Origin of the sequence: Streptomyces sp. NPDC050485, assembly GCF_044458185.1 — a bacterium.
In the GTDB taxonomy this organism is placed as follows: Bacteria; Actinomycetota; Actinomycetes; order Streptomycetales; family Streptomycetaceae; genus Streptomyces.
The window spans coordinates 113,901-171,571 of sequence record NZ_JBITHR010000002.1 but is presented as its reverse complement, the minus strand read 5'-3'; the positions used below and the strand labels follow the sequence as shown (position 1 = coordinate 171,571).

46 protein-coding genes and 3 tRNA genes (1 of these 49 only partly in view) are annotated in these 57,671 nt (G+C 70.5%); 30 read left to right on the top strand and 19 right to left on the bottom strand.

The features are described from left to right. A protein-coding gene (locus ACIBK6_RS04485) for a PP2C family protein-serine/threonine phosphatase (RefSeq protein WP_399049301.1) crosses the window boundary here: on the bottom strand, positions 1-1,027 show its 5' portion. It extends 461 nt beyond the left edge of the window; only the first 1,027 of its 1,488 coding nucleotides appear in the window; its start codon is at positions 1,025-1,027; its stop codon lies beyond the left edge, outside the window. 453 nt (positions 1,028-1,480) lie between these two features. On the opposite strand from ACIBK6_RS04485, the gene ACIBK6_RS04480 reads away from it, so the two are divergent. Continuing rightward, a complete protein-coding gene (locus ACIBK6_RS04480; protein ID WP_399048714.1) occupies positions 1,481-2,146 on the top strand; it encodes a bifunctional DNA primase/polymerase in 666 nt (221 codons plus the stop codon). Between the two features lie 201 nt (positions 2,147-2,347). After that, on the top strand, positions 2,348-2,890 hold the full coding sequence (locus tag ACIBK6_RS04475; RefSeq protein WP_399048712.1) for a hypothetical protein: 543 nt from the start codon (positions 2,348-2,350) through the stop codon (positions 2,888-2,890). Positions 2,891-3,084: 194 nt separating this feature from the next. Here ACIBK6_RS04475 and ACIBK6_RS04470 read toward each other — a convergent pair whose 3' ends face one another. The 3 genes from ACIBK6_RS04470 to ACIBK6_RS04460 all read right to left on the bottom strand — a co-directional run bounded on the left by ACIBK6_RS04470 (position 3,085) and on the right by ACIBK6_RS04460 (position 5,778). Then, a complete protein-coding gene (locus ACIBK6_RS04470) occupies positions 3,085-4,050 on the bottom strand; it encodes a DUF5926 family protein (protein ID WP_399048710.1) in 966 nt (321 codons plus the stop codon). Positions 4,051-4,285: 235 nt separating this feature from the next. Continuing rightward, positions 4,286-4,897, bottom strand: coding sequence for an ATP-binding protein (locus ACIBK6_RS04465; protein ID WP_399048708.1), 612 nt, complete (start codon positions 4,895-4,897; stop codon positions 4,286-4,288). A gap of 53 nt (positions 4,898-4,950) precedes the next feature. Continuing rightward, on the bottom strand, positions 4,951-5,778 hold the full coding sequence (locus ACIBK6_RS04460; protein ID WP_399048707.1) for a glycerophosphodiester phosphodiesterase: 828 nt from the start codon (positions 5,776-5,778) through the stop codon (positions 4,951-4,953). A gap of 371 nt (positions 5,779-6,149) precedes the next feature. On the opposite strand from ACIBK6_RS04460, the gene ACIBK6_RS04455 reads away from it, so the two are divergent. The 4 genes from ACIBK6_RS04455 to ACIBK6_RS04440 all read left to right on the top strand — a co-directional run bounded on the left by ACIBK6_RS04455 (position 6,150) and on the right by ACIBK6_RS04440 (position 10,597). Continuing rightward, positions 6,150-7,796, top strand: coding sequence for a trypsin-like peptidase domain-containing protein (locus ACIBK6_RS04455; protein WP_399048706.1), 1,647 nt, complete (start codon positions 6,150-6,152; stop codon positions 7,794-7,796). Between the two features lie 50 nt (positions 7,797-7,846). Then, a tRNA-Ser gene (locus ACIBK6_RS04450) sits at positions 7,847-7,936 on the top strand. Positions 7,937-8,240: 304 nt separating this feature from the next. Next, positions 8,241-8,594 (top strand): hypothetical protein, encoded by a 354-nt coding sequence (locus tag ACIBK6_RS04445; protein WP_399048705.1) that lies wholly within the window; start codon positions 8,241-8,243, stop codon positions 8,592-8,594. 32 nt (positions 8,595-8,626) lie between these two features. Beyond that, on the top strand, positions 8,627-10,597 hold the full coding sequence (locus ACIBK6_RS04440) for an NACHT domain-containing protein (RefSeq protein WP_399049299.1): 1,971 nt from the start codon (positions 8,627-8,629) through the stop codon (positions 10,595-10,597). 156 nt (positions 10,598-10,753) lie between these two features. On the opposite strand, the gene ACIBK6_RS04435 is transcribed toward ACIBK6_RS04440, so the two are convergent. The 3 genes from ACIBK6_RS04435 to ACIBK6_RS04425 form a co-directional block, all read right to left on the bottom strand. Continuing rightward, on the bottom strand, positions 10,754-11,398 hold the full coding sequence (locus tag ACIBK6_RS04435; protein ID WP_399048704.1) for a hypothetical protein: 645 nt from the start codon (positions 11,396-11,398) through the stop codon (positions 10,754-10,756). 428 nt (positions 11,399-11,826) lie between these two features. Next, positions 11,827-12,030, bottom strand: a complete 204-nt coding sequence (locus ACIBK6_RS04430; RefSeq protein WP_399048702.1) for a DUF397 domain-containing protein — start codon at positions 12,028-12,030, stop codon at positions 11,827-11,829. Continuing rightward, on the bottom strand, positions 12,027-12,881 hold the full coding sequence (locus ACIBK6_RS04425) for a helix-turn-helix domain-containing protein (protein WP_399048700.1): 855 nt from the start codon (positions 12,879-12,881) through the stop codon (positions 12,027-12,029). The genes ACIBK6_RS04430 and ACIBK6_RS04425 overlap by 4 nt, the downstream gene beginning before the upstream one ends. A gap of 1,799 nt (positions 12,882-14,680) precedes the next feature. Here ACIBK6_RS04425 and ACIBK6_RS04420 point away from each other — a divergent pair. Next, complete coding sequence (locus ACIBK6_RS04420) at positions 14,681-15,805, top strand: hypothetical protein (RefSeq protein WP_399048698.1); 1,125 nt, start codon at positions 14,681-14,683, stop codon at positions 15,803-15,805. 103 nt (positions 15,806-15,908) lie between these two features. Here ACIBK6_RS04420 and ACIBK6_RS04415 read toward each other — a convergent pair whose 3' ends face one another. Further along, complete coding sequence (locus ACIBK6_RS04415; protein WP_399048696.1) at positions 15,909-17,126, bottom strand: alpha/beta hydrolase family protein; 1,218 nt, start codon at positions 17,124-17,126, stop codon at positions 15,909-15,911. 328 nt (positions 17,127-17,454) lie between these two features. Between ACIBK6_RS04415 and ACIBK6_RS04410 the strand changes: the two genes are divergently transcribed. Continuing rightward, the gene (locus ACIBK6_RS04410; protein WP_399048694.1) at positions 17,455-18,315 is read left to right on the top strand and encodes a helix-turn-helix domain-containing protein; all 861 of its coding nucleotides are present in this window, start codon (positions 17,455-17,457) and stop codon (positions 18,313-18,315) included. Positions 18,316-18,653: 338 nt separating this feature from the next. On the opposite strand, the gene ACIBK6_RS04405 is transcribed toward ACIBK6_RS04410, so the two are convergent. Both ACIBK6_RS04405 and ACIBK6_RS04400 read right to left on the bottom strand, forming a co-directional pair. After that, on the bottom strand, positions 18,654-19,739 hold the full coding sequence (locus ACIBK6_RS04405) for a DUF2690 domain-containing protein (protein ID WP_399048693.1): 1,086 nt from the start codon (positions 19,737-19,739) through the stop codon (positions 18,654-18,656). 217 nt (positions 19,740-19,956) lie between these two features. Further along, positions 19,957-20,820, bottom strand: a complete 864-nt coding sequence (locus ACIBK6_RS04400; protein WP_399048690.1) for a bifunctional DNA primase/polymerase — start codon at positions 20,818-20,820, stop codon at positions 19,957-19,959. Positions 20,821-21,329: 509 nt separating this feature from the next. Between ACIBK6_RS04400 and ACIBK6_RS04395 the strand changes: the two genes are divergently transcribed. From ACIBK6_RS04395 to ACIBK6_RS04350, 10 genes are all read left to right on the top strand, one after another. After that, positions 21,330-21,641: a hypothetical protein gene (locus ACIBK6_RS04395; RefSeq protein ID WP_399048688.1), complete on the top strand. Its 312-nt coding sequence runs from the start codon at positions 21,330-21,332 to the stop codon at positions 21,639-21,641. A 285-nt stretch (positions 21,642-21,926) separates the two neighbouring features. Beyond that, positions 21,927-23,108, top strand: a complete 1,182-nt coding sequence (locus ACIBK6_RS04390) for an acyl-CoA dehydrogenase family protein (protein WP_399048686.1) — start codon at positions 21,927-21,929, stop codon at positions 23,106-23,108. After that, a complete protein-coding gene (locus ACIBK6_RS04385) occupies positions 23,105-24,070 on the top strand; it encodes a bifunctional MaoC family dehydratase N-terminal/OB-fold nucleic acid binding domain-containing protein (RefSeq protein ID WP_399048684.1) in 966 nt (321 codons plus the stop codon). Before ACIBK6_RS04390 ends, ACIBK6_RS04385 begins: the two co-directional genes overlap by 4 nt. Beyond that, positions 24,070-25,242: an acyl-CoA dehydrogenase family protein gene (locus ACIBK6_RS04380; RefSeq protein ID WP_399048682.1), complete on the top strand. Its 1,173-nt coding sequence runs from the start codon at positions 24,070-24,072 to the stop codon at positions 25,240-25,242. Before ACIBK6_RS04385 ends, ACIBK6_RS04380 begins: the two co-directional genes overlap by 1 nt. Continuing rightward, entirely contained in the window at positions 25,239-25,712 is a 474-nt protein-coding gene (locus ACIBK6_RS04375; protein ID WP_399048680.1) for a MaoC family dehydratase, read from the top strand. The genes ACIBK6_RS04380 and ACIBK6_RS04375 overlap by 4 nt, the downstream gene beginning before the upstream one ends. Further along, on the top strand, positions 25,709-26,875 hold the full coding sequence (locus tag ACIBK6_RS04370) for a lipid-transfer protein (protein WP_399048678.1): 1,167 nt from the start codon (positions 25,709-25,711) through the stop codon (positions 26,873-26,875). Before ACIBK6_RS04375 ends, ACIBK6_RS04370 begins: the two co-directional genes overlap by 4 nt. A 157-nt stretch (positions 26,876-27,032) precedes the next feature. Next, positions 27,033-27,863, top strand: coding sequence for a DUF1906 domain-containing protein (locus ACIBK6_RS04365; protein ID WP_399048676.1), 831 nt, complete (start codon positions 27,033-27,035; stop codon positions 27,861-27,863). Between the two features lie 329 nt (positions 27,864-28,192). Continuing rightward, a complete protein-coding gene (locus tag ACIBK6_RS04360; protein ID WP_399048674.1) occupies positions 28,193-28,738 on the top strand; it encodes a SigE family RNA polymerase sigma factor in 546 nt (181 codons plus the stop codon). Positions 28,739-28,979: 241 nt separating this feature from the next. Continuing rightward, the gene (locus tag ACIBK6_RS04355; protein WP_399048671.1) at positions 28,980-30,635 is read left to right on the top strand and encodes a long-chain fatty acid--CoA ligase; all 1,656 of its coding nucleotides are present in this window, start codon (positions 28,980-28,982) and stop codon (positions 30,633-30,635) included. 199 nt (positions 30,636-30,834) lie between these two features. Then, the gene (locus tag ACIBK6_RS04350) at positions 30,835-32,280 is read left to right on the top strand and encodes an erythromycin esterase family protein (protein WP_399048669.1); all 1,446 of its coding nucleotides are present in this window, start codon (positions 30,835-30,837) and stop codon (positions 32,278-32,280) included. A 123-nt stretch (positions 32,281-32,403) separates the two neighbouring features. On the opposite strand, the gene ACIBK6_RS04345 is transcribed toward ACIBK6_RS04350, so the two are convergent. Further along, positions 32,404-36,657 (bottom strand): PAS domain-containing protein, encoded by a 4,254-nt coding sequence (locus ACIBK6_RS04345; protein WP_399048667.1) that lies wholly within the window; start codon positions 36,655-36,657, stop codon positions 32,404-32,406. A gap of 151 nt (positions 36,658-36,808) precedes the next feature. Continuing rightward, positions 36,809-37,246, bottom strand: coding sequence for an SSI family serine proteinase inhibitor (locus ACIBK6_RS04340; RefSeq protein WP_399048665.1), 438 nt, complete (start codon positions 37,244-37,246; stop codon positions 36,809-36,811). Positions 37,247-37,448: 202 nt separating this feature from the next. Between ACIBK6_RS04340 and ACIBK6_RS04335 the strand changes: the two genes are divergently transcribed. The 9 genes from ACIBK6_RS04335 (at position 37,449) to ACIBK6_RS04295 (ending at position 46,648) form a co-directional block, all read left to right on the top strand. After that, positions 37,449-37,542, top strand: a tRNA-Ser gene (locus tag ACIBK6_RS04335). Between the two features lie 217 nt (positions 37,543-37,759). Beyond that, a tRNA-Arg gene (locus ACIBK6_RS04330) sits at positions 37,760-37,832 on the top strand. Positions 37,833-37,922: 90 nt separating this feature from the next. Continuing rightward, the gene (locus tag ACIBK6_RS04325; RefSeq protein WP_399048663.1) at positions 37,923-38,801 is read left to right on the top strand and encodes a DUF2797 domain-containing protein; all 879 of its coding nucleotides are present in this window, start codon (positions 37,923-37,925) and stop codon (positions 38,799-38,801) included. 360 nt (positions 38,802-39,161) lie between these two features. Continuing rightward, positions 39,162-39,506: an antibiotic biosynthesis monooxygenase family protein gene (locus tag ACIBK6_RS04320; protein WP_399048661.1), complete on the top strand. Its 345-nt coding sequence runs from the start codon at positions 39,162-39,164 to the stop codon at positions 39,504-39,506. A 118-nt stretch (positions 39,507-39,624) separates the two neighbouring features. Continuing rightward, on the top strand, positions 39,625-40,632 hold the full coding sequence (locus ACIBK6_RS04315; protein ID WP_399048659.1) for an amidohydrolase family protein: 1,008 nt from the start codon (positions 39,625-39,627) through the stop codon (positions 40,630-40,632). A 94-nt stretch (positions 40,633-40,726) separates the two neighbouring features. Beyond that, the gene (locus ACIBK6_RS04310) at positions 40,727-41,467 is read left to right on the top strand and encodes a response regulator transcription factor (RefSeq protein WP_399048657.1); all 741 of its coding nucleotides are present in this window, start codon (positions 40,727-40,729) and stop codon (positions 41,465-41,467) included. A gap of 8 nt (positions 41,468-41,475) precedes the next feature. Then, entirely contained in the window at positions 41,476-43,014 is a 1,539-nt protein-coding gene (locus ACIBK6_RS04305) for a sensor histidine kinase (protein ID WP_399048655.1), read from the top strand. A gap of 26 nt (positions 43,015-43,040) precedes the next feature. Beyond that, the gene (locus ACIBK6_RS04300) at positions 43,041-44,489 is read left to right on the top strand and encodes a glycosyltransferase (protein WP_399048653.1); all 1,449 of its coding nucleotides are present in this window, start codon (positions 43,041-43,043) and stop codon (positions 44,487-44,489) included. Continuing rightward, positions 44,486-46,648, top strand: coding sequence for an ArnT family glycosyltransferase (locus ACIBK6_RS04295; RefSeq protein WP_399048650.1), 2,163 nt, complete (start codon positions 44,486-44,488; stop codon positions 46,646-46,648). The genes ACIBK6_RS04300 and ACIBK6_RS04295 overlap by 4 nt, the downstream gene beginning before the upstream one ends. Here ACIBK6_RS04295 and ACIBK6_RS04290 read toward each other — a convergent pair. Continuing rightward, complete coding sequence (locus tag ACIBK6_RS04290; protein ID WP_399048648.1) at positions 46,634-47,491, bottom strand: endonuclease/exonuclease/phosphatase family protein; 858 nt, start codon at positions 47,489-47,491, stop codon at positions 46,634-46,636. The genes ACIBK6_RS04295 and ACIBK6_RS04290 overlap by 15 nt on opposite strands. A gap of 141 nt (positions 47,492-47,632) precedes the next feature. Between ACIBK6_RS04290 and ACIBK6_RS04285 the strand changes: the two genes are divergently transcribed. Continuing rightward, positions 47,633-49,132, top strand: coding sequence for an MFS transporter (locus ACIBK6_RS04285; RefSeq protein WP_399048646.1), 1,500 nt, complete (start codon positions 47,633-47,635; stop codon positions 49,130-49,132). A 135-nt stretch (positions 49,133-49,267) separates the two neighbouring features. Further along, positions 49,268-50,071 carry a TetR/AcrR family transcriptional regulator gene (locus ACIBK6_RS04280; RefSeq protein WP_399048644.1) on the top strand — a complete coding sequence of 268 codons (804 nt, stop codon included), beginning with the start codon at positions 49,268-49,270 and terminating at the stop codon, positions 50,069-50,071. A gap of 98 nt (positions 50,072-50,169) precedes the next feature. On the opposite strand, the gene ACIBK6_RS04275 is transcribed toward ACIBK6_RS04280, so the two are convergent. The 3 genes from ACIBK6_RS04275 to ACIBK6_RS04265 all read right to left on the bottom strand — a co-directional run bounded on the left by ACIBK6_RS04275 (position 50,170) and on the right by ACIBK6_RS04265 (position 54,371). Then, positions 50,170-50,988: a YceI family protein gene (locus ACIBK6_RS04275; RefSeq protein ID WP_399048642.1), complete on the bottom strand. Its 819-nt coding sequence runs from the start codon at positions 50,986-50,988 to the stop codon at positions 50,170-50,172. A 361-nt stretch (positions 50,989-51,349) separates the two neighbouring features. After that, positions 51,350-53,824: an MFS transporter gene (locus ACIBK6_RS04270; protein ID WP_399048640.1), complete on the bottom strand. Its 2,475-nt coding sequence runs from the start codon at positions 53,822-53,824 to the stop codon at positions 51,350-51,352. Positions 53,825-53,873: 49 nt separating this feature from the next. Beyond that, positions 53,874-54,371, bottom strand: coding sequence for a MarR family winged helix-turn-helix transcriptional regulator (locus ACIBK6_RS04265; RefSeq protein WP_399048638.1), 498 nt, complete (start codon positions 54,369-54,371; stop codon positions 53,874-53,876). A 202-nt stretch (positions 54,372-54,573) separates the two neighbouring features. Here ACIBK6_RS04265 and ACIBK6_RS04260 point away from each other — a divergent pair, with 202 nt between their 5' ends. After that, complete coding sequence (locus tag ACIBK6_RS04260; RefSeq protein ID WP_399048636.1) at positions 54,574-54,792, top strand: hypothetical protein; 219 nt, start codon at positions 54,574-54,576, stop codon at positions 54,790-54,792. Positions 54,793-54,801: 9 nt separating this feature from the next. Here the strand turns inward: ACIBK6_RS04260 and ACIBK6_RS04255 are convergent, their stop codons facing one another. The 3 genes from ACIBK6_RS04255 to ACIBK6_RS04245 all read right to left on the bottom strand — a co-directional run bounded on the left by ACIBK6_RS04255 (position 54,802) and on the right by ACIBK6_RS04245 (position 57,630). Next, positions 54,802-55,539, bottom strand: coding sequence for a hypothetical protein (locus ACIBK6_RS04255; protein ID WP_399048634.1), 738 nt, complete (start codon positions 55,537-55,539; stop codon positions 54,802-54,804). 116 nt (positions 55,540-55,655) lie between these two features. After that, positions 55,656-56,507: an RNA polymerase sigma factor SigF gene (locus ACIBK6_RS04250; RefSeq protein WP_399048633.1), complete on the bottom strand. Its 852-nt coding sequence runs from the start codon at positions 56,505-56,507 to the stop codon at positions 55,656-55,658. A 247-nt stretch (positions 56,508-56,754) separates the two neighbouring features. Further along, a complete protein-coding gene (locus ACIBK6_RS04245) occupies positions 56,755-57,630 on the bottom strand; it encodes an RNA polymerase sigma factor SigF (protein WP_399048631.1) in 876 nt (291 codons plus the stop codon). Positions 57,631-57,671 lie beyond the last annotated feature (41 nt).

The window sequence follows — 57,671 nt, the reverse complement described above, 5'->3', positions numbered from 1 at the left end:
CGACCGGATCCTCGCCCTCCATGACGGCGTACGCCCGGAGGCTGGCGCGCAGCCGTCCCATCGCCGCGACCGCGCTCGGCCCGGACCCGGTGACGGACCCGACCGCGAGGCCGAGCGCGCCCTCGGGCAGCGGCAGCGCGTCGTACCAGTCGCCGCCGCCGCGCGGTCCGGTGCGATGGCGGGCGGCCAGCTGGACCCGGGCGACCCGGGGCAGCCGGCTGGGCAGCAGCTCCTCGGCGAGGGTCGCCAGATGGGCGCGGGCCCGCTCCAGTTCGACGAGGCGGCCCAGATGCTCGGACGCGTACCGGATGTAGAGCCCGACGAGGTGCCGCTGGCGTTCGACCGGTTCGGCGCTCTCGTCGTAGAGCCAGACGGCCGCGCCCAGCCGTCCCGCGGCGTCGGTACTGAGGGGGAGTGCGTAACTGGCCGCGTAGCCGAGGCGGGCGGCCACCTCGCGGTGGCGCGGGTCGAGGCCGCCCTCGTCCGCCATGAGGTCGCAGCCGCCGTCGGCGTCCGGCAGCCCGTCCAGGATCCGGCCGTACGCGGTGGCGCTGCGCGGCACGGTCTCGATGTGGCCGAGGTCGGCGTGGGCGAGGCCGAGGCCGGTGGTGACGGCGGGGCCGAGACCGTCGGCGGGTTCCAGGACGACCAGGCCGCGCCGGGCGCCGACCAGGGCGGCGCCCGCCCTCAGGAGTTCGTTCAGGGCGTCGTCGAGAGCGGTGGTGCGGGTGAGGCGCTCGGTGAGTTCATGCAGCGTGGTGAGGTCGGAGACCCAGCCGGCGAGCCGGTCCTGGAGCACCGCACCGGGCGGGGTGTGGGCGGCGGGTGAGGGAAGAGGCGCATGAGTGTGCGCGGGCGGCGGAACGGCTGGATCGATTCCAGCCACTTTCGGCAGGTGAGGGGCGCTCATGGCAGCCGGCTTTCCGACTGGTCGATTTCGCTCAATAGCATCGCAAACCCCCATGTCATTCTGCGCCGCTATCAATGCATCCACATGTACACGCACAAGTAAGGGGATGTCCAGCATTGTCATAGCGGGACTATTGGTGTCCGTGGGGCGTCCAACTTGGCTAAAAAATGACCCTGGTGGCCCAGTCCTGGGGTCGACTGAAGCCGTTCAACTGTGCGTCGTTTCAACCGCGTTGGGTACGTAATCGGTGTGGTCCGGGGCAGTTGAGGATGCCTCGGAACCGTGCGACCGGTCTTGAACGTCTCAAGAGCCGACCGGCCGCACCTCATCCCCGAGCGGCGGGGTTTTTGCACACAGGACGGCAAGCGCCATGCACGCGCCACCCTTCGCCATGCTTTAAATGGTTACCGGCAGTGGCTGTCGCGACCAGTGGTCCCCGCCCGTGATCGGACCTGGCGGGGTTCCCCGTACCGCACGCGCACAGAGCGAGTACGCGCAGAGACGCGCAGAGAAGTGATGCACACACGGTGTGATGTGGACTCGGCGTTCAACGGAAAGGAACGAGCGCTCATGCGCGAGATCCTCGGAAGGCGACGCAGGTTCCGGTTCTGGCGCAGTGAAAGGGCTGCTCAGCTCGGCGCCGCGCTGACCTGTGCGACCCGATGGAAATGGCCTGTGCTCCCCGGCGTGGGACTGGCCGCGGGCGGCCGCGGCTGCGCCTGTCCCGATGCGGAATGTGCGGTGCCCGGGGCGCACCCCTTCGATCCCGGACTGCTCGCGGCCACCACCGACGAGCGGATGATCCGCTGGTGGTGGGCGAACCGGCCGACCGCGCCGGTCATGCTCGCCACGGGCGCCGGCGCGCCCTGCGCGATCAGCCTCCCCGCCGTCGCCGGAGCCCGGGCGCTCGCCGCGCTCGACTCCATGGGCGTGCGGCTCGGCCCGGTCGTGGCGACCCCCACCCGGTGGTCGCTCCTGGTGGCTCCCTACTCGATGGAGCGACTGGGCGAACTGCTCTACTCCAAGGACTGGGTGCCCAGTTCGCTCCGCTTCCACAGCGGGGGCGGGTACCTGGTGCTCCCTCCGTCGCTGACCGGCAAGGGCCGGGTCCGCTGGGAGCGGGCGCCGCTGCCCGGCTCGGCGGCACCCTGGCTGCCGGACGTGGAGGCCGTGGTGGACGCGCTGGTCGAGGCGAGCACCAGCGCACCGGACGGCGGGAGCCGGCTGGCGTACTGAGCGGGGCGGGCCCGGGTCGTGAGCGGCGCCGGGCGCACCCAATGAGCGAGGAGGCGGTCCGGTTCCCGGGCCGCCTTCACTCTTTCGAGTGTGAGCACGGCCTGGTTGTACGGGAATTGGGCGCAGGCGCCGCAGACCGCCCGGTTTCAGTGGATATCTTCGGCCCCACCATCAGGAATTCCAGGGCAGGCGGGTCCCTCCATGAATCTCCAGCACCTCCGCATGGCCGGGCTCACCGCTGTCGTGGTGGGCGCCGGGCTGCTGCCGCTGGCCGCCTCCGCCGGGCCCGCCGGAGGGCCCGAGAAGTCGAGCGCGGCGGATGACGCAAAAGCTCCCCTCGGCCATACCGTCGCGCGGGTGAACAAGCCACTGCGCGAGATGCTGGAGGACGCGCTCGCGCAGTGCGGGCCCGAACTGGTCTCCCCCGAAGGGGTCGAGGCGCAGACCTGTGTGCTGAGCCGGGGGAGCGACACCTGGGCGCGTACCTACTACCGGAACGCCACCGGTGAGGAGCTGCGCTCCGTGCTCACGCTGATGGGGCCGGGCGGGCAGACCCTGGAGACGAACTGCAAGGTGGCCGCCGATGACCAGCCGGAATCCTGTGAAACCCCGCATCAGGGCGCGTCTGCGCGGTCCGCGGTCGCGGGGGCGTATTCGGCGGTGTCGGAGTTCGCGGGGGCGGGGGAGGACGCACCGCTGCTGCTGCGTTCCGGTAGCAACTCCACGCAGCCCTCGGCCCGTTGACCGGACCGGCACATGGAAGGGCCCGATCGCTGGCGACGGGGGATGCACCAGCGACCGGGCTCTTAGAACCGTAACAAGAGATCGGTCGTTCGCAAATTCGATCTCGGTAATTCGGACACCGATTTACCTGTGAGTACGGGGAGTTGTGACAGGAGTCACCTGTCGCTCGACCGAAACTCCAGCGGTCGTCACTCTCAGCTGAGGGTCACTTGGCGGTTGGTGAGCCCGCCCCTGGCCCGGCGCTCCTCCGCGGTGAGCGGCGCGTCACTCGCGAGCGCCACGGCGAGCCGCTCGGCGAACTCGGCGGCCGGCTTCTCGCACTCCTCGGCGCCCATGCCGGCCGGCAGGTCCCACACCGGCACGGTCAGACCGTGCGCCCGGAAGGAGCCGACGAGCCGGGTGCCCTCGCCGAGCGAGGACGTACCGGCCGCGTGCAGCCGCGCCAACGCGTCGAGCAGCTTCTCCTCGGCGTGCGGCATGACCCACCGCAGGTGGTTCTTCTCGGGCGTCTCGCACCAGTACGAGGAGTCGACCGACGTCAGCCGTACGGTCGGGATCGCGGCGGCGTTGGCCCGCTCCAGGGAGGCCGACACCTCGCCGGCGGCGCTCTCGGCGTCCGGCACCCAGAACTCGAAGCCGCTGTGCACTTCCGGCTCGAACGCGGCGGCCGGGTCCAGCAGGTCCTGGAGCCGTACGCCGTCGGACTCGGCGCGCTGGGCGGCTACCGGCGAGCCGGGCTCGGCGACCAGCGCCCGCTGCAGCGTGTCGGCGAGGTCGCGGCTGATGTCGCCGGAGGGCGTGTCGTTCTGCAGGCCGAGCAGCACCGAGCCGTCGTCGCGGCGCAGCGCGGGCCACGCCATCGGCAGCACCGTCGCGAGCGCCACCGACGGCACGCCGTCGGGCAGCCCGTCCTTCAGCGTCAGCGGTACGGTCGCGGCCGGGACCAGTTCGCGCAGCGCGACCCAGTCGCACTCGCCGGGCAGGCCCTCGAAGGGGCGCTGGACCAGCTCGGTCACGGCGTGCGAGGCGGCCCGCCCGTGACAGGCCTTGTAACGGCGGCCGGAGCCGCAGGGACAGGGCTCACGGGCCCCGACGACCGGGATCTCCCCGTCGCTGATCTGCGGCTTGGCGGCCTTCGTCTGGGGACGCTTCTTGGCCATGGTGTGGCTCTCCCGACTGCGGTGGTGCGGTGTCGCTGGGTCGGCCGCGAGCCTAGCCGTCCGGACCGCCCGAGGACGGCCCGGACGGGCGCCGGTCGCCGCCCGGGGCGCCGGAGCCGGGCCCGGCCGTCCTTCAGGCGGTCGGCGTGTCCCCGGGTGCCGTACGGGAGTGTCGTACGCGGACGCCGTGGGCGCGGTGCCCCCCCCCGGGTCTCCCGGGGCCCGTACGCGCTGCTCAGTCCAGGTCGTCGAACGCGTCCGCGAACTCCAGGCCGGGTGCTGAACCCGGGGATGCGACGCGCGTAGCGAAATCGTCGTGACGGTGCCCCGCAATGAGAATCACCCACACGGTCACCTCGCCGGACGCGCTGTCCCGCACACCCCAGTCCTGGGCCAGGGCGCTGATGATGTTCAACCCACGGCCGCCGCGCGCGGTGACCGAAGGCGTCGCCGGGACGGGCCGCGTCGGGCCGCCCCCGTCGGTCACCTCGACGGTCAGCCGCCCCGTCTTGTCGATTCGCCAGGCCGCCTCGACGTCTCCGTCGCCTATGTCGGACCGCCCCAGCGGCCTGCCGTGCCGGCAGGCATTGCTGAGCAGTTCGGACAGGACCAGCACGGCATCGTCCACGACCGGTTCGGACACCCCTCTGCCGAGCAGCTGCTCACGCATCCGGTGCCTCGCCTTGCCCACGCCCGCAGGGCCATGGGGTACGGCCATGCTCGACGACGTGGGCACCTCCTGTGCCACCACCAACGCCACCCCCGAGACCTCCTTCGCCCCACGCCACGGTGTGGATGCCCCAATGGACTGGACCGGAAACCGGCCAACCGTTGGCAGGCGACGCATTTGTCACGATCGAATACGGAGCGAACGCGCCGGTGCACTCCCTGTAATGGCCCTTACATGCGGCCCAGTTGGGACAGAACCTGTTTCGGGCGGTTGGTGATGATTGCTTCCACGCCGAGGCTTACGCACAGATCGACGTCCTCGGGTTCGTTCACCGTCCAGACGTGCACACGGTGCCCCGCGCGGTGCAGCCGCTCGATGTAGGCGGGGTGGTTGCGCACGATCCGCATCCCCGGACCGGCGATCCGCGCCCCGGCGGGCAGCCGCCCGTCGCGCAGCCGCGGGGACAGGAACTGCATCAGGTAGACGGTCGGGATGTCGGGCGCCGCCGCGGCCACCCGGTGCAGGGAGCGCGCGGAGAAACTCATGATGCGGACCGGGGAGGTTTCACCGGCCGGCGGCGGCTCAGTGAGGCCGAACCTCTTGAGGAGGTGCAGCAGCCGCTCCTCGACCTGACCGGCCCAGCGGGTGGGGTGCTTGGTCTCGATGGCCAGCTCGACCCGGCGCCCGGCATCGGCGACGAGTTCGAGCAGCCGCTCCAGGGTCAGTACGGAGGTGAACTCGCGGTCCCCCCAGTCCGGGCTCTCCTCGCTGTCCTTCCAGGAGCCGAAGTCGAGCGCGGCGAGCGCGGACAGTTCCAGCGTGGACACCGCGCCACGGCCGTTGGAGGTGCGGTTGACGCGCCGGTCGTGGACGCACACGAGGTGTCCGTCGGCGGTGAGCCGGACATCGCACTCCAGGGCGTCGGCCCCGTCCTCGATCGCCTTCACGTACGCGGCGAGAGTGTGCTCGGGGGCGTCCTCGGAGGCTCCTCGATGAGCCACCACCTGGATGCGGTCGCGGTCTGGGGTGTGCGGGCTGTGCTGCCGTGCTTGGGTCACCGCGTCATCGTGCCACCGCTGGGACACAGGTTGGCGCGCCAGGGCGTGTCCGGCGGATTCTGGTCGCCCGCCGGCGGGCGGCGCTCCGTGGGTGCTGGTCGGCGTGCCGGGCCGCCGTGTCCCGGCCGTGATCCGCCGGACACGCCTTAATACACAGCTCCTGCTTACAGTGGCCTGACGTGCGATGGGAAAAGCTGAGCGGTGTCATTCGCACCGTGCGGGGTCCGATGTCAGACCCCTGGCGCACCATTGTTGTTGCCGAGGCCCCGCGCCGACGCCCGACAGCAACGCCGAGCACCATCCGCACGACGCCGGTCAGTCCGCCCGACCGTCCGTCCCCAAGACCGAGTGGAAACCGAGGAGAGCAAGCTGTGAGCACCGAGAACGAGGGCACCGCGGTCCCGGCCGTCCCGCCTGCCCCGTCGTCTGCACCTGCTGCACCTCCCGCCCCCGCCGCTCCCCCGGCCGCGCCTTCGGATGCCGCGCCCGCCGCTTCGGACGCCGCGCCTTCTTCCGCGGACGCAGCACCCGCCGCCGAGGCCCCTGCCCCCTCGAACGCCGCGCCCGCCGAGGCTCCGGCTGCCGCGTCCCGCGAGGCCGAGAGCACCCTCGTCCACGAAGCCGTACCGCAGTCGGCCTCGACGGCCCCCGAGCCCGGCGCGGAGCCGGTCACCGCCCAGCTGCCCGCGACCCCGGCCGCGTCGGCGCAGCAGTACCCGCAGGCACACCCGCACGCGTACGCGGCTCACGAGTCGGCGCCCCCTCAGCAGGGCGGCGCCGGCTGGCCGCCGCCCCCGCCCGCGCTCCCCTCCTACGGAGGCGGCGACGGGGGCAGCGGCGGCGAGCCGTGGGGCGCCCCGCAGCCCCCGGCCCCGCGCAAGCGGGGCGGCGGCCTGATCGCCGCGGTGGTCGCGGCCGCCCTGGTGGCCGGCGGCATCGGCGGAGCCATCGGTTACTTCGCCGCGGACCGGGACAGCAACAGCTCGGGCTCCACCACAGTGGCGTCCTCCGACACCCCGAAGGAATTCAAGCGCGACCCGGGCACGGTGGCGGCGGTCGCCGCCAACTCGCTGCCCAGCGTGGTGACGATCGAGGCCCAGGCCAGCGACGGCGAGGGCGGCACGGGCACCGGCTTCATCTACGACAAGGAAGGCCACATCCTCACGAACAACCACGTGGTGGCCTCCGCGGCCAGCGGCGGCAAGCTGACCGCGACCTTCTCCAACGGCAAGAAGTACGACGCCGAAGTGGTGGGCCGCGCGCAGGGCTACGACGTGGCCGTCGTCAAGCTGAAGAACGCCCCGGCCAACCTGAAGCCGCTGTCCCTGGGCGACTCCGACAAGGTCGCGGTCGGCGACACGACGATCGCGATCGGCGCGCCCTTCGGCCTCTCCAACACGGTGACCACCGGCATCATCAGCGCCAAGAACCGCCCGGTGGCCTCCAGCGACGGCCAGAACTCCAAAGCCTCGTACATGAGCGCCCTGCAGACCGACGCGTCGATCAACCCGGGCAACTCGGGCGGCCCGCTGATCAGTTCGGCCGGCGCGGTCATCGGCATCAACTCGGCGATCCAGTCGGCGGGCACGGGCGGCATGGGCGGCCAGTCCCAGGCCGGCTCGATCGGCCTCGGCTTCGCCATCCCGATCAACCAGGCGAAGAACGTCGCGGAGCAGCTCATCAAGACCGGCACACCGGTCTACCCGGTGATCGGCGCCTCGGTGGGCATCCAGCAGGGCGGCGGCGTCACCGGCAGCGGCGACGGTGCCCAGATCTCCCCGCAGGGCACCGCGAGCCAGCAACCGATCACCCCGGGCGGCCCGGCGGACAAGGCGGGCCTGAAGCCGGGCGACGTCATCACCAAGTTCGGCGACACGGTCATCGACAGCGGCCCGACGCTGATCAGCGAGATCTGGACGTACAAGCCGGGCGAGCAGGTCCCCCTGACCTACAAGCGGGGCGGCAAGGAGACCACGGTCACGATCACCCTCGGGGAACGCAAGGGCGACAGCAACTGACCCGCAGCCGGTAGGCTGTAGCCGCTTCCGCCGCTGGTCGGCGGGGCATGGGTGGGTTGCCCGAGCGGCCTAAGGGAACGGTCTTGAAAACCGTCGTGGCAGCGATGTCACCGTGGGTTCAAATCCCACACCCACCGCCAGGTCAGAGAAGCAGCAGGTCAGAAGGGGCGCCCCTCACACTAGGGGCGCCCCTGCCTCACGATCTCTGTCTCACCATGAGCCACCCCTGGGTCGCTTTGGACCATCGTGTGTGGACCAGGAGTGAACCGGGATCCGGCCTCGTGGCGCGGTAGACAAGCTTCTTGCATCATGGCAAGGGCGCGCCCCGCTCCCCACTACCCCTCACGTACGAGCGCGCTTGGTGGGAAAATCAGTTTGGCTGCATTCCAAGTGCATTCCCTCGTAGAGTGTGACGGAACAAATGTGGTCTACGGGGGAGGGCGCATGGATCTTGCCACTTTGGCTGATGCCGCAGCAGCCGCATACGTCACCGGCGTAGCTGGACATGCTGCAGCGGGTACAGATGGTGCAATTCGAGCGCGTTTCGGGCAGCTTCGCAGGTACCTTGCTTCGCGTTCGATTGGTGAAGTAGAGCTTGAGGGTGAAGACGAGGCTGTGCTGTCTTCCAGCATCCTGAGGTTGCTGGAAGCGGATCCTAGTAGCGCCTCTGAGCTTGAGGAGATCCTGAAAGGGATTTCCGATTCAACGAAGATCGAAGGCGCAGGAACTGTTTACGGCAACGTAACGCTCCGAGGCAAGTATGTAGCAGGGCGAGACATCAGGTTTGACGGACGTTGATCCGGCATTTGATACCCAAGGCATGGGCACAAATGCGGGCTAGGGGTGCGCGTACTACGTTTGGCGACGTCGACATCTCCGGCTATTTTGCTGCGGGCCGAGACGTGAATGTGCGCAGGCTTACTGTGACCGAGGCGGTATTGGGTAAATCGGATGTTCGTATCCGAAAAAGAATGCTCACGAAGGTACTGCCCGCATGGCTGAACGAGGGAGATTACTGGGACGGAGAGGACAAAGTAGAGTTCTCCGTCGCGGCAGAGTTCAGTACTGATCACGTTAGCTACCAGCGGCCAGCGCTGGATCCCATTAGTAGGCGCAATGCTGTTAAGCAATGGGCCAGTGTAGATATAGGTCAAGCGCTAGATGCATCTTCTGGGAGGCTACTGGTTCTCGGTGAATCTGGGTCTGGAAAAACTCGGAGCCTTCATCAGGTGACGCGTCTCGCCATTGACCGAGCGCTCCAGGATGATCAGAACCCGATTCCTCTTTATCTCCATTTATCTGACTGGTCAGGCTCGCGTAAAGACGTGAGAAATTGGATTGCGTATTCAATTCGAGAGAACTATGGAATTCTTCCTGGTCTGCTCGCGCAATGGCTCGATCGTGCCGAAGTGATGTTGATTCTCGATGGGTTAGATGAACTGCGGTTGCGTGAACGACGTGAATGCATTTCTGCGATCAATCGTTTCGTTTCAGACTACCCGGTGGTTCAGCTGGTTGTAGCCTGCCGCTTTAGCGAATATCGAGACACGGGGAGAAAGTTAAGCCTTAAAGCCTCCTTGTTGATCGAGCGAATCAACGAACGCGAGATCTTCGAAGTAATTAACAGGTCGGCGGGCGCGTTGGCTGGTCTGGGCCAAGCTCTGAGTAAGGATAGGAAGCTTCGAGACCTCCTCCGTAACCCCTTGTTTCTCCGCTTGGCCGTCTCTCTCTATCGAGAGGGTGGTGATGTCGATCTATCCGGTTCTGCGGATAGGCGGAAGGCGCTGCTAGCTGCATACGTTGACTACGCTGAGCGCAGAATGGCGCGCAACGGCGTCCATCCTGAGCGCTGGCTTTACTACATGGCGTGTGCCCTTCGAGGCCAGCAGAGAGTCACATTTTGCCCGGACCGTCAGGCGGTCGAATTTCTGCCCCTGCGGTTCAAGGGACTTGCGGAACGGCGAATCCTGCTAATAGCGAGCCTACTCGTGGCTGTGCCATCTCTTGTGCTGCGGGGGGTCATGATTCTGTTGGCGTCAGACTCGCCAACTAAGCCGATGTATTTGGCCATTACTCTCATGCTTCCCCTGAGTTATGGATACCTGGCATGGCGAGTGGTTAAGGACGACCTGTGGGCTCCCCTTGTTGGGCGGCGAATTTCCGTCGTTAAGGGGTTGCAGCGGTTTGCGAAGCGATCAGTCATTGTTTGCTTAGTGGAGGGGGGTGCTGCGTGGTCGCTCGTCTCCTCGGGTGCCGCAGATGGCGCGATGGGTGGTGTTGCGCTCCTTCTGATGGTGGGGATCGCCATGTGGCCGGCACTTCAAATGGCGCGCGAATCGGATACTTCCGACCCGAGTGAGATCCCAGAGCGGATAGGTGGCGAGATTCGCAGCCTGGTACGTGCGACTGTTGTCGTAGCGCTTCTCGTGACGGGCTCTATGTATATCACGCTGACCATTATCTTCGAGGCGCTGAACCCTGTCTCCGCAATCGGTGATGGTTTGCTCTATTCCCCAACATTGAATGCTTTCTTCTTCGTGGTCCCGGTTGCTTTCATTGCGGCACTTCGTAATGGCGGCGTTGATCTGATTCGACGAGATCAATGCCGCCGGATTATGACCCGCTTTGGGTATTTATCAAGAGTCCACAAGAGGGCGCTTGAGGAAGTTAGGAAATCGTCACTAGTGGTTCCAAGGCGTGGTGCGCTGGAATTTAGACATGCGTTAATCAGGGATCATCTCGCGGACCGATTTGGCGAAGAAGTGACCCTACTTTCTTTTGTTCCTGTTCGGATTGATTGACCGGAATTCTGGTGGGCTTCGTCGGCTCGGAGTCTTTCTTGGAAGACTCCCGCAGGGTGTGCATCACTGAGCGACTGCCCACGCAAATATGTCGCCCCAGCGATTTTCGCTGGGGCGACATCGTCCATAGTTGCGAAGTGGCGTTCCCTGGTCCGCTCACTCCTCGTCTTCGGCCTCCAGGGCCCGTTCGATCTGCTGGTTGTTGTGGTGTTGGGTACGTTGGATCGCTTTGGCGTAGAAGCGGAACAGCACGGCGATGCTGTGGCCAGCGCGGCGGGCGACTTCGGCCGAGGAGACGCCGGACTCAAGCCAGAGGGAGACGCACGTGGCTCGGAGTCCATAGGGGACCTCGGCCAGGGGGGTCTCGACTTCCTGCTTGGTGAGGACTGCCCGGCGTGCAGCCTTCCAGATGTCGCCGTACTCCTTGCTTATGAGGCCGCCGCCGCGGGCAGCGCGGAAGAGCCGGCCATCCTCGGCCGTGCCGAACTCCGAGATGTGGTCGCGGATCAGACGGACCGGGACCGGCGGGATCGGTACTTCGCGGGTGGCCTTCCGGGCACGCTTCTTGAGGCCTCGGGAGTCGTAGGACTCCCCCAAGTCGGTCCAGCCGGAGCCCACGCGCGGGGAGCTGGACGACAGGACGACTGGCCCCAGCCTTCCTCGGGCAGCGTGAAGTCCGACTCGCGGAGCCCCCACGGCTTCGCCGGGGCGGGTGGCTGCGTAGTAGAGGCACCCGAAGAACGCCTTGAGGTGCCGACCACGGTCGTTCTGCTCACGCACGGCGTCGATCAGCTGCGGCAATGCCGCCGCTCTGCTCCATGTCTCCGCCACCGCCGCGCGACGACCCCACCGCTCGCGCCGCAAATGCCCAAAGACCGGGCCAGCCGGACCCGCAAGCAACCCCACCAGCCAGCAACCGACCCGCCCGGCCAGAGGCAGCAGGCGCACCGATGCCGAGCACCGCGACGAGCGCCAAGCCCCGCAGCAGCGTGCCGGCCGAATCCGCGGTGACCACCAGGCGCCAGCCGAGGCCCAAGCCAAAGGCAGGGTGGCACAGGCCCGCTGTGGTGCGGGTGGGCACACGTGGCGGGTGATCGTCACAGTGCGGGAGCGTCGTGGCTGACTTGTGGGGGTGACCGTCAGAGCAGGAACAACACCTGCCCCAGTCTCCGGACACACGAAACCCCGCCGCTCTGAAGGGGGAGAAGTGGCGGGGCTCAGGGTTGAAGCTAGGCGCCTTCGCGAGCCAGCTCGACCAGGCCCGCGAAGGCCGAGTGGGAGAGCAGAAGGACCGGGCTGTCGTCCATCTTGCTGTCACGGACGGGGACGACGGCCAGACCGTCTACGATTTCCACGCACGCCCCGCCCTCACCGTTGCTGTAACTGGACTTGCGCCACACGGCGGTGCGCAGATCCGGGGTTGAGCTGTTCATTGCTTGTACTCCCTAGCCACCGATTCGATTAGATCCAGCGACGCGTCCGGCGACAGAGCGGCGGCGCAGGTCAGATGGTAAGACAGTTGGCAGGCGTCCACATGATCTGGCCGTTCCAGGGAGAGGCCACCGTGAGGACCCTCCATGTAGGCGAGCGGCGGAGCGTCCTCGAAATGCATGATGATCAACTGGCCAGCAAGCAGCGGGTGGGCGCCCGCCTTGGTCTCCAGGATCTGCACGACAGCTCTATGGTCACGCACCGTTTCAGCAAGATGGTTGAGCTGTTCCCCCATGACCACGGACGTGCCGATGGGGCGCTGTAGCGCTACCTCGTCAACGACGACCAGGAGGCGAGGGGCATTGGGTCCATCCAGGACCTTCGCCCGCTTCATTCGCTTGGCAACCAGCTCTGCGACCTTGTCCCCGCTTAGGAAGGGGTTCTGCTTCCGCGTGATCTCCTCGGCGTACTCGGGTGTCTGAAGGAGACCCGGAAAGAGCTGGCCTCCGTACCAGTCGATGCGGCGCGCGCGGGGCTCTAGGTCCGCGATGGCAGCGAAGTACTCCGCGAGGTCCGTGCTTGGGCGGTCCGTGTTCATCGCCAGGCGGTAGACCACCATCAGGTGACCCCCGGCCTCCAGGGCGTTGTCCAGGTGCTCGACCATCGGCGCTTCAGGGCGGCGGATGCCCGTCTCGAACTGGCTCAGGAGCCCAGGGGAGATGTGGACCAACGCGGCCAGGTACGACGCCTTCCACCCATCAGGCTTCTTCGCCTGGCGCAGTCGTCTGATCTCGCTACCCAAGAACTTCCAAGGGTTCTCCTCGGGGGTGAGCTCTCTTTCAGTGAACGCCATGGGGGTGAATCTCCTGTTTACCGGCAGGTGTAAACACGGGGTCTCTTCCGAGACTACCCAGGTTGGGACAACTCTGGTCCACGTAAGGACAGTTGAAACCGACAGGTCTTGACAGGCCCGGGAAGGGCGAAGCATGGCGGCCCCGGAGACGCAGAACCCCAGCACCCCCGAACTCCCCACGCGAGCAGGAGCGGATCGGTCCCGCCGGACGACGGAGTGGTATCCCCCGTGGACCAGCGATGTGCTGAAACGAGCCCTGAGCGCACTGAAGGGTCAGGGCCGATGAACGGAGTTCGTCAGTTCGTGTCCACCGTGGTAGGCGCGCTGGGAGCTGGTGGAGATCTCAGGGTCCGGTACGACGGTCCGGACCTGAGCCAGGGAAACGCTCTGAAGTGGCCCAAGTGCCAATGTGGTCACCCCAAGTGCCCCGACTACCAGCCGTCTGTCAGCGACTTGGCCGCCAGGGTGGCCGAGCGAAACCGCTGGAGCGAAAGGAAGCTGCGTTGACTTCCTGCCCTCAGTACGAACGGATCACGGCGGCACTGCGCGAAGCTGAGCGGTTTGGAGATCGGGCCGCAACGGCCTGGTGTCGTGCTCTGCTCCAGAGGCACGTCTCGCACGAGGGGTGCCGGTGCGGCAGACGGGCGCGGGCGGGAGTGACGTGATGTCGGAGGCGGTCGCGACACCTGACCCTTGGGCGAACATTGCGGCACAACTTCGCGTCATGAGTGAACAGGCCGAGATTGTGGCGCAGTTGACTGTGGGGAGCCCGTTGTGTGAATCCCTGGTCAAGGCCGCAGAAGAACACCAGCGAACTGAATCGCAACCCGTCAACGGCGCGGTGCGGCCACGTAATACCTCCCATGGCCTCGCTGGGTCGTAGGCGTCGCCCCACGGCTCAGCGGGAAGGCCCGTCCGGCTACCTCCTCTTTCGGCGGGACGGCAGGGGCCGGACGGGCGCCAACTAACTGTCAGGCGTGAGACATGGCACATGAGCGGTACTTCACGACGGACGGCCGCGAGGCGCGCGAGGAGGCCGGGCGCCGACAGCAGATCAACAGAGACTCCGCCCCTGCCAGACACACCCGAATCACCGTGACCCCACGCTCATTCGGGATCTGACAGGGGCGGGCACCCGCAACCCGCAAAACGAGAGATGAGGAGACCCGAAAATGGGATGCCCAAGGTGTGGAGCTGCGACGACGCAGGGACCGGGTGGAAGCTGGTCGTGCGGGAACTGTGGGTGGTCTTCCGGGGTCGCCCCACAGCCTGCCGGGTACGCTCCGGACTATGAGCTCATGGCCGCCGGAACTCGACCCACTACCCGATCCCGAGCCCGTGTTCACTCCGGAGATCACGGAGGCGGATTGCCGGAAGTGCGGCACTCGCGTGGCGGGACTCGATGGCCGCTACGCATGTGGTGTCTGCGGGTGGACCAATGACTGGTCCGAGGGGCATCGCCCGTTGCCCAGCGGTGAGGACGACCCCGACTATCCGGGGCCTGACGGACCCGGCAACCGCCTGACGCACTAGAACAAGCTCCGTCCGCGTGTGGGCCAGGGGGAGCGGATCCGGCGGTGTCCGGATCCGCTCTGTGGAGCGTCGCGTTCCGTGCCGCGACGGTGACAGGCAGGCGCCGCGCTGCCAGAGTGTGCGCGCACGCAACCTTTGCGGGCTTCCGGCCGGACCCGTCCCTGTTGTTGCCCAGTGCCCGCTTTCTGCGGTGCCGGGCTCCCGGAGCACGCCTCAGCATGCCCCGCCGGCGTCATGCCGGGCCGCGGGCCGGAGAGGGAAACTCAATGGGTTCATGGCAGTGGAACGATCAGCAGAGGCCCACCAGCGCGGTCGGTGTCAGGGCCACCATGGGCGCGGTCACCATGAAGGACGACCCGCAAGCCGCACAGCGGCCCTACGTCTTCGTACGCGGCCTCGACTCGAAGCTGCACGTCAACTGGTGGGACGGCAAGGCGTGGCACTGGAGCGCGCAGGGGGCACCCAGTGGGCGCAGCATCATCGAGAAGGTCGGCGCCGTCACGGTTCAGGACAATCCGAACGCGGCGCAGCGGCCGTACGCGTTCGTGATCGGTGACGACTCGAAGCTGTACGTGAACTGGTGGGACGGCGCCAAGTGGAACTGGAACGACCAGGGCGCGCCCAGCGGGCGCCTGGTCCGCGAGGGCGTCGGGGTCGTCACCGTCCAGGACAACCCCAACGCGGCGCAGCGCCCGTACGTCTTCGTCATCACCGACGACTTCCGGCTGTGGGTCAACTGGTGGGACGGCTCCCAGTGGAACTGGAGCGACCAGGGCGCGCCGCCGAGCCGCACCATCTCGCGTCCCCTCGGGGTCACCACCATGCGGGACAACCCGAACGCCTTCACCCGCCCGTACGCGTTCGTCATCACCGACGACTCCCGGGTCTGGGTCAACTGGTGGGACGGCTCGAAGTGGAACTGGAGCGACCAGGGCGCGCCGTCGGGGCAGCCGGTCAAGAAGGGCGCCGGCGTCATCAGCGTCCAGGACAATCCGAACGCGGCGGAGCGGCCGTACGTCTTCGTCCAGGGCTACGACTCGAAGCTCTACGTGAACTGGTGGGACGGCAAGGCGTGGCAGTGGAGCGCCCAGGGCACACCCAGCGGGCGGCTCATCCTTGACTCCGTCGGCACGATCACGATGAAGGACGATCCCAGCGCCTTCACCCGTCCCTACGTCTTCGTCATCGGCGACGACTCGAAGCTGTACGTGAACTGGTGGGACGGCGCCAAGTGGAACTGGGCGGCCCAGGGCACCCCCGCCGGCCGTGTCATCGAACGCCCCGGTGAAGCCATCACCGTCCAGGACAACAAGAACGCGACGCAGCGCCCCTACGCGTTCGTCATCACCGACGACTCCGACCCCTGGGTCAACTGGTGGTCCCTGCCGTAGCCATGGCCGCCAGGCGGGCCCCCGAGGGGACTCGGGAGGCCCGCTCCCCGGCCGGCCACCGCCGCGCTACGACCCCCGTCCATCGCGCGGCGGTGACCCGGTATCAGCCGGTCTTCGCCGATTCGTCGAAGAACCTGATGACCTGCGGAAGGGCCTGCCGTACCGATCCGCTGTGGTCGAAGTTGCCGAGGTTGGTCAGACGGGGGGCGGCGCCGTTCTTCGTCAACTGGTTCGCGCAGTACTCGGCGTGGGAGTAGTCGACGTCCTTGTCGCCCCGGCTGTGGAAGATCTGCACCGGTACGTCCGGCCGCCAATTGCAGGTGTTGTCCAGCGGGTTCAGCCTGCGCTTCAGGACTCCGGCGGGCTTGCGGATCTTGTCAAGGAACGCCTCGGTGAACAAGTCCTTCGAGGCCGGGGGCAGTTCGCTCACGATCTGGTCGGTGGTGTGATAGCCGTCGAAGAGGCCCTCCACCTTCTGGTCGTAGGGGGCGCGGAAGGCCTCGCCGGGTGAGCCGTAGAGGCCGTACATCCTGTTCCAGGCGGTGGCGAAGTAGGCGAGGTAGATCCCGGACTTGTCGATCTTGTCGTCGGCTGCCGCGGACTCGAAGGCGGAGAGGTGGAAGGGGCCGCTCACCGGGGCGAGCGCGCCAAGCCGGAAGTAGTGGTCGGCGCCCTCCTGCTGGAGTGCGCGGCCCACCATCATGGTCGCGGGCCCGCCCTGCGAGAACCCGCTGACCTGTACGTTCCGTTCCAGCTCGCGGCCGTTTTGGTGGGCGAAGGCGCGGGCCGCGCGCAGTCCGTCGACGGACGCGGCAACCGTGGCCCCGGGGTCGCCGTAGGGGTGGAAACCCTCGCCCGAACCGAGGCCCACGTAGTCGGGGGCCGAGACCGCCCGACCGGTCGACGCGAACAGCAGCGCGGTGAGCCGGTCCTCCGACGCCGGGTTCTCCGATGCGACGTCCTTGCGGTAGACGGTGGTGCCGTGCAGCCAGGAGACGGTGGGCAGGCGGCGTGCCGCGTTCTTGGGCAGCACGACGAGCTGGCTCGCGGTGGTGGCGGCGCCCGCACTGTCCGTGGTGCGGTAGGCGACCCGGTAGGCCGTCACACCGAAGCGGACCTGCGACGAGTCGATCTTCCCTTGGAGCTCTCCGGTCACTTCTCCCGGCGTCAGGTCGGCCACTCGCTCCGAGGAGACGATGGCGCCGCCGCGGGTCTGCGGGTGGTGGACTTCGGCCGCCGAGGCCGGAGCGTTCGCGGCGAGCACGCTGCCGAGGAGGGCCGTGCCGACGGCGATTCGGATCTGTGCCAGTTGTGAAGTCATGGATGGATCCTGGCCGTTGGCGGTATGGCATGGACATGGGGTGATCCCCCGAGCGGCGAGGGGGGACGCCCCCCCAGGGTTCCCTAGGGGCGACGGCCCGTCACGGTTCCCAGGGGCGACGCCTTCTCGGGGGTTCTCCGGGCGCGACGCTGCCGCCGGCGCCCGGCTCGCGCGCCATCCCCCCGACCCGCACGCGCCCGGTGTCTTCGCTGGTCAGGGTCGTGGGATGTCCCTTCGTGTCCCTGGGATGCGGGGAAGGCTGGTCCTTTGGCGAGGGTGGATCGACAGTGGGTCTTGTCCGGGGTGGTCCCGGGGCGAGGAGCTGTGGGTGAGAGGGCGAGCGGGCCGGGCCGGGAGTTGCGGGGGTGGCGGCGGGGGCAGGTTCTACGCGCTGCCGGATGTCCGGCTGCGGCCCGGGGTCGGCGCCTATCGCGGGTTCCGGCTGACCGGTGAGCGGCCGCAGGAGCGGCTGGTCGTGCCGAGCGGGCGGGTGTCGCTGCTCATCGGGTTCGGGGACGAGATACGCGTCGGCCAGGCCGGGCGGCACCCCGGAAAACCCGTCGTGCACACCTCACTGGTGTCCGGGCTGCACACCCGGGCCAGGGTGCTGGGGCATGCCGGGAGGCTGCACGGGATCGAGGTCACGCTGGCGCCCTGGGCCGCGCACCGGATGTTCGGGACCCCGCTGGGAGAGCTCGCGGACATCGTGACCGACCCGGGCGATGTGCTCGGCAAGCGCGTCGAAGGCCTCCGCGAGGTGTTGGCGACCGCGCCCGGCTGGCCCGAGCGGTTCGAACTGCTCGACCGCACCCTGCTCCGGTGGGCCGCCGACGCGGACCCCGCCCGGCGGCCGGAGGGCAGCGCGCGCGGCGCCTGGGAACTGCTCGTCCGCAGCTCGGGGACGCTCTCCGTCCAGGAACTCGCCGCCCGGAGCGGCTGGTCGGTGGGCCACCTGGAGACGCTGTTCCGGCGCGAGATCGGGCTCACGCCCAAGCGGGCCGCCCGGATCCTGCGGCTGCGCCGGGCGATCTGGCTGCTGACGACGGGAGTCAAGCCGGTCGATACCGCGATCGCGTGCGGTTTCTACGACCAATCGCATCTGAGCCGGGAGTTCACCGCGCTGACCGGTGTCACCCCGGGCCGCTTCCTGGCCGCCAAAGCCGACACCAGCGTATGGCTGGCGGGGTGAGCGACGTCCGCTTCCCGTTCTCGGCCGCGGAGCGATCCTTGCTCCCCGTCGTTCTTGGCCGCGTCAGGTTTGAACGCTCGCGCACCGCAAAGGCGAGCGCGCCCCGCCGCCGCACCACGATTTTGTCCAATACCCAATGGCGCGGGGGATGCCAGAGTTCCCTTTACGGGGACGGACTTCCCGTCCCGGCGAGTTGGTGGGGTCGTGCTCCCAGCTGATCAGGACGTGTCCGAAACCGGCAGGCGCACCGGAGGCTCCGCGGGGGGAGCCTTCGCTGCGTCCTGCCGGGACGGCGTACCGGCAGGACGGTGTACCGGCCCGGGTGTACGAGGCCCGGCTCAGTGCTCCTTGTCGGGGATGAAGCGGCCCGTGCAGTTCTCCACGCCGCCCTTGGGCAGGGACGCGCACACCCAGACGGCGCCGGATTTGGGTGCCGCGATCAGTGGCGTGTAGACGTCGCGGTCGTAGTGCACGACGTTGGCCGACGCGGCACCGTCCGAGTTGTTGACGACCACGGTGGCGCCGATCTCGGCGAACGAGATGCGGCCCCACGCCGCCGCGCAGGCCCGGCTGTAGCGCAGCTCGATCACGAGGTCCTTGGGGATGGAACCGGTGCGGACCGTGACCGCGTCGGCGCCGCAGTTCATCTTCTTCGGGTCCTTGCCCTCGCACTGCGTGCCGGTACAGCCCGCGGGCGGCCCCGCGACCAGCGACGGCTGCGGCTGGGCAGCGGCCTTCGCGTGGCCGAACAGGCCGGAGGAGAAGGCGATTCCGGCCGCCGCCGCGACAACCAGCGAGGCCAGCGCGGCGCCCCACAGGATGCGCCGCCGCCGAGTGCGCTGTGCGCGGGCCGGAACGTCCACGTCCACGTCAGTGTCCGCTTCGTCCCTGCCCGCTGCGTCCGCTCCGTCCGTCCCCGATCCGTCCGGGACACGTCCGGTGTCGATGACATCTGCCCCATCCGGAACATCCGCCGCGTTCGCGGTATCGGGAACAGCCGCCTCAGCTGGCGCATCCGCGATGTCCGTCGCCTGAGTCGCGTCCCCAGGGGCCGACGGGGCTGCCGGTGCAGACGAGGCCACCGGTGCGGACGGCCCGGACGGCCCGGACGGGTCCGACAGGGCCGACGGGGCCGCGACACCCTCCGCCGCGGCGGTAGCCGACGCCCCCGGCTCATTCGCCGCCGCACGTTCCCCGTTCGCCCGCTCCCAGAGTTCGAGCAGCGGGCCCGGGTCGCTGCCGCACAGCGCGGCGATGCTCTCGACGGCCGTACGTGGCGGGAACTGTTTGCCGTTCACCCATCGTTCCCACGACGACTTGGCGTAGTGGGTGTGCTGGCTGAGCCTGGCGAAGCTCAGTCCGGACCCCTGCTTCAAAGAGCGCAGCTCGACGGCCAGTTCCACGGCCGGCGCGGCAGATCGCACTTCTTCCGTACGGTCCACTCGGTCCCGCTTTCACCCCATGCGCTCATGCGCATGCCAATCCAACGCGCTCATCCTAAGGCGCTATTTGTGGCCAGAAATACATGTAGGGAGCAAGCTCAATCCGCCGCGCCTGGGGTGCCCGAACGTAACCCGGGGCGGGGTCACGACCCCCACCCGCCCGCTTCCGTACGCCGCACCGTCCCGCCTCCGTAAGCCCTCAGCGAGCCGCGGTCATCCGGGCCGCGGAGGCGATCGTCGCGCGGGCCTCGCGTTCGGTGAGCCCGGTCCGGATCGCGGCCGTGGTCAGCGCGTCGGCCAGCTCCTCGCCGATGCCGTTCTCGTACGCGCGGCAGGCCGCCCAGAACAGCCGGGTGTTGCGCTGGCCCTGGTGGGCGGCCTGGACGAACTGGACCAGGCCCTGGCCCTGGCGGCCGTCGTACTGCTGGGGGTGGTGTGGGCGCGCGGGGGGCGTGAGGAGGCCGAGGAGTGCGCGGGGGCAGGGGGCCGGGCCCAGGTGGGCGGTGCCGGGCGCGAGCCGGTAGACCCCCTGGCTGCTCAGCGAACCGGGCCCGACCAGATAGCCGCCGGCGCCCCGGATGTCGATGCCGGGGGCGAGGCGGCTCGCCGAGTTCGGCACGACCGCGTCGGGCGGCCCGGTCAGCCAGATGTGGCGGCCCCCGCTGGGCGTGATCACGACCACCGTCTCCGGGATGGTGAACAGGTGGCCCAGCGCCAGGTGTTGGAGCGCGGCGGTGGCATCGGCCGCCGGTGGCTTGGTGTCCAGGTCGATGCCGATGAGGTGGTGCGGGGGCCGGCCGCAGGCGATGCCGTAACCGGTGGCCCAGGGTGCGGCCGCGAACAGCGCGCGCACCGCGGCCGGGTCGGTGGTGGCGTCGTGCACCCCGTGCCCGGGGAGACCGCACTCGCCCCGGCAGGGCAGGGGCCGGGGGTCCGCGCGGTGCGGCGAGGGGAGCGCGGGGAGCTTGCTGCGGGACAGCGGGATGACGGGCAGCCCGCGCTCGGCGGCGGACAGCGCGTGGGCGAGGGCCAGGGTGGCGGTCTGCCGGTCGATGGTGGCCATGCCTCCATGTTCGTACGAATGTTCGAGAAAGGGAATCCCTTTCAGGGGTGGGCAGGGACGGGACCGGACCCTTCGGGGATGGGGCGGGCTCGCGTCAAGCGGGCCCCCCGGCTGGAGGGCCGCCCCCGGCCACCTCCTCGCCATCCCTCCGCCGTCCGCAGGGCAACCCGCCCACCACCCGCCCGCGAACCGCAAAGATTGGCCGAATGTGTGGTGAAACGGTTCTCCCCTTCGAGGGGAGCGGCTCCGGCGCCAAACTCGGTCCCCCGGACGGGATTTGGGTGCGCATTGAGGGTTTATCGACAAGTCCTCACGCTTGCGGGCGAAAGGTTCCCTCTTGCCGCGTTCGCCGGGGATTCGGTGGGCAATTCTGATCTCGCGACGTCGTCACAGCGTCCGAGGCGGTCGGCCAACTGCCTTGGAACAGGCCGTACTTACGGCTTGACCCGAGCCGAATTACTCGTACAAGCCCGTACAAGCCCGTACATCTGGTTCCTGGAGGAATTGACATGGCAAGCATCCGTACCGCCCGCGTCCTCGCCGCCGTTGCCGCGCTGCCTCTCGCCGCCGCTCTCTTCTCGGGTGTGGCCGCTGCCGACAACGGCGCGATCGCGGGCCACGGATCGAACGCGGCGGTCGCCACCGTCAGCGGTAGCGGGGTCGGCCACAACAACCGGGGCAATTCGTCCACCACACAGCAACAGGCCGTCGGCGCCGGCGCCACCAACCAGAGCAACACCGCCCAGGTGAACGGTTCCGCCTTTACGTCGATCAACCAGGGCAACGGGAACGTCGCCGTGAACTTCTCCCGCCTCTGGTGAGCCTCCGCCCCTGTTGCGGGGTCCGGTCCGAGGGGTGATCGGCGGCCCGGTCGGCGGTGCTTCGGCACTACCGGCCGGGCCGTCCGCATGCCCGCCGGACCCGAAGGAGCCGCCGGGGCGGCGCGGCCGCGCGCTCCCGGACTGCTCGGGCATTGACAGGGAGACCGCACCTGACGGACAGTCAGAAACCAGCGCGCGGCCATCCTTCCCCGGCGGTCGCAGATCTTCCCGCTCGTCTCCCCCGCCCCTCTGCCAGCCCGTCCGTACGCACGGAAGGCCCCCGTCGTGCACCTCGCCCCGACCGAGCGCCAGCAGCGTCTTCGCGCGGAACTCCGCACCTACTTCGCCCGGTTGATGCCGGACGGCCCGCCACTTGCCGCCAGTGCGGCCGAGCAGCGGGCGCTGCTGCGCCGCATCGGCGCCGACGGGCTGCTCGGGCTCGGCTGGCCCGTCGAGTACGGCGGTCGGGGGCGGGGTCCCGACGAGCAGTTCGTGTTCTTCGACGAGGCCTACCGGGCGGGCGCCCCGGTCTCGATGGTCACCCTGAACACGGTCGGCCCGACCCTGATGAAGTACGGGACCGCCGAGCAGAAGGCGTACTTCCTGCCCAGGATCCTCAGCGGCGACCTCGTGTTCGCCATCGGCTACAGCGAACCCGAGGCCGGCACCGACCTCGCCTCGCTCCGCACCAAGGCCGTACGCGATGAAGGGGGCGCAGGGGACGGCGAAGCCTGGTTGATCCACGGGCAGAAGGTCTTCACCTCCAACGCCCAGAACGCCGACTGGATCTGGCTCGCCTGCCGCACCGACCCCAACGCCCCCAAGCACAAAGGGATTTCGATCATCCTGGTGCCGACCGACGCGCCCGGGTTCTCCTGGACGCCGATCGAGACGGTCGGCGGCCTGACCACCACGGCGACGTACTACGACGGCATCCGGGTGCCCGCCGGGAACCTGGTCGGCGAGGAGAACGCGGGCTGGGGGCTGATCACCAACCAGCTCAACCACGAGCGGGTCGCGCTCGCCGCGATCGGCATGCAGGCCGAGGATTTCTACGAGGCCGCGCTCACCCGCGCCTGTACGCCCGATCCGGTGACCGGCGAGCGCCGTGTTGACCACCATTGGGTGAAAGCCAAGCTGGCCGAGACGCATGCCAGGCTGGCGGTGAATCGCCTGCTCAGCTGGCGTTTGGTGGGCGATGTGGGGGCCGGGAAGCTGGCGCCCGGAGACGCCAGCGGCGTGAAGTTCGCGGGAACGGAGTCCGCGGTCGAAACGTATCGAATGTGTCAGGAAATCGTGGGGGACGCGGGCCTGGTACGGGGTGGTTCGCCCGGCGCTTTCGGGGACGGAGAGCTGGAGCGGATGAACAGGGCGGCGCAGATCAACACGTTCGGGGGCGGGGTGAGCGAGGTGCAGCGGGAGATCGTCGCGACGATGCGGCTCGGGATGAAGCGGGGGAAGAGGTGAGCGGGGTGAACGAGGCGGATTTCCTTGGCCGGTTGAAGAAGTTCGAGGGGCAGCCGGCGGCGAGTGCCGGGGTCGGCAAGGACCTCGTCAACGAGCCGATGATCAGGCACTGGTGCGAGGCGATGGGCGACACCAATCCCGTGTACGCCGGGCCGGATGCCATAGCGCCGCCGACCATGCTCCAGGCGTGGACGATGGGCGGCCTCTCCGGGCACGGCGACGGCTCGGGCCGCACCTCCGGCTACGACGAGCTGTTCGAACTGCTCGACGGCGCCGGATACACCTCGGTGGTGGCGACGGACTGCGAGCAGGAGTACGTCCGCGATCTGCGGCCGGGCGACCGGATCACGTACGACGCGGTGATCGAGGCCGTGTCCGAGCGCAAGACCACCAAGCTGGGGACCGGGCACTTCATCACCACCAGGATGGACGTCCGGGCCGACGGGCACCTGGCGGGCACGCACCGCTTCCGAATTCTCAAGTACGCACCCGCGCAACGGAATTCGGGAGAACCGAGTGCGTCGCGGAAGGCGGCGGAAGGGAAGGGACAGGCGCCTCCCGAGGCCCTGCGCCCACGGCCCGTCGTCAACCGGGACAACGCCGGATTCTGGGCCGGCGTCGCCGAGCACCGGCTGCTCATCCAGCGCTGCGACGACTGCGCCGAGCTGCGGTTTCCCTGGCTGCCGGGCTGCCACGCCTGCGGGTCGGCGCGGTGGGGCGCCGTCGAGGCGAGCGGCAGCGGGACCGTCTTCTCGTACGTCGTGATGCACCACCCGCCCTTCCCTGCCTTCGACCCGCCCTATGCGGTGGGGCTGATCGAGCTGGCGGAAGGTGTGCGGATGATCAGCAATGTGGTCGGGGTGGCGGCGGACAAGGTACGGATCGGAATGCCGGTCCGGCTCGAATTCCTGCGTGTGGACGATGAGTTGGAGCTCCCTGTGTTCCGGGCGGAGGCAGCCTGATGGACTTCACGCCCACTGAGGAGCAGTCCGCCGTCGGCGAGCTCGCCCGGCAGATCTTGGGCGACCTGTCGACGCACGAGCGGCTCGCCGCGGCCGGTACGGGGACGGATGCCGAGCTGTGGAAGGCGCTGTGCGGGGCAGGTCTGCCCGCCGCCGTCGAGGAGGTCGGCCTCCTCGGCTTGGTGCTCGCCCTGGAGGAGCAGGGCAGGACCACGGCCCAGGTCCCGTTCGCAGCGAGCTGTGTCTACGGGATCCTCGCGATCACCGCACACGGCACGGCCCAACAGCGTGAACGGCTGCTGCCCGCGCTGCGCGACGGCATGGCGGTGGCGGCCGGCGCGTTCCCCGCGGCACGAGGGGGCGTACGGGCCACGGCCGAAGGCGAGTTGACCGGCCTCGTCCCGCTCGTTCCGTGGTTGCGGGACGCCACCCATGTCCTGGTCCCGGACGCGGGGCACGGGTTGTGGCTGGTGCGCACCGCCGATGCGCGGGCCGAGCCGGTGGAGACGACCGCACCCTGGTCGGCTGGGCGGCTCACGCTCAGCGGGACACCGGCCGAGCGGGTGGGCGGGCCGGACGCGTACGGGGATGTGCTGGCCACCGCCCGTACCGCGTTCGCCGGGCTGCAGGCGGGGGTGTGCGCGGGCTCGCTGGCCCGGGCGGTCCAGCACACCACGACCCGCGAGCAGTTCGGACGCCCGCTCTCCACCAACCAGGGCGTGCTGCTGCGGGCCGCCGATGCGTACATGGACGCCGAGGCGATACGGGTCACCTCGTACGAGGCGGCCTGGCGGCGGGACGAGGGGCTGCGGTACGGGACGCATGCCCTGACGGCGGCCTGGTGGGCATCCGAGGCGGGCACCCGCGTCGTACACGCGGGCCAGCACCTGCACGGCGGCCTCGGCGCGGACCTCGAACACCCCGTCCACCGGCACTTCCTGTGGGGGCGCCAACTCGACGCGTACCTGGGATGCGGGAGCGAACTCCTCGCGGAACTGGGCGAGTTGATCGTGGCGGAGAAGGAAGCGGAGAAGGCGGCGGAGGAGAACGCGGAGGAGAACGCGGGGAAAGACGCGGAGGCGGGCTCGGAGAAGGAAGCGGACACGGAAGCATCGGACAGGACGGCAGCGGAGAACAAGGGCGCGGAGATGGGGGAGGGGGTGGGGGCGTGAAGGTCGGAGACGAGTTGCCGGCGCTGGAGATCCCGGTCACCCGCACGCTGATCGTGGCCGGGGCGGTGGCCTCCCGCGACTACCAGGACGTGCACCATGACGCGGTGCTTGCCCGGGGAAAGGGGGCCCCGGACATCTTCATGAACATCCTGACCACCAACGGCCTGGTCGGGCGGTACATCACCGACCACTTCGGGCCCGCGGCCCGGCTGCGTTCGGTGAAGATACGGCTCGGCGCGCCCAACTACCCGGGGGACACCATGACGTTGACCGGCATGGTGACGGCCGTGGACGGAGAAGTCGCCGAGGTTCGGGTGACCGGGGCCAATGGGCTCGGCCACCACGTCACGGGCACCGTACGCGTGGCCGTACCCGAACCGCCCAGTACCCCCGGACCCTCCAGTCCCTCCGGACCCCCCAGTACCTCCAGCACACCCAACACCTCCGCGCTCCCGGGAGCCAAGTCATGAGCGTGCGCGGGGTCGACTCGCTCGGGGGGAAGGCGGCCATCGTGGGGATCGGGGCGACCGAGTTCTCCAAGGACTCGGGGCGCAGCGAGCTGAAGCTGGCGGTCGAGGCGGTGCGCGCGGCGCTCGACGACGCGGGGCTCGTGCCCGCCGATGTCGACGGCATGGTCACGTTCACCATGGACACCAGCCCGGAGATCACCGTGGCGCAGGCGGTGGGCATCGGCGAGCTGTCGTTCTTCTCGCGCATCCACTACGGGGGCGGCGCGGCCTGCGCGACGGTGCAGCAGGCGGCGCTCGCGGTCGCCACCGGGGTGGCCGAAGTGGTGGTCTGCTACCGGGCGTTCAACGAGCGCTCGGGGCGGCGGTTCGGGTCCGGGGTGCGGCACCGGGAGCCGTCGGCGGAGGGTGCGGCGCTCGGCTGGTCGCTTCCGTTCGGGCTGCTCACACCCGCGTCCTGGGTCGCCATGGCAGCTCAGCGTTATCTGCACACGTACAACCTGACGCCCGACGCGTTCGGCCATGTCGCCGTCACTGACCGCCGCCATGCCGCGAACAATCCGGCGGCGTACTTCTACGGCAAGCCGATCACCCTGGCCGACCATGCGGCATCGCGGTGGATCGTCGAGCCGCTGCGGCTCCTGGACTGCTGCCAGGAGACCGACGGCGGGCAGGCGATCGTCGTCACCACGGCAGAGCGGGCCAGGGATCTGCGGCAGCGACCCGCCGTGATCACCGCGGCCGCGCAGGGGGCCGGGCGCCGACAGGAGGGGATGACCAGTTTCTACCGGGACGGGCTGACCGGACTGCCCGAGATGGGTGTGGTCGCGCGACAGCTCTGGCGGACTTCGGGGCTCACACCCGCCGAGATCGATGTGGGGATCCTGTACGACCATTTCACGCCATTCGTGCTGATGCAGTTGGAGGAGTTCGGTTTCTGCACACCGGGTGAGGCGGCCGACTTCGTGGCGGCGGAGGCGCTGCCGCTCAATACACACGGGGGTCAGCTGGGGGAGGCGTATCTGCACGGCATGAACGGCATAGCTGAGGCGGTCCGCCAGCTCCGGGGCAGCTCGGTGAACCAGATACCCGACGCGGCCCACGTCCTGGTCACGGCGGGCACGGGCGTCCCGACCTCGGGACTGGTGCTGGGGCGGGACAGCTGAGATGCCGTCAGCGCGCGCTGCTTCGAGGCGGATTGGTCCCGGCGGGCTGCCCGTTCGGGGGTGGGGTACTGGCGCGGACGGCTGATCCTCTGCTCGGACGGCTGAGGTGGCGGGCCGAGCGGTGGCCGGTTCGGATGGGGGCACGTTCACTCGGCCCATGCGCCGTCTCAAGCTGACCCTCGCCTCTTCTGCCGCCGGCCTGCTCGCCCTCGTCACCCTGCTCGCCCCCTCCGCCGCCGCGGACGACGGGGAGGAGGAGCAGGAGGCGATGGCCGCCGCACCCTTCCGGGGTGCCGCCTTCGACACCTGCAAGGCGCCCTCGCTGGCCGCGATGCGGGCCTGGCGGAGTTCGTCCTACCGGGCCGTCGGCATCTACTACGCCGGGCGCGGCCGCAGCTGCCAGCCCCAGCGGAACCTCAGCAAGAGCTGGGTGACCGAGGTGCACCGGATGGGCTGGCAGGTGCTGCCCGTGTTCGTCGGCTCGCAGTCCCCGTGTGTCTACGCCCAGAACAAGAAGGGAGTCAGGATCGGCGGTCGGCCCGCGAAGCAGGGTGAGTCCGAGGGGGCCCAGGCCGTGCAGCAGGCCAGGGCGCTCGGCATCCTGGCGGGCAGTCCGCTCTACCTCGACCTGGAGGCGTACAACGCGGGCAACGCGTCGTGCGCCCGCACCACGCTCGACTTCGTGCGCGCCTGGAACCGGGAGGTGCGCGGGCGCGGATATACGCCGGGGTTCTACAGCAGCGCGGATTCGGGCGTGCGGCACATGGAGCGGGCCAGGCTGGCGGGGGTGGGCGATCTGCCGGAGGTGATCTGGTTCGCGCGCTGGCACAGCAGCCCCGCGCTGTACCAGGAGCAGTCCCTGCGCAAGGACGCCTGGCGGCACCGGCGCATCCACCAGTACGCGGGCGACGCCGCCGAGTCGCACGGCGGCCAGCGCCTGGTCGTCGACCGCAACGACGTGGACGCCCCGGTCGCCCGCATCGGCTGAGTCCTCTGAGCCTCTGGGTCTCTGAAGCCTCTGGGTCTCGGGGTCCTCGGTGGGAACGGGGTCCGGGCCGGGTGCGGCGCTCGGCCCGGACCAGGGCGGCCCCTGGCGGTGGCTCCGGGCGGGACCGGTCCGGGTGCGCTGTTCGCCCCAGCGGGCGGGCTCTCGTCCCAGCGGGCGGGCCCTTGTCCCGGTGGCTGAACCCCGAGGGGCGGGGATGCGTCCTCCACCTTCAGGAGGTGCAGTCAGCCCCACCCCTACAACCTGAGGCGGACACGGCTTCGGGACCTGGGGCCGATCCCCCGGGGTCCGACCGCTCATAGCGTGGAGTCATGACAACGCCCGTCTGCACCAGCGCCTCCCGAGCGGCGACGCCCTACCACGCGTACTCGTCGTTCTCGTCGTACGTCCGCGCCAGGGGCCCCGTGCTGCTGCGCACCGCGCGCTCGCTGACCGCGAACCCGAGCGATGCCGAGGACCTGTTGCAGACGGCGCTCACCAAGACGTACGTCGCCTGGGACCGGATCGAGGACCACCGGGCGCTCGACGGCTATGTGCGCCGCGCGCTGCTCAACACCCGCACCTCGCAGTGGCGCAAGCGCAAGGTCGACGAGTTCGCCTGTGACGAGCTGCCCGAGCCGGAGGTCGTGCCGGGGCCGGACCCGGCCGACCAGCAGGTCCTGCACGACGCGATGTGGCGGGCGGTCATGAAGCTGCCCGACCGCCAGCGGGCGATGGTCGTCCTGCGCTACTACGAGGACCTCAGCGAGGCGCAGACCGCCGAGGTGCTCGGGGTGTCGGTGGGCACCGTCAAGAGCGCGGTGTCGCGCGCGCTCGGCAAGCTCCGCGAGGACCCGGAGCTGGAGCCCATCCGGTGACGCATGGCGACGTACGGTGACGACCGGGACGGGGAAGAGGCGAGAAAGGACGACGAAAAGGGGGCGCGCTTGAGTATCCGCAGGTAACCGCGGCTGAGTATCCGCAGGTAACTTCGCGGAACCTCGGCTGAAACTACTCCCGGGTAGTGACATACCGCGCGGTATGTGCGCAGAATCGGCTCACCCCTATCGCCACCCCTATCACCACAGAGCGCACCGCAGCGCTCACCGGGAGGACGCCGTGCTGAGCACCATGCAGGACGTACCGCTGCTGATCTCGCGGATCCTGACCCACGGGTCGACGATCCACGGCAAGTCCCAGGTCACCACCTGGACCGGCGAGGTCGAACCGCACCGCCGCAGCTTCGCCGAGATCGGCGCCCGGGCCGCTCAGCTGGCCCACGCGCTGCGCGAGCTCGGCGTCGAGGACGGCCAGGCGGCCGGGACCCTGATGTGGAACAACGCGGAGCACGTCGAGGCGTACCTGGCGATCCCGTCCATGGGCGCCGTGCTGCACACCCTCAACCTGCGGCTTCCCGCCGAGCAGTTGATCTGGATCGTCAACCACGCCGCCGACCGCGTGGTCATCGTCAACGGTTCGCTGCTGCCGCTGCTCGCCCCGCTGCTCCCGCATCTGCCGACCCTTGAGCACCTCGTGGTGTCCGGGCCCGGCGACCGTGCGCTGCTCGAAGACATCGACGGCGCGGGCCCGCAGGTCCACGAGTACGAGGAGCTGCTGGCCGGGCGGCCGACGACGTACGACTGGCCGCAGCTGGACGAGCGCAGCGCAGCCGCCATGTGCTACACCTCCGGCACCACCGGCGACCCCAAGGGCGTCGTCTACTCGCACCGTTCGATCTACCTGCACTCCATGCAGGTCAACATGGCCGAGTCGATGGGGCTCACAGACCGGGACACGACGCTGGTCGTGGTGCCGCAGTTCCATGTGAACGCCTGGGGTCTGCCGCACGCCACCTTCATGGCCGGGGTGAGCATGCTCATGCCCGACCGCTTCCTGCAGCCCGCGCCGCTCGCCGACATGATCGAGCGCGAGAAGCCGACGCACGCGGCAGCCGTCCCCACCATCTGGCAGGGCCTGCTCGCCGAGGTCACCGCCCGCCCCCGCGACCTCACCTCCATGCGGAACGTCACGATCGGCGGCGCGGCCTGCCCGCCCTCGCTGATGGAGGCGTACGACAAGATCGGTGTACGGCTCTGTCACGCCTGGGGCATGACGGAGACCTCGCCGCTCGGCACCATGTCCAACCCGCCCGCCGGCCTCAGCGCCGACGAGGAGTGGCCGTACCGCATCACCCAGGGCCGCTTCCCCGCCGGAGTCGAGGCGCGGCTCGCCGGTCCTGGCGGTGAATTCCTGCCCTGGGACGGGGAGTCGGCGGGCGAGCTCGAAGTGCGGGGCCCCTGGATCGCGGGCGCGTACTACGGCGGCGCGGGCGGCGAGGACTTCCGTCCGGCCGACAAGTTCAGCGCCGACGGCTGGCTGAAAACGGGCGATGTGGGCGTCATCGGCGCGGACGGCTACCTCACCCTGACCGACCGCGCGAAGGACGTCATCAAGTCCGGCGGTGAGTGGATCTCCAGCCAGGAGCTGGAGAACGCGCTGATGGCGCACCCCCAGGTCGCCGAGGCGGCGGTGGTCGCCGTCCCCGACGACAAATGGGGCGAACGCCCGCTCGCCACCGTCGTGTTGAAGGCGGGCGCCACCGCCGACTACGCCGAGCTGAAGGCCTTCCTCGCCGGGAAGGTCGCCAAGTGGCAGCTCCCGGAGCGCTGGGCGCTGATCGAGGCGGTGCCGAAGACCAGCGTCGGCAAGTTCGACAAGAAGGTCATCCGCAAGCAGTACGCGGACGGCGAGCTGGACGTGACGGAACTGCGCTAGCCGGCCGCCCCGGCGCCCTGGTCAGGACACCGCCCAACCGGCCCCCTACAGGGCCCAGGGCGCCTGACCCCCGAGACCCGGGGCATTGGGGTTATCCCCCGGGAAGGTGTCGGGACGGCCCCAGTGCGCCCGGGCCGCCGCGCGCGTGACGATCTTCTCAACAGCGCTTGACACCAAGCGCGTTGAGGAGTGATCACACATGATCGGCAACGCGAAGCGGCTCGCGGCGGTGGCTGTTGCTCTGGCCGCGACGCTGGCCCCCGCGGCGGCTGCGTACGCATCACCGGCGGCGCCCGGGTACGCATCACCGGCGGGCCCTGCGGCGGCCGGGTCCGCGTCACTGGCAGCGTCCGCGGCGGCCGCGGACGCGTCACCGACGGCGCCCTCGTCGGCCGTCGCGTCGGGCCCTGTCCGCGCGCTGGACGGGATCGCCCATCCGCTGCGGTCGACGGGGCCGGGCACCGGCACGGCCGATCTGCGCGCCCTGGGGGTGATGGTCGGCGATGCCAAGGTGGTCGGCGTGGGCGAGGCCACGCATGGCTCGCACGAGTTCTTCGCCCTGAAGGACCGGGTCTTCCGCTACCTCGTCGAGCAGAAGGGATTCACCACCTTCGCCCTGGAGGTGAGCTGGTCGGCGGGTCTGCGGATAGACGACTACGTCCAGCGCGGCGACGTGCGCGGCGACGGTGACCGCGATGCGCGGCAGGTCGTGCACGAGGCGATGGCCGGATCTCCCTGGGACCGCGAGGAGTTCGTGACCCTCGTCCGGTGGATGCGCGACCACAACCGCCAACACCCCGACCGCCCGGTCCACTTCGTGGGCGACGACATCGGCGCACCCAGCATCGACGCGCGGGTCTTCGACAGCGTCACCGACTACGTCCGGCGGACCCGTCCGGAGTCCCTGCCACGCCTGAACGAGCTGCTCACCAGCCTGCGCCCGCTGAACGACGCCATCGCCTACCTGGACCGGCCGCTCGCGGAGCGGCAGCAGAATGCGGCCAAGGCTCAGCAGGTACTGGAACTTGTGCAACGTCAGGGATCCAGGAGTGGCCAGGACGTCGAGTTCGTTCTGCAGAACGCCCGCAACATCGCCCAGACCTACACCTTCCTGAGCGTCGATCTCGCAGACCAGAAGTCGTTGACCGTCATGGAGCGCTACCGCGACCAGGTGATGGCCGAGACCACGGCATGGTGGCATCGGCGCACCGGCGGCAGGACGCTGCTGTCGGCCCACGACGACCACGTCGGCTACCTGGCCTCCGATCCCACGACGTACCCGAAGACCCAGGGCTCGTTCCTCCGCGACACCCTGGGCGCGGACTACCTCGCCATCGGCACCACCTTCGACCGGGGCTCCTTCCTCTCCAAGGATCAGGCGCTCGGCGGTGATTGGAAGACGTTCACTGTCGGCCCGGCCGGTCCCGGCACGAACGAGTGCACGCTCGACCAGGTCCGGTACCGCGACTACTACGCCGACCTGCGCAAGGCCCCTGCCGCCGCCCGCAGTTGGCTGGACGTCCCGCGCCCGGCCTACAACGTCGGCACGCAGTACCCGAACGACAAGACGCCCGAGATAGCCATCGGCAGGGCCTACGACGTCCTGGTCCACCTCCACACCGTTCGGGAGGCGAGCAGGCTGTAGCGCCCCAGCGGGCCTGGCGAACCAGGTCTCCATGGCGGGTCAGCTCGCACCGGGCCGGCTCAAGGGGCTGCGAGGACCCGCCTACTAGTAACGAGTAGGTGGTCAAGCAAGTTCCCTGATCGGCTAGTTGGTGCCGATCTTCGCCAGAAGGTCCACGATGCGGCCCTGGACCTCGCCGCTGGTGGACCGTTCGGCCAGGAACAGGACGGTCTCGCCGGACGACAGCTGGGGGAGCTCCGCCTGGTTGATGCCGGCCGAGGTGTAGACGACCAGCGGGGTGTGGTTCAACTGCCCGTTGGCGCGCAGCCAGTCAACGATTCCGGCGCGTCGGCGGCGTACCTGCATCAGGTCCATCACGACCAGGTTCGGCCGCATCTGGGTGGCCAGGGTGACCGCTTCGGAGTCGGTGGCGGCGCGGGCGACCTGCATGCCGCGCCGCTCCAGGGTCGCGGTCAGCGCGAGCGCGATCTCCTCGTGCTCCTCGATCAGCAGCACGCGGGGCGGGTGCTGCTCGCTGTCACGCGGCGCGAGCGCCTTGAGCAGTACGGCCGGGTCGGCGCCGTACGCCGCCTCCCGCGTCGCCTGCCCGAGACCGGCCGTGACCAGCACCGGAACCTCGGCCGCGACCGCCGCCTGGCGCAGCGACTGGAGTGCGGTACGGGTGATCGGACCGGTCAGCGGGTCCACGAAGAGCGCGGCGGGGAAGGCGGCGATCTGCGCGTCGACCTCCTCGCGGGAGTGCACGACGACCGGCCGGTAGCCGCGCTCGCTCAGCGCCTGCTGGGTGGAGACGTCCGGCGCGGGCCACACGAGCAGCCGGCGCGGGTTGTCGAGCGGCTCCGGAGGCAGCTCGTCGTCAACGGGCTGCGGCTGCGGCCGGTTGGCCACCTCGACCGCGCCGCCGGGCCCGTCGAGCGGCTCGGGCCCCTCGGCACCCTCGTCCGGCGCCCCGATGGCGTACGCGCGGCCCTGGCCCTCCGAGGGGGGCGAGGGGAGCACGGGGTGCGGCCGGGCGGCCGGTTCGGCGGGCCGCTCGACGCCCTCGGGAGGCGTGGGCGTGCCGAGCTTGCGCCGCCGCCCGGAACCGAGCGAGCCCGCCGGGGCCGGGGCCTGCGTCTGGCCGAACGGCGCACCCTGCCCGAGCGTGCGCACACTGAACGCCCGGCCCTGGGTGTCCCCGCCGACGGCCGGGATCCCCTCGGGCGGAGTCTCGGCGGGAAGCGGCTGCCGAGCGGGCTTGGCGGCGGCGGCCGACCCGGACCGCGCGGGCGCGGGCATGGGCACGGCCTGGTTCTGGGGAGTGGCTTGCTGCTGGTTCTGGACCTGGTTCTGGTTTTGGTTCTGGGGCGGTACGGGGCCGGGGGCGCCCGGGGCCGAGACCGCGCGGGCGGCCCACTCGGGCTGCTCGGCCGGGTGCGGCTGGGGCGGGGTGTGATCGGCCAGCGGATCGCCGGGGGCGGGGTTGCTCCGACCCGGGGTGTTCGAGGGCGCAGTGTTCGGGGTCGAGATGTTCTGGCTCGGGGCGGTCGCGATGAGGCCGGCGCCTGCGGGGTCACCGACGGTGGGGGCGGCACCTGTGGTCCGGGCGTCTGAGAGGTCACTGACCACGGGGTCAGCACCTGTGGGTCCAGCGCTCATGGGCCTAGCACCTGTGGGGTTACCGCCCATGGATCCGGCCCCCACGGGCCTGGCACCTGTGGGGTCACCATCCATGGGTCCGGCAGTCATAGGTCCGGCCCCTGTGGGCTGAGCACCCATAGGGCCAGCACCCGTGGGTCGAACACCAGCAGGCCGCGCACCCATGTGCGCGTCACCCATGTGCTCGGCACCCATAGGCGCGGCACCCATGCGCCCAGCCTCCGCATGGCGTACGGAGTCGTGGTGGCCCGGCGCGGAGGCGTCGGCTGCGCTCGGGGCCGGGGCCGGGGCCGGAGGCGCGGGGTGCGGTGCGCGGTCGGCGTCGGCGGGCGGCAGCGCGAACGCCGTCCGCACCGAGCCCTCCTGGCTGTTCGCAGCACCATTCGCAGCGCCATTCGCGGCACCGGCCGCGGCGTTCGCGGCGCCGGTCGGCGCGGCGCCCAGGGCACGCCGGGCCCGGCGTCCGGTCGGCTCGGCCGCGTTCTCGGTAGCGGCCCCAGGGGCATCAGCCGCGGCGGGGGCGGGCAGCGCACGCCGGGCGCGGCGGCCGGTGGCCTCGGTGGGCACACCTTGCGGCGGTACGGTCTCGCCCAGCGCGGCCCGGCCCATGCCGGACGACTCGCGGGCGCTCTCGGCGCCGGTGACGACGGAACCCTCCGCGGCCTGCCCGAGCTGTCCGACGGGCTGCTCGGCCGGACTGGGCCGGCCACGACGCCGCCCAGGCCCAGACCCGCCACCGGCCCCAGCCGCACCACCGGCCGCAGACCCGACGCCACCACCGGCCCCAGCCGCACCACCGGCCGCAGACCCGGCACCACCACCCGCCCCAGCCGCACCACCGGCACCAGCGCGAGCCCCAGCCCCAGTAGCGCCCGAGCCTCCGAGCCCGCCCCCGCTCTCCGGGCCCTCACCACCCTCAATGTTCTGCACGTTCTGCACGTTCTGCACACTCTGCGCGATCTGAGTGTTCTGCTGAGCCGGGATCCGCCCGCGTTCAGCAGTCGGCCCACCGGTGGACTCCCCCGCGCCGGCCGTCGCCTCAGAGCGTGCCCGGCGTCGCCCGGTCGGGGACTTCTCCTCGGTGACCGGGCTCTCCAGGAACGCGTCCGTGGACGCCCGCCGGGCCCGCCGGCGCCCGCCGCCCTCCTGCTGCGCGGGCAGCAGCGCCTCATCGGGCTGCGGGGCCGGCTCGGCCGCCTCGACCGTCCCGGCCCCCGCGCCGAGCGGCACCTCAAGGACGTACGCCGAACCGCTCATGCCCGGCACTTCCACGGTCTGCAGGACGCCGCCGTGCGCCCGCACGATGCCGCGCACGATGGGCCCGTGGACGGGGTCGCCGCCGGGGTAGGGGCCGCGCACCTCGATGCGTACGACCTCGCCGCGCACCGCGGCCGCGACGACCACCGTGGAGTCCATGTAGCCGCCGGCGGCGACCGGCGCCTTGCCCGTCGCGTCGACCCCGGCCACGTCGGCGATCAGGTGGGCCAGCGCCGTCGCCAAGCGGGCGGCGTCGACCTCGGCCTCGATGGGCGGGGTGTGCACGGCGAACTGGGCGCGCCCCGGCCCGATCAGCTCCACGGCCCCGTCGACGGCGCCGCCGACGACCGAACCAACCAGCACCTTGGCCTTCTTGAGCTCCTCGCTGCCCGCGTCGAGCCGCTGGTAGCCGAGGACGTTGTCGACCAGGGTGGTGATGCGGGAGTACCCGGCGGCGAGGTGGTGCAGCACCTGGTTGGCCTCGGGCCACAGCTGTCCCGCGTCATCGGCGGCGAGGGCGGCGAGTTCGTGCCGCAGCTCGTCGAGGGGCCCGCGCAGCGAACCCGCGAGGACCGAGAGCAGCTGCTGGTGCCGGGCGGCGAGCGCGTCGTAGCGCGCGGTCTCCCGCTCCAGGACCTCGGCGTGCTTGGCGGCCTGCTCCTCGTACGGGCGCCGGTCGGTGAAGGTCATGACGGCCCCGACGAGCAGATCGCCGTCGCGCACCGGAGCGGTGGTCAGGTCGACGGGCACCTTGGCGCCGCTCTTCGTCCAGATGACCTGCCCGCGCACCCGGTGCTTGCGCCCGGACTTGAGGGTGTCGGCGAGCGGGCTCCCCTCGTACGGGAACGACTCGCCGTCCTCGCGCGAGTGCAGCACCAGCGGATGCAGTTCCTGCCCGCCGAGATCGCTGGCCCGGTAGCCGAGGATCTGCGCGGCCGCCGGGTTGACCAGTACGACCCGGCCTTCGGTGTCGGTCCCGACGACGCCTTCGGCCGCCGCACGAAGGATCATCTCGGTCTGCCGCTGCGAACGGGCGAGTTCGGCCTCGGTGTCGACGGTGCCCGAGAGGTCCCGTACGACGAGCATGAGGAGTTCGTCACCGGAGTACGAGCCGGGCCCGCCGCCGCTGCCGTACGAGGCGTACGCGTCCCGCCCGTCCTCCAGGTTGGCGCTGGTCACCTCGACCGGGAACTCGGTGCCGTCGGTGCGCCGCGCGATCATCCGGGTCGGCTTGGTGCGGCCCTGCTCGTCCTCGCTCTCGGGCCGGCGCATGGAGCCGGGGATGAGCTTGGAGTCGAAGGTGGGCAGCAGATCGAGAACTCCCCGCCCCACCAGCCCGGTACCCGGCGCCTCCAGCATTTCCAGCGCGACGGTGTTGGCGTTGACGACCGTACCGTTGCAGTTGACGAGCAGGAGCCCGTCCGGAAGGGCGTCAAGTATGGCTGCGAGGCGAGCAGCGCCTCGGGATGGCCTGCTGCTCACGACGACGCTTCCTCCCTGAACCACTGCACCTTGCGGCCTGTCACTGGGAGGGAGTCTAAAGGCTGGCGGTGTGCGAGCGACGGCGGATGAGGGGGAGCTCTCACCAAGGTTGTGTGACCACGGAGTACGCGAGGTGGCCGTACGAGGCCTCCTACCTGGCCCTCGGCAGCACCGGCACCAGGTTGTCCCAGCGCGACATCTCGCACCCGTTGGCACGGTTGTACGTCGCATCGACGGGCCGTCCGGCCCAGCTGCCGGTGATGTGCGCGGTGGCCGGGCCGCCGTAGATCATCGTGCACATCTGGCCCTTCGGAACCGGAGCGAACGGATCTTTGCCCCAGGTCGTCACCGAGTCCAGCCGGTCACAGGCCTGCTGGCGCCGCGGATGGCTCCCGCCCGCCGGATGGCATTCCAGCGTGTACATCCCTTCGGCGCCCGGGTTGTCCTTGACGGTGACGGTGAGCCGGTCCTCGGTGTGCCCGTCGCCCAGCAGCGGCAACGGAACCGGCAGGGGGCCGGCGGAGGCGACGGGCGCGGCGGCGAGGGCGGTGAGCGAGGCGGCGGCGGTGACGACGAGGCGGCGCAGCATGGTGGCGTACTCCAGGCGTTTCGGCGGGTCTTCGGTCTCCCGGGGACTAACGCGCGTCAACGTCCTGCGTTGCGCCACACTCCGCCACATGAACACCTTTGCCCTGGCGCCCGCCTGCCTAGTACCGTGGGGTTCGATTGGTGACGGCCCGCAAGGCTGTGTCATCATCTGCACGCACCACTCGCGCGAGCGACGGTGTGCTGGAGGCGTCGCCTAGTCCGGTCTATGGCGCCGCACTGCTAATGCGGTTTGGGTCTTAAAGCCCATCGAGGGTTCAAATCCCTCCGCCTCCGCCAGCAACACCCGAAGCCCCGGCCCCACGGCCGGGGCTTCGCCCGTTTCCAGCCCGTTCCCGGCCCCGCCCAAACCCGGCCCAACGACCCCGCGGCTGCTCACGCAGAGACATTTCCGCAGGCCAGAGTGGGTGGAGCTAATGGATTTCGCGTCACGGCGCAGGTCATGTAATGTTGTTCTCGCAACGCCGACGGGGCAGAAAAAACCCCAGAAGCACAAGCACTCGTAGCTTAACGGATAGAGCATCTGACTACGGATCAGAAGGTTGCAGGTTCGAATCCTGCCGAGTGCACAGTGAAGAGAAGGCCCCCGGAGAGATCCGGGGGCCTTCTTGTGTTTCCGGGGGAGCGGCGTTGTCAGTGGGGGTCGGTACCGTCGAGGGGTGGCTGGGTTCTGGCGGTGTGTGGGGGTTCGGTGGGGAGCCGGTGGGCCTCGGCTTGTGTGGGAGGAGGGGCGGGTCAGTCCGCTTGCCTATGGGCAGGGGGTGGCGTTCCGGGTCGTCGGGGAACGGAGGTGTGTGGGGGCGCGGGGGAATGCCTGCCCCCTCGCGGCGCCCGTGCCGGGGCGGAGTACGCAGGCGCGGTGCGGGGAGTGTGCGCGGCTGGACCGGGCGCATTCCGTCGCCGCCGATACCTACGTCGATGATCCGCGGACCTATCGCGTCTACCTCGCCTGGTTCGGGAGGGGGATGGTCAAGGTCGGGATCACCGCGGAGGAGCGGGGTTCGGCCCGGCTGCTCGAACAGGGGGCGGTGGCGTTCGGCTGGCTGGGGCGGGGGCCGTTGATGGCGGCGCGGCGCAGCGAGGAGTTGCTGAGGACGGCCCTGGGCGTGCCGGACCGGATTCCGTACGCCGAGAAGCGGGCGGTGCGGGCCTGCCTTCCCGGGGTGGCCGAGCGGGCGGCGGAAGTGGCCCGGCTGCATGCGCGGGCCGTCGCGCTGGCCGACTGGCCCGAGTCCCTGGAGCGGCTGCCCTGCGAAGTGGTGGACCACGCCGGGGAGTTCGGGCTCGCCGGTCTCACGCCGGCTTCCGGCGTGATTACGGAGCTGGTGGACGGCGGGGTGGTCGGCGGTCGGCTGGTCGCGGCCGCCGGGCCCGATCTGCATCTGGAGGGAGGGGTCGAGGGTGAAGTTGTCGTTCTGGATACGCGGCTCATGAGCGGGTGGGATCTGACCGCCGTAGGCGAGGCGGCGGGCGGGGGCATCACGGTGCCCGTGCGCGAGGTCCCGAGGGAGGGCGGGGTGCAGGACCTGTTGTTCTGAGGCTGCGTGCGAGACCTGTTGTTCTGGCGCGGCGTGACGTGCAGGACTTGTTGTTCTGAGCTCCGCGCAGGACCTACGTTCTGGGGCGGCGTCGCCCGCGTCGGCCGCCCCGTATCGGCCGTCCCGCGTCGGCCGCCCCGTATCGGCCGTCCCGCGTCGGCCGTCCCGCGTCGGCTGCCCCGCATCGCCCGCCCGTGCCGATCCCGGGTGTGCAGGGGGCATCGGCGCCCGTGCGTACCGCTGCTGCTTCCTCGGCGGGGCCCGGGCGCGCAGTGGGCATCGTCAAGACTTGGATCCCTTTTGGATCCCTTCGGGCAAGGGATCTGGACAGCGCCGACGGGTGCGGCCGAGGGTGGGGGCATGAGCGATCAAGTACGCGGGCTGGTTTCGGGGATCGAACCGCCTTATTACGCCGTGGTGTTCACCTCCCTGCGGACCGAGGGCGACAACGGGTACGGCGAGACCGCCGTCGAGATGGGGGAGCTGGTGAAGGAGATACCGGGGTACCTCGGGTACGAGAGCGCGCGGACTCCGGACGGGCTCGGGATCACCGTCGGGTACTTCAGGGATGAGGAGGCCATCGCCGCATGGCGGGGCCGGCTGGAGCACCAGCGGGCGCAGAAGCATGGCCGGGCCCATTGGTACGAGAGCTACAGCGTCCACGTGGCCAAGGTCGAGCGGAGTTACAGCTTTGAGCGGGGGTGAAGGGGGCGGCCCCGCTGCTTCCGGGGCCGGTGGGGGTGGCCCCGCCGGCCCCAGGGCCAGCGAGGCTGACGGGGCCCGCCTCGCCGTTCCCGGCGCCGACGCGGCTGACGGGACCGCCATGGCTGACGGGGGCGGCCCCGTTCACGGGCCCGGTGAGAGCCCCGCTGTTCCCGGGACCCGTGAGGCCGACCCGGGCGGCTGCCGGGCACCCGGGCCCGGCAGGGGTAAGGGAGACGGCGCCGCCGTCCGGGCGTTCTGGGGGCGGCTCGGGGTGCCCGGCGGCATCGACGTACACACGCACTTCATGCCCGAGCGGGTGCTGAAGAAGGTGTGGGAGTACTTCGACTCCGCCGGGGCACTGGTGGGCGGGGTCGAGTGGCCCATCACCTACCGCGCGGAGGAGGCCGAGCGGGTGCGGCTGCTCCGGGAGGAGTTCGGGGTGCTCGCGTTCACCTCGATGCTCTATCCGCACAAGGCTCGCATGGCCGAGTGGCTCAATGGGTGGGCGGCCGACTTCGCGGCCAGGACGCCCGACTGCCTCCACACCGCCACCTTCTTCCCCGAGCCCGGTGCCGGCCGCTACGTGCGGCACGCCCTCGACGTCGGGGCCAGGGCCTTCAAGTCCCATGTACAGGTGGGGAGTTACGACCCCGGTGACCCCCTGCTCGAACCCGTCTGGGGGATGCTCGCCGAGGCCGGGGTGCCCGTCGTCATCCACTGCGGGTCGGGGCCCGCGCCCGGCAAGTACACCGGGCCGGGGCCGGTCGGGCGGGTGCTCGCCCGGCACCCCCGGCTGCGGCTGATCGTCGCGCACATGGGGATGCCGGAGTACGCCGACTTCCTCGACCTCGCCGAGACGTACGGCTCGGTCATGCTCGACACGACCATGGCCTTCACCGATTTCAGCGAGCGCGGCGCGCCCTTCCCCGCGGCCGAGCGGGGCAGGCTGCTCGATCTGGGCGACCGCGTCCTGCTCGGCACGGACTTCCCGAACATTCCGTACCCGTACCTCCACCAGCTGGAGGCCCTGGAGCGGCTCGGGCTCGGGGACGACTGGCTCCGGGCGGTCTGCCACGACAACGCCGCCCGCCTCTTCGGACTGCCCCGCGCGGCCCCGACCGCCTGAGTCCCCGTACACACCGAACCCCGCCACACACTTTCTCAGGGAAATCACAGGATCGGGCAAGGATGTTCTCAGGGCCCGCTCACAGGGTGGGGCCATGACCGTTACCTCCTCGCCCCAGGGGCGGACCGAAATGCTCAGGCCGGACGGGAGTCCCGTCCGAGTGCTCGTCGTGGACGACGAGGCGCCGCTCAGCGAGCTGCTCTCCATGGCGCTGCGCTACGAAGGCTGGGACGTGCGCAGTGCCGGCGACGGGGCCGGGGCGGTGCGCGACGCCCGGGGCTTCCGGCCGGACGCCGTGGTCCTCGACATCATGCTGCCCGACATGGACGGGCTCGCCGTGCTCGGCCGGCTGCGGCGCGAACTGCCGGACGTGCCGGTGCTCTTCCTCACCGCCAAGGACTCCGTGGAGGACCGGATAGCCGGGCTCACGGCGGGCGGCGACGACTACGTCACCAAGCCGTTCAGCCTGGAGGAGGTCGTGGCCCGGCTGCGCGGGCTGATCCGCCGCTCGGGCACGGCGGCCGTACGGAGCGAATCCGTGCTGGCCGTCGGCGACCTCACCCTTGACGAGGACAGCCACGACGTGGCGCGCGGCGGGGTCAACATCCACCTCACCGCGACCGAGTTCGAGCTCCTGCGCTTCCTCATGCGCAATCCCCGCCGGGTGCTCAGCAAGGCGCAGATCCTCGACCGGGTGTGGTCGTACGACTTCGGCGGGCAGGCCAATGTGGTCGAGCTCTACATCTCCTACCTGCGCCGGAAGATCGATGCCGGGCGCTCCCCGATGATCCACACCCGGCGCGGCGCGGGATATCTGATCAAGCCCGGGGAGTAAGCGCTCCGATGGCCAGGTTCCGGCGGCCCTGGTCGCTCCGTACCCGTCTGGTCGTGTCGGCGGTGACGCTGCTCGCGGTGGTCGGCGCGGTCATCGGCACGGTGACGGTGCTCGCCATGGGGGCGAACCTCCAGCGGCAGCTGGACGACCAGCTGAGGACGTCCGTGCGGATGGGGCACGAGGGGCCCGGTCTCAACCTGAGCCCCATGAGCGGCGGCGACCACCTGGAGTTCCTCGTATCCCGGCCGGGGCAGCCGCCGCACACGATCGGCGCGGGCACGCTGCCCGACGGCCGGCCCGCGGGTCTCCAGGCCGTTCAGCCGGAGCGGATGAGCCAGCCCCGCTCCACCTCGCTGTCCGACGAGCAGACCCGGGCGCTGGCCGCCGTGCCCAAGGACGGCGCCGTGCACTCCGTGTCGATTCCCGGCCTCGGCGACTACCGGGCCTCTTGGAACCAGGACAGCACGGTCGTCCTCGGCTACCCCACCGACAGTGTCGACTCCACCGTCAACACCCTCGTCATCGTGGTCATCTGCGTGACCGCCGCCGGCCTCGTCGCCGCCGGTATCGCCGGGACGGCCATCGTCGGGGTCGCACTGCGCCCGCTGCGGCGGGTCGCCTCGACCGCCACCCGGGTGTCCGAACTGCCCCTGCACAGCGGGGAAGTCGCGCTGTACGAGCGGGTGCCGGGGGCCGAGGCGGATCCCCGGACCGAGGTCGGGCAGGTGGGCGCCGCGCTCAACCGGATGCTCGACCATGTGCACGAGGCGCTCAGCGCGCGGCAGGAGAGCGAGACGCGGGTGCGGCAGTTCGTCGCCGACGCCAGCCATGAGCTGCGGACTCCGCTCACCTCCATCCGCGGGTACGCGGAGCTGACCCGGCGCGGGCGCGAGGACATCGGGCCCGACACCCGGCGCTCCCTTGGCCGGATCGAGTCGGAGGCGGCGCGGATGACCGTCCTGGTCGAGGATCTGCTGCTGCTCGCGCGCCTCGACGCCGGACGCCCGCTCTCGTACGAGAGCACTGATCTCACCTCCCTCGTCGTGGACGTGGTGGGCGACGCGCATGCCGCCGGGCAGGACCACAAGTGGCTGCTCGAACTGCCCGGGGAGCCCGTCGCCGTGCACGGGGACGGGGCCCGGCTGCACCAGGTCCTGGTCAATCTGCTCGGCAACGCCCGTACGCACACCCCGCCGGGCACCACCGTCACCGCCCGGGTCCAGGAGCGCGGGCCCTGGGCCGTCGTCGAGATCGAGGACACCGGGCCCGGCATCCCGCCGGAGCTGCTGCCGCACGTCTTCGAGCGGTTCGCCCGCGGTGACGCCTCCCGCTCCCGCAACGCCGGGTCCACCGGCCTCGGGCTCGCCATCGTGGAGGCCGTCGTCGCCGCGCACGGCGGCCGGGTGACCGTACGAAGTGCCCCCGGGCAGACCGTGTTCGGGGTGCACCTCCCGGCCGCCGAGGACGCGGGCCGCTTCTCACACCCGGCCGCCGAGGGCGCGGGCCCCTTCTCACAGGCTGGGCACAGGCTGACCACACAGGTGTGACAGCGGCCCTCGCGAGGGTCGCTGTCATGCGAACCGAACCTTCTGCCACGAGTGTCCTGCGCGCCGCAGGCGCACCGCATACGGTCGCGCTCCCCGCCCGCCGGCACCTCCCCGTCCAGCCGGCCGGCCCGCCCGTACTCGATGTGACGATCCCCGTCTACAACGAGGAGCAGGATCTGGAGCGGTGTGTGCGGCGGCTGCACGAGCACCTCGCGCGCACCTTCCCGTACGGCTTCCGGATCACGGTCGCCGACAACGCGAGCACGGACTCGACTCCCTTGATTTCGGCCCGCCTTGAGCGGGAAATACCGGAAGTCAGAGCGTTCCGGCTTGAGGAGAAGGGGCGCGGGCGTGCGCTGCGTACCGTCTGGTCGGCGTCCGACGCGCCGGTGCTCGCGTACATGGACGTGGACCTCTCCACCGATCTCAACGCGCTGCTGCCGCTGGTCGCGCCGCTGATCTCCGGGCATTCGGACCTCGCCATCGGCTCCCGGCTCGCCCGTTCCTCGCGGGTGGTGCGCGGCGCCAAGCGGGAGTTCATCTCGCGTACGTACAACCTGATCCTGCGCGGTTCGCTCGCGGCGCGGTTCTCCGACGCGCAGTGCGGGTTCAAGGCGATCCGGCGCGAGGTCGCGGAGCGGCTGCTGCCGATGGTCGAGGACACCGGGTGGTTCTTCGACACCGAGATGCTGGTGCTCGCCGAGCGCGCGGGGCTCAGGATCCACGAGGTGCCGGTGGACTGGGTGGACGATCCGGCGAGCACCGTGCACCTCGTCAGTACGGCGATGGACGACCTGAAGGGCGTGTGGCGCATCGGGCGGGCGCTCGCCGTAGGGGCGCTGCCGCTCGACCGGCTCGCCCGGCCGTTCGGCGACGACCCCAGGGACCGGCAGCTCACCGGGGTGCCGGGCGGGCTCGCCCGCCAGCTCGTCGGGTTCTGCGTGATCGGCGGGCTCTCCACCCTCTTCTACCTCGCCCTGTACGCCCTCGCGCGGGGCGCCATGGGGCCCCAACTCGCCAACGCCGTCGCCCTGTTGGTGTCGGCCGTCGCGAACACCGCCGCCAACCGGAGACTCACCTTCGGGGTACGCGGCCGGGACCGGGCGGTGCGCCACCAGGCCCAGGGCCTGGCGGTCTTCGCCATCGGACTCGCGCTGACCAGCGGCTCGCTCGCGGCGCTCGACGCGGCCAACTCCAGCGCCGCGCACTCCACCGAGGTGGCCGTGCTGCTCGCGGCGAACCTCGCGGCCACCGTCCTGCGCTTCCTGCTGTTCCGCGCCTGGGTCTTCCCCGACCGCCCCGAGCCCGCCACCCGAACCCCGCAGGACGCTGATACCGCAGCCCCGCACAACCACGCCACTGCGACCCCGCACGTCACCGGCGCCCCAGGCCCGAACGACGCTTACGCCGACACCGACTTCGGCACCGACATGGACACCCCGCACGACCCCGACCCGAAGGGCCTCGCACGATGACCACGACCTCCTATCAGGCCGATCCGCGCGAGGGGGTCGCGGCGACCGGGCTCCGGACCGCCCGGAGCCGCCTGTGGCGCGGCCGGCCCGACGACCCGGCCTGGGTGCGGCCCGCGCTCCTCGCGCTGCTCGCCGCCACCTTCGCCGGCTACCTCTGGAACCTCAGCGCCTCCGGGTACGCGAACTCCTTCTACTCGGCGGCGGTCCAGGCGGGCAGCCAGAGCTGGAAGGCCTTCTTCTTCGGCTCCCTCGACGCCGCCAACGCGATCACCGTCGACAAGCCCCCGGCGTCGCTGTGGCCGATGGCCCTGTCCGTACGCCTCTTCGGCCTTGGTTCCTGGCAGATCCTGCTGCCCGAGGTGCTGATGGGCGTGGGTACGGTCGCCGTGCTGTACGCGGCGGTCCGGCGGCGGTTCAGCCCGGCCGCGGGGCTCATCGCGGGCGCGGTGCTCGCCCTGACGCCGGTCGCCGCGCTGATGTTCCGCTTCAACAACCCGGACGCGCTGCTCGCGCTCCTGATGACGGTCACCGTGTACTGCGTGCTGCGCGCCCTGGAGGACGCCCGCACGAAGTGGCTGGTGTGGGCCGGGGTCGCGATCGGCTTCGCGTTCCTGACGAAGACCCTCCAGGCCTTCTTGATCCTGCCGCCGCTGGCGGTCCTGTACGCGGTGTGCGCGCCCACGTCGCTACGCCGTCGCCTCGGCCAACTCGCCCTGTCCACCGGGGTGTTGATCGCCTCGGGCGGCTGGTGGGTGGCCGCCGTGGAGCTGTGGCCCAAGTCGTCGCGCCCGTACATCGGCGGCTCGCAGCACAACTCCTTCCTTGAACTGACCTTCGGCTACAACGGACTCGGCCGGATCAGCGGCGACGAGACGGGCAGCGTCGGCGGCGGCGCCCTGCCCCAGGGCATGGAGCTCACCGGCGGAATGAAGCGGATGGGCGGCGGCGGTGGCGGCTGGGGAGCGACCGGCATCGGCCGGATGTTCAACTCCGAGGTGGGCAGCCAGATTTCCTGGCTGCTGCCGGCCGCCCTGCTCCTGCTGATCGCGGGGCTCGTGGTCACGTGGCGGGCCAAGCGCACCGACACCGCACGGGCCGCGTTCCTCGCCTGGGGCGGGGCCATGCTGATGACCGCCGTGATCTTCAGCTTCATGGCCGGGATCTTCCACCAGTACTACACGGTGGCCCTCACCCCCTACATCGCGGCGCTCGTCGGCATGGGTGTGACGGTGCTGTGGGAGGAGCGGTCGCGCCTCTGGGCGACCATCGCGCTCGGGGTGACCGCGGCGGTCACGGCGGTCTGGTCGTACGTGCTGCTGGGGCGCACCCCGGACTATCTGCCGTGGCTGCGCTGGGCGGTGCTCGTCGGCGGGCTCCTCGCGGCGGTCGGCCTCGCGCTCGCGGGGCGGCTGAACCGCAGGGTGGCGCTCGGTGTCGCCGGGGCCGGGCTCGTGGCGTCGCTGGCCGGGCCCGCCGCGTACACGGTCAGCACGCTCAACACCGGGCACACCGGATCGATCGTGACGGCGGGGCCCGCCGGGGCGAGCATGGGCGGGCCCGGGGGCGGCGGCCGCATGCGGTTCGGCCGCGGAGCCGGCCTGGAATCCGCGGGGCTGCCCCAGGGACGGAACGGCGCCGGGCAGCCGGGTCAGGGTCAGGGGCAGGGTCAGGGCATGCCCGGCGGGCCCATGGGCCAGGCGCCCGGCGGACCCGGCCAGGGCCAGAACGGCTGGGCGGGCGGCCGGACCGGGGGTGCGGGCGGTGAGCGAGGCGGCGGCATGGGCGGCCTGCTCGACGGCGCCAAGGTGAGCGCACAGGCCGGGGCCCTGCTGAAGCAGGACGCGGCAAAGTACACCTGGGCCGCGGCCGCCGTCGGCTCGCAGAACGCCGCGAGCTATCAACTCGCCACCCAGCAGCCGGTAATGGCGATCGGCGGCTTCAACGGCAGCGACCCCTCGCCGACACTCGCCCAGTTCAAGAAGTACGTGGCGGAAGGGAAGATCCACTACTTCATCGCGAGCGGTGGCGGGTTCGGCGGCGGCTTCGGCGGCGGCGGTAAGGGGACCAGCAGCTCGATCAGCAGCTGGATCGAGGCCGACTTCAAGAAGGTGACGGTCGGCACCGCCACCTTCTACGACCTGACCTCACCGGCGAAGTAGCAGATCGGCGACGACGGGGCGGTGGTCCGAGGCGAGCGTCTCGGCCACCGCCGCGTCGCGCACCCGCACCCCGCCCTTCTGCACGGCCACGTAGTCGATCCGCCGGACCGGCACATCCGCGGGGAAGCTGTTCGCATGCGGATCAGCGTCCGTCAACTCCCGCCACAGCGGCGCGAGTTCGGGCGCCGACGGTGCGGCGTTGAAGTCGCCGAGCAGGATCTCGCGGGCGCCCCGGTCGGCCGCCATGATGCGCCGCGTGTCGGCGACCTGCGCCACCCGGACCGAGGGGTCGCCCCGGTAGTCGAGGTGGGTGACGTACACATGGACCGGTACGCCGCGCACCTTCAGCTCCACCTCGCCGAAGCCGGGCGCGAGTGCGGGCACCGGGTGGGGGACCTGGGTGGAGAGCCGGGTGATCTCGTGGTTCTCGGCGGCCAGGATCTCGTACCGGGACAGTACCGCGACGCCGAACTCCCGCCGGGGGCCGCCCCGTTGCCGGGGATCCAGGCTGTATATCGGCGCGAACGAGACATGCATGCCGAGCCGCGCCGCCAGCTCCGCGGCCACATCGCGCCCCTGGCTGCGCGCGCCCCAGTGCACATCGACCTCCTCCAGGCCGATCACATCCGCGTGCAGCGCGCGCAGCGCGGCGGCCTGCCGGTCGAGGTCGAAGACGTCGTCCAGTCCGGCGCCCGCATGGATGTTGTACGTCGCGACCCGCAGCGGAACCTCCCGCCCGGAGCCGGCTGAAGCCTGCGCCTCAGGCGCCAGGAGCAACCCCAACAGGCTTGCTCCCAAGGTCAGTTGAGCGACAGTCGCGTGCATCCTTCGCCTCAGTGCCATGGCACTCTCCTCATCCTGCCCACGTCCCGGATCCGCGCCGGGAACGCTACCGAGGGAAATTGACTTTACGGTGTAGAAGAACTCCTTATACGGTGTACGGCGACACCACTCGTACACCGTATAAGGAGCCAGGGAGCCGGAATGACGGCAACGACAACCGAGCACCGCACGACCCCCGCCGCCCATCCGCAGCGCTGGCTGATCCTCGGCGTCATCTGCCTGGCCCAGCTCACGGTGCTGCTCGACAACACCGTCCTCAACGTCGCCATCCCTTCCCTCACCACCTCGCTCGGCGCGTCCACCGCCGACATCCAGTGGATGATCAACGCGTACTCGCTGGTCCAGTCCGGGCTGCTGCTCACCGCGGGCAGCGCGTCCGACCGCTACGGACGCAAGAAGATGCTCGCAGCGGGACTCGCGCTCTTCGGTATCGGCTCGCTGGCCGCCGGCCTCGCGCAGAACTCCGGCCAGCTGATCGCCGCCCGCGCGGGCATGGGCATCGGCGGGGCGCTCCTGATGACCACCACGCTCGCCGTCGTCGTCCAGATCTTCGACGACGAGTCCCGGGTCAGGGCGATCGGCGTCTGGGCCACCGTCAACTCGGTCGGCTTCGCCGCCGGTCCGCTGATCGGCGGGGCCATGCTCGACCACTTCTGGTGGGGCGCGATCTTCCTGGTGAACATCCCGGTCGCGGTGCTCGGCCTGGTCGCCGTCCTCGTCCTCGTACCGGAGTCGAAGAACCCCCAGGGCGACCGGCCCGACCTGCTCGGGGCGCTGCTGTCCACGATCGGCATGACGGGTGTCGTGTACGCGATCATCTCCGGTCCCGGGCACGGCTGGCTCTCCGGCCAGGTGCTCGCGTCGGCCGCGGTCGGTGCCGGGTTCCTCGCCGCCTTCGTGCGCTGGGAGCTGTCCATCGAGCACCCGATGCTGGACATGCACTTCTTCCGCAACCAGAAGTTCATCGGGGCGGTCGCCGGGTCGATCCTGGTCGCGTTCGGCATGGGCGGCTCGCTCTTCCTGCTGACCCAGCACCTCCAATTCGTGCTCGGCTACGGCCCGTTGGAGGCGGGGCTGCGCACCGCACCGCTCGCGCTGAGCGTCATCGTGCTCAACATGTCGGGGGTCGGCGCCAAGCTGGTGGCCAAGGCCGGCACCCCGCGCGCCATCGCCATCGGCATGACCGCGACCGCGGCCGGGCTCGCCTCGATCGCGCTGCTCGGCGGGCACAGCTACGGCGGCACCCTGCTCGGCCTGGTCGTGATGGGCTCGGGCATCGCCCTTTCCATGCCGGCCATGGCCAACGCCATCATGAGCGCGATCCCGCCGGAGAAGGCGGGCGTGGGCGCGGGCGTCAACGGCACGCTCGGCGAGTTCGGCAACGGGCTCGGCGTGGCGGTGCTCGGCGCGGTGCTGGGCTCGCGGTTCGCGGCGCTGGTCCCGGTCGCCGCGGCCTCGCTGCCCGCCGCGCTCGCCGCCGCGGGCAGCGACGCCGAGCGGGCGAGGGTCGCCGACGCGTTCGCCTCAGGACTGGAGACCAGCCAGTTGGTCGGCGCGATCGCGGTGCTCGCGGGCGGCCTGCTCGCGGCGGCCCTGCTGCACCGCGCCGAGCGGAACACCCCGGCGGCTCCGGCGGCGTAGCAGGTGCCGGTGGGTCGGGGCCGGCCCCGGCCATGACCCACCGGGCACCGCCTAGCATCGTCGGGGAATGAACCCACTAATTCCGGAAATGACCCCTGCGGGTCGGCGGATTCCCAGACCCGAGGAGGCGGCGCGATGGTTTCGGCGGCGGACCGCGAGAAGAACGCGGGGCGTACCAGCGTGTGGATCGCCAGCAGGACGGGCACCCGGGTGCGCCGCGCGGAACCCTCCGCCGAGCACGGCCAGCCCGCCCTCGACCGGGACCGGATCATCGCCGAGTCCGTACGGCTGCTCGACACCGAAGGCTCCGCCAAGTTCTCCATGCGCCGGCTCGCCGCCGAGCTCGGGGTCACCGCGATGTCCCTGTACTGGTACGTCGACACCAAGGACGACCTGCTCGAACTCGCCCTGGACGCGGTGTTCGCCGAGATCGCGCTGCCCGACACGACGGACGAGTCCGCCGACTGGCGCGACCAGCTCCGCGCGCTCGCCGTCGGCTACCGCGCGGTCTTCGTCCGGCACTCCTGGGCCTCGCCGCTGATCGGCCGCTACCTCAACATCGGCCCGCACTCGATGGCCTTCTCGCACGCGGCCCAGCGAGTGCTCGCCCGCACCGGGCTGCCGGCGCACGGGCAGACGGGCGGGCTCTCGGCGGTCTTCCAGTTCGTGTACGGATTCGGCACGATCGAGGGGCAGTTCGTACAGCGGTGCGCGGATGCGGGGGTCACCCAGGACGAGTACTTCACGCGGGCGATGGGCGCGCTGAACGAACAGCCCGAATACCGCGCCCAGTTCGCGGACGCGGCGGAGCTGATGGCCGCGCGGGGCGGGGACACGGTGGCGGAGATGCGGCAGCGGGACTTCGACTTCGCGCTGTCGCTGCTGATCGCTGGGATCGAGGCCAATTCAAGCCCCTTGGGGGTCCCTCCCTGGACGTAGTCCTTGGGGGAGATTGAGGAGCGGGGGTCCGGGGGCAGCGCCCCCGGCAACGGCGGCTCGGACGAGGCGGTCCGGAAAACCGCCCCCCACTCACGCGATCAGGCGACCGGCAGGGTCTCGCCCTGGACGGTCTGGATGTCCAGCTCCACCTTCAGCGTCGTGCCGATCGCCGAGATCCCCGCCTGGACCACCTGGTTGTAGTTCATCGCGAAGTCCTCGCGGCGCAGCTCCGCCGTCGCCCGGTAGGCCGCCCGCAGGCCGCCCCACGGGTCGGGGCCGGTACCGAGATAGGAGAGGTCGAGGTCGACCTCGCGGACCACGCCGTGCAGGGACAGCTCGCCCCGCACCGTCCAGCGGTCGGGCCCGGCCGGGACCAGGCCCGTACTGCGGTAGGTGATCTCGGGGAAGCGCTCCACGTCCAGGAAGTCCGGGGACTTCAGGTGACCGTCCCGCATGCCGTTGCCGGTGTCGATGGAGGCCGCCCCGATGACCGCCTCCACCCGCGACTTCTCCAGGTCCTGGGCGATCTCGATCCGCCCGCCGAACTGCCCGAACCGGCCGTGCACGCTGGAGATGCCCAGGTGCTGGGCGGTCGCGCCGACCGACGAGTGCGCCGGGTCGATCGTCCAGGGGCCCGGCGGCGGCAGCTCGACCCCGCCCTGGCGGGCCAGCACCACCGTGCCGACCTCGGCCCGGCCGCTCGCCGTGACCAGCGCGGTGGAGGCGGCGGGCGCGTAGCCGACGGCCGTCACGATCACCGTGTACGGGCCGGGCGCGAGGGCCACGTCCGCCGCCACCGCGCCGTCCTGGGCCGCCGGGGCCCGCAGCACCTGCGTACCCGTCATGTCGGTCATCGTCACCACGGCGTGCGAGACCGCCCAGCCGTCGCGCGTCCGTACCTGTGCCCGCAGTCCCATCCCGTTTTCTCTCCTCTTGAAGTGCAGAAGCCTCTTAGGTGCAAAAGGCCGGGCCCCGGGGCGGGACGGCTGGCCGTCCCCTGCCCGCCGCCCCGTACCCGGGGCCCATTTCCACGCCGGGTGCGGTGCCGCCTCCGCTCGAAGCGGCGTCCGCACCCGGGGGTCCGGGGGGTCCCCGGACGGCCAGGCCGGGCTCGCGGGGCCTGGCACGCCCATCTGCGGCGTTGTCGTCGGTCGCCGACTCCCCCAAGCTCTTGACGAGCAGGGGGGACCCCCATCGCGTCGACTCCCTCCTCCGCCTTGCAGATGCACGCACCAGGCCCCGCTCGCTTATCCGGCCTGACCGACCGGGGACCCCCAACTACTCGCCCGGGTGGGCGAGTTCGATGTCGTGGCCGTCGACGCCGCGGCCGGCCACGGTCAGCGAGCCGGCCACCGGCGGGTAGCCGGTCGCGATGAGCGTGTACTCGCCGGAGTTCAGGTCGGTGAAGGCGTACGCGCCGTCGTCGCCGGTCGTGGCATTGGCGACCACGTTGCCCGCCGCGTCGACCAGGGTGACCCGGGCGTCGGTCAGCGGACGCCGGTCGGCGCCGCCCCGTACCGTGCCCTGGACCAGCGCGCCGGACTGGAGCGCCGCCTCGATACGGGTCACGCCGTGGCCCGAGATCTCCACCGGCAGCGCCAGCGGCCGGAACCCGTCCGCGTTGACCGCCACCGTGACCTGGCCCGGAACGAGCTCGCCGAAGGTGAACTCCCCCACCGCGCCCGACTTCCCGGTGGCGAGCACATCGCCGCGCACATCGGTCACGATCACCATCGCGCCCTCGATGGGCGCCCCGGTCTCGGCCGCCTTCACCGCACCCGCGAGACCGCTGGTGCCGGACAGGAGGATGTCGTACCCGAGCGGCTCGGCGCCCACGACCACCGTCGAGGCCTGCGGCTGGAAGCCGTCGGCGGCCGCGATCAGGACGTACGAACCGGCGCCCGGCGCATCGAGCAGATACCGGCCGTCGGGCCCCGCCACCGCGCGGCCGAGCTGGCTGCCGCCGAGCGAGATGAGGGTGACGGCGGCGGAGGCGACGGGCGCCCCCTCGGCGCCGCGCACGGTGCCGTGCACCGCGATGCCGTCGATCACAGGAGTCACGGGGGCCGCAGGGGCCACCGGCGTCATCGGGGAGGTGGCCTCAACTGCCGTCGCCTGGGCGGGAACCGGGGCGGCCGCCGCCGCGGGCGCCTCGTCAGTGGCACCCACCGCACGACTCCGCAGCGGGACCTCCTTGATGAACAGCGTGACGAAGAAGGCGAGCAGCGCGCAGGGCGCCGCGTACAGGAACACATCGCCGACGCCGTGTCCGTACGCGCTCTCCATGACGGTACGGATCGGGGCGGGCAGCGTCGCCAGGTCCGGGATGGCGCCGGAGCCGCCGCCGGAGCCGTGGCCCATCGCGGCGCCCTGCGGGCCGAGCGCGGTGAGGCCGTCCTTGACGTAGTGGGTGACCCGGTGGGCCATGACCGCGCCGAGCGCCGAGACACCGACCGCACCGCCGAGCGAGCGGAAGAAGACGACGACGGAGGAGGCCGAGCCGAGGTCGGCGGGGGAGACCTGGTTCTGGGTGCACAGGACCAGGTTCTGCATCATCATGCCGACGCCGAGGCCCATCAGCGCCATGTAGATGGCGAGGTGCCAGTACGGGGTGTCGTAGCGCATCGTGCCGAGCAGACCGAGGCCGGCCGTCACCAGCACACCGCCGCTGACCAGCCAGGCCTTCCACTTGCCGGTCTTGGTGATGACCTGCCCGGAGACGGTCGAGGCGATGAACAGGCCGCCGATCATCGGGATGGTCATGACGCCGGACATCGTCGGCGTCCGGCCGCGGGCCAGCTGGAAGTACTGGGAGAAGAACACCGTGCCGGTGAACATCGCGACACCCACGAAGAGCGAGGCGATCGAGGCGAGGGTGATGGTGGGGTTGCGGAAGAGGCGCAGCGGGATGATCGGCTCGCTGGCCTTCGACTCGGCGAACACGAACAGCGCGCCGAGCAGGACCGAGCCGCCGACCATGGCGTACGTCTGCCACGAGATCCAGTCGTACTTGTCGCCCGCGAAGGTCACCCAGACCAGGAGCAGCGAGACCGCCGCGCTGATCAGGAAGGCGCCGGTCCAGTCGACCTTGACGTCCCGCTTCACGACGGGGAGCTTCAGGGTCTTCTGCAGCACGATCAGCGCGATGATCGCGAACGGCACACCGACGTAGAAGCACCAGCGCCAGCCGAGCCAGGAGGTGTCGGTGATCACACCGCCGAGCAGCGGGCCGCCGACCGTCGCAACCGCGAACGTGGCACCCAGGTAGCCGCTGTAACGGCCGCGCTCACGCGGGGAGATCATGGCGGCCATGACGATCTGGGCGAGTGCGGAGAGACCGCCGACGCCTACGCCCTGGACCACGCGGCAGGCGATCAGCATGCCGGAGTTCTGGGACAGACCGGCCACGATCGAGCCGGAGACGTAGATGACCAGGGCTATCTGGACCAGCAGCTTCTTGCTGAAGAGGTCCGAGAGCTTGCCCCACAGCGGGGTGGTCGCGGTCATCGCGAGCAGCGAGGCCGTGACGACCCAGGTGTACGCGGACTGGCCGCCGCCCAGGTCGCTGATGATGTGCGGCAGGGCGTTGGTGACGATCGTCGAGGACAGGATGGCGACGAACATGCCGAGCAGCAGCCCGGACAGCGCCTCCATGATCTGCCGGTGAGTCATCGGCGCGCCGTCACCGGCGGGCGCGTGCCCGCCGTGCTTGGCGTGGCCGCCCCGCACACCGGCTGGTGTGGTCGTAGCCATGAAGTTCCTTGTCTTGTGCGTCTGTTGGGCAGGTGTACGGGTGGGTTTGCTATGCGGGTGTACGGGCCTCGGCGGCCGGGGTCCGGAGGGCCCGGGGCTCGGGGGTCCGGACGGGGCCCCGGCAGTCCCCGAAGGAGTCGCGCAGGCGGGCCAGCATCGTGTTGAGCTGCCCGACCTCGTCGTCGGACCAGTCCTTGAGGGTGTACGCGAACATCTCCGTGGTGCGCAGCCCGAGATCGTCGATCATGGACTGGCCGGCGGGGGTGAGCCGCACGATGCGCGAGCGCTTGTCCGCGGGGTCGGCGGACCGCTCGATCCAGCCCCGTTCCGCGACGTGCGCGACGTGACGGCTCGTCACCGACAGGTCCACCGCGAGGAGTTCGGCGAGCCGGCTGATGCGCATCTCGCCGTACCGCTCCAGGAGGGTGAGCACGGCGGCCGAACCACCCGGGCACTCGGGCGGCAGGATCCGCGCGAGTCCCCGTTTGACGGCACCGATGGCGCTGAGCTGCCGAGCCAGCTCCTCGTAGAGGCTCTGCGCGGCCATGGACACCTCCCGACATCTTGTTGCTTAGGGCAACCATAAGATTGTTGGTTGCCGAAGGCAAACTAAATGATGGGATTGGCGGCAAAGGAAGCGCAAAGGCTTCGCATATGGAAACCCAAGTTGCAGGTCGGGGGGCTCCGGGGCGTCTTCGCGCGGGGGCGGGGGTTGGGCCCGACCCCCAACTTCGCTAGGGTCCTGCCCCATGGCACACAACCCCCACGCGCCCCAGGGTCCCGAGGGCAACTACGACCCGGCGGGCTCGACTCAGATGTTCCGCGCCTTCGTCGACGAGGGCGGCCCGCAGAGCCGCCAGCCCGCGACCCCGGCCGCGGCCCCGGCCGGCCCGCGCGTCGGCCTGATCGTCGGAGTGATCGCAGTCCTGGCCGTCCTGGCGGGCGTGGCCTGGCTGGCGCTGGGCTGATCCTTTCCCCTACCCCCAGCCGGCCGTCACCGAGCGCGTCTCCACGTGCATGCCCAGCGGCACCCGCCACGCATCCACACACACCCCGTACGTCTGCGAGCGCACCGCCCCCGCAGCGATCGGCACCGGCACCGGCCCGCTGGACGTGATCGTCGCCCAGTCCACGCCCAGCAGCCCGATGATGTGCGTCGCGAAGGTGACGGTGCCCGACTTCACCGCCGTACCCCCGGTATTGCGGAACTGGACCGTCACGTTCTCGCACCAGCGCTGATCCCCCGCCGAACGGCTCGGCGTCCCGAGGCTCAGCACCGCGGGCCCGGCGGGCGGCGCGGGAGCGGAGGGGGTGGGCGCCGGGGTGCCGGGGCCGGTGGACCCTGAACCCCCTGGCAGCGCAGGGGATTTGGCGCCGCCCGGCGCGGCTTGCGTAGCTGATGCGACCGGTGCGACCGGTGTGGCGGAAGTCCGGCCCCGGGGGCCGGGAGATCCAGCAGGGCTGCCGCCGGGGCCCGGCGGCGTACCGGATGGGCCGGGCGCGTCAGGCGTACCCGAAGGCGCCCCGTCCAGCGGCGCCAGCTCCACCCCGCCGAGCGGCGGCACCGCGCGGTCCGGGGCCGAGGGGCCGGTGCCCGCGGCGCCGACCGCCACATAGCCCGCCCCGTCCCCGCCGCCCGCGCGGGCGGCGAGCGTGCCGCCCAGGCCGAGCACCAGCACCGCCGAGACGCCGATCACCACAGCACGTCGTCGCATCGCGCCAGTGTGTCTGACGATGCGTCAATTAACCAGAGCGACGGCCTCGTTCGGGCATCCCGGCCGGAAGTCGGGGATGCCCGGTCGGAGGCCGGGGGTCCCGGATCCCGGGATCCTCAGTCGGAGATCAGGCCCTCGCGGAGCTGGGCCAGCGTGCGGGTCAGCAGGCGCGAGACGTGCATCTGGGAGATGCCGACCTCCTCGCCGATCTGCGACTGCGTCATGTTCGCGAAGAACCGGAGCATGATGATCTGCCGTTCCCTGGGCGGGAGTTTGGCGAGCAGCGGCTTGAGGGACTCGCGGTACTCGACGCCTTCGAGCGCGGTGTCCTCGTAGCCGAGCCGGTCCGCGAGCGAGCCCTCGCCGCCGTCGTCCTCGGTGGCCGGCGAGTCGAGCGAGGAGGCGGTGTACGCGTTGCCGACCGCGAGCCCGTCGACCACGTCCTCCTCGGACACCCCGAGAACCGCCGCGAGTTCGGGGACCGTCGGCGAGCGGTCGAGCTTCTGGGCGAGCTCGTCGCTGGCCTTGGTGAGGGCGAGCCGCAGCTCCTGGAGGCGGCGCGGCACCCGCACCGACCACGAGGTGTCGCGGAAGAACCGCTTGATCTCGCCGACCACCGTGGGCATCGCGAACGTGGGGAATTCCACGCCCCGTTCGCAGTCGAAGCGGTCGATCGCCTTGATCAGGCCGATCGTGCCGACCTGGACGATGTCCTCCATGGGCTCGTTGCGGCTGCGGAACCTGGCGGCCGCGTACCGCACGAGCGGCAGGTTGAGCTCGATGAGCGTGTCGCGTACGTACGTACGCTCCGGGCTGTCGGTGTCCAGGGTGGCCAGCCGCAGGAACAAGGAGCGGGACAGCGTGCGGGTGTCGATGGCTGCGGTGTTTGCGGCGTGTCGGCGCACGATGGGCGCTGGTGCGCTCTTGGTGAGCGTGAGCACCTTCGAGCTGCCCTGTTCTGCGGACATGCCACCCCCTTGAGGTCGCGGACGGTCGTGTCGGGCCACGACCATTCGGAGGAAGCAGCCTCCACCTGAATACCGGACGCGGGGCTGCGGCAAACGCGGTTCCAGCAGAATGTCACATGTCGGCAACACGCTGTAGTGACTTGTCGACAAGTCGGGCCGGAGTACGTGCAGGAAGCAGGGGGTGCGGGGTATTTCCGGGCAGAATTTTCCGCCGGGGCGTGCCAGGAGCGCGGACCACTCGATCCGGTTACGCCTCGATTCGATTTGCGGATCGAAGCCGGGCGAAACTCCTGGCCAGAAGCCTTGACACATGCATCTGCGACACTCCCAATTCCTGACTGATCTGGGACTGCGTCAGATTGCTGTAATAGCGGAGCATCAGGATCCGCTGTTCCCGTTCGGGCAGTTGTACGAGCAGATGGCGGACCAGGTCCCGGTGTTCGACCCCGGCGAGCGCGGGGTCCTCGTAGCCGAGCCGGTCGAGCAGACCGGGCAGCCCGTCGCCCTCCTGGGCGGCTTCAAGTGAGGTCGCGTGGTACGAGCGGCCCGCCTCGATGCAGGCGAGCACCTCGTCCTCGCCGATCCGGAGCCGGTCGGCGATCTCGGCGGTGGTGGGGGAGCGGCCGTGCAGGGTCGTCAGGTCCTCGGTGGCGCCGTTCACCTGCACCCAGAGCTCGTGCAGGCGCCGGGGGACATGGACGGTGCGTACGTTGTCGCGGAAGTACCGCTTGATCTCGCCGACGACGGTGGGCATCGCGAAGGTGGGGAACTGCACGCCCCGGTCCGGGTCGAAGCGGTCGATCGCGTTGATCAGGCCGATCGTGCCGACCTGGACGACGTCCTCCATGGGCTCGTTGCGGGAGCGGAACCTGGCGGCCGCGTACCGCACCAGCGGCAGGTTCGCCTCGATGAGCGCCCCGCGCACCCGGTCGTGCTCCGGCGTGCCCGGTTCGAGCCCCTTGAGGCGACCGAACAGCACCTGGGTGAGGGCGCGGGTGTCCGCCCCCCGGGTGGAGGTTCTGACGGGGCCTCTGGGGCCCTCCGGGGAGTCCTGGGCGGGCACTTCGGGGGCGTCCTGGGGCTCGTTCTGGGGTGGGACTTGAGGCGTAGTACTGGCCGGCACTGTCACGCCACCCCTTTAGCTTCGGTCAACTCATCCGTCAA

Coding starts and splice junctions, on each gene's coding strand:
- ACIBK6_RS04480 (WP_399048714.1), top strand. CDS start 1,481: ATGCGCGAGATCCTCGGAAGGCGACGCAGGTTCCGGTTCTGGCGCAGT.
- ACIBK6_RS04475 (WP_399048712.1), top strand. CDS start 2,348: ATGAATCTCCAGCACCTCCGCATGGCCGGGCTCACCGCTGTCGTGGTG.
- ACIBK6_RS04470 (WP_399048710.1), bottom strand. CDS start 4,050: ATGGCCAAGAAGCGTCCCCAGACGAAGGCCGCCAAGCCGCAGATCAGC.
- ACIBK6_RS04465 (WP_399048708.1), bottom strand. CDS start 4,897: ATGCGTCGCCTGCCAACGGTTGGCCGGTTTCCGGTCCAGTCCATTGGG.
- ACIBK6_RS04445 (WP_399048705.1), top strand. CDS start 8,241: ATGGATCTTGCCACTTTGGCTGATGCCGCAGCAGCCGCATACGTCACC.
- ACIBK6_RS04440 (WP_399049299.1), top strand. CDS start 8,627: ATGCGGGCTAGGGGTGCGCGTACTACGTTTGGCGACGTCGACATCTCC.
- ACIBK6_RS04430 (WP_399048702.1), bottom strand. CDS start 12,030: ATGAACAGCTCAACCCCGGATCTGCGCACCGCCGTGTGGCGCAAGTCC.
- ACIBK6_RS04425 (WP_399048700.1), bottom strand. CDS start 12,881: ATGGCGTTCACTGAAAGAGAGCTCACCCCCGAGGAGAACCCTTGGAAG.
- ACIBK6_RS04420 (WP_399048698.1), top strand. CDS start 14,681: ATGGGTTCATGGCAGTGGAACGATCAGCAGAGGCCCACCAGCGCGGTC.
- ACIBK6_RS04415 (WP_399048696.1), bottom strand. CDS start 17,126: ATGACTTCACAACTGGCACAGATCCGAATCGCCGTCGGCACGGCCCTC.
- ACIBK6_RS04400 (WP_399048690.1), bottom strand. CDS start 20,820: ATGGCCACCATCGACCGGCAGACCGCCACCCTGGCCCTCGCCCACGCG.
- ACIBK6_RS04395 (WP_399048688.1), top strand. CDS start 21,330: ATGGCAAGCATCCGTACCGCCCGCGTCCTCGCCGCCGTTGCCGCGCTG.
- ACIBK6_RS04380 (WP_399048682.1), top strand. CDS start 24,070: ATGGACTTCACGCCCACTGAGGAGCAGTCCGCCGTCGGCGAGCTCGCC.
- ACIBK6_RS04370 (WP_399048678.1), top strand. CDS start 25,709: ATGAGCGTGCGCGGGGTCGACTCGCTCGGGGGGAAGGCGGCCATCGTG.
- ACIBK6_RS04365 (WP_399048676.1), top strand. CDS start 27,033: ATGCGCCGTCTCAAGCTGACCCTCGCCTCTTCTGCCGCCGGCCTGCTC.
- ACIBK6_RS04360 (WP_399048674.1), top strand. CDS start 28,193: ATGACAACGCCCGTCTGCACCAGCGCCTCCCGAGCGGCGACGCCCTAC.
- ACIBK6_RS04350 (WP_399048669.1), top strand. CDS start 30,835: ATGATCGGCAACGCGAAGCGGCTCGCGGCGGTGGCTGTTGCTCTGGCC.
- ACIBK6_RS04340 (WP_399048665.1), bottom strand. CDS start 37,246: ATGCTGCGCCGCCTCGTCGTCACCGCCGCCGCCTCGCTCACCGCCCTC.
- ACIBK6_RS04320 (WP_399048661.1), top strand. CDS start 39,162: ATGAGCGATCAAGTACGCGGGCTGGTTTCGGGGATCGAACCGCCTTAT.
- ACIBK6_RS04315 (WP_399048659.1), top strand. CDS start 39,625: ATGGCTGACGGGGGCGGCCCCGTTCACGGGCCCGGTGAGAGCCCCGCT.
- ACIBK6_RS04310 (WP_399048657.1), top strand. CDS start 40,727: ATGACCGTTACCTCCTCGCCCCAGGGGCGGACCGAAATGCTCAGGCCG.
- ACIBK6_RS04305 (WP_399048655.1), top strand. CDS start 41,476: ATGGCCAGGTTCCGGCGGCCCTGGTCGCTCCGTACCCGTCTGGTCGTG.
- ACIBK6_RS04300 (WP_399048653.1), top strand. CDS start 43,041: ATGCGAACCGAACCTTCTGCCACGAGTGTCCTGCGCGCCGCAGGCGCA.
- ACIBK6_RS04295 (WP_399048650.1), top strand. CDS start 44,486: ATGACCACGACCTCCTATCAGGCCGATCCGCGCGAGGGGGTCGCGGCG.
- ACIBK6_RS04290 (WP_399048648.1), bottom strand. CDS start 47,491: ATGGCACTGAGGCGAAGGATGCACGCGACTGTCGCTCAACTGACCTTG.
- ACIBK6_RS04285 (WP_399048646.1), top strand. CDS start 47,633: ATGACGGCAACGACAACCGAGCACCGCACGACCCCCGCCGCCCATCCG.
- ACIBK6_RS04280 (WP_399048644.1), top strand. CDS start 49,268: ATGGTTTCGGCGGCGGACCGCGAGAAGAACGCGGGGCGTACCAGCGTG.
- ACIBK6_RS04275 (WP_399048642.1), bottom strand. CDS start 50,988: ATGGGACTGCGGGCACAGGTACGGACGCGCGACGGCTGGGCGGTCTCG.
- ACIBK6_RS04270 (WP_399048640.1), bottom strand. CDS start 53,824: ATGGCTACGACCACACCAGCCGGTGTGCGGGGCGGCCACGCCAAGCAC.
- ACIBK6_RS04265 (WP_399048638.1), bottom strand. CDS start 54,371: ATGGCCGCGCAGAGCCTCTACGAGGAGCTGGCTCGGCAGCTCAGCGCC.
- ACIBK6_RS04260 (WP_399048636.1), top strand. CDS start 54,574: ATGGCACACAACCCCCACGCGCCCCAGGGTCCCGAGGGCAACTACGAC.
- ACIBK6_RS04255 (WP_399048634.1), bottom strand. CDS start 55,539: ATGCGACGACGTGCTGTGGTGATCGGCGTCTCGGCGGTGCTGGTGCTC.
- ACIBK6_RS04250 (WP_399048633.1), bottom strand. CDS start 56,507: ATGTCCGCAGAACAGGGCAGCTCGAAGGTGCTCACGCTCACCAAGAGC.